At 60.0% G+C, this 57,671-nt stretch carries 42 protein-coding genes and 6 pseudogenes (2 of these 48 running past the window's edge); 18 read left to right on the top strand and 30 right to left on the bottom strand.

Translation table 11 applies throughout. From position 1 onward, the window contains the following. The 3 genes and pseudogenes from NLY44_RS29100 to NLY44_RS29090 form a co-directional block, all read left to right on the top strand. A protein-coding gene (locus NLY44_RS29100) for an avidin/streptavidin family protein (protein WP_023711810.1) crosses the window boundary here: on the top strand, positions 1-148 show its 3' end. It extends 248 nt beyond the left edge of the window; the window shows 148 of its 396 coding nt (coding positions 249-396); its start codon lies beyond the left edge, outside the window; the stop codon is at positions 146-148. Between the two features lie 915 nt (positions 149-1,063). Further along, positions 1,064-1,387 (top strand): hypothetical protein, encoded by a 324-nt coding sequence (locus NLY44_RS29095; RefSeq protein ID WP_155921672.1) that lies wholly within the window; start codon positions 1,064-1,066, stop codon positions 1,385-1,387. A gap of 73 nt (positions 1,388-1,460) precedes the next feature. Then, positions 1,461-1,532, top strand: a pseudogene (locus NLY44_RS29090) (MucR family transcriptional regulator); the annotation flags it as partial. A 173-nt stretch (positions 1,533-1,705) separates the two neighbouring features. On the opposite strand, the gene NLY44_RS29085 reads toward NLY44_RS29090, so the two are convergent. The 15 genes and pseudogenes from NLY44_RS29085 to NLY44_RS29015 form a co-directional block, all read right to left on the bottom strand. Beyond that, the gene (locus tag NLY44_RS29085) at positions 1,706-1,984 is read right to left on the bottom strand and encodes a DUF2274 domain-containing protein (RefSeq protein ID WP_023692449.1); all 279 of its coding nucleotides are present in this window, start codon (positions 1,982-1,984) and stop codon (positions 1,706-1,708) included. Between the two features lie 13 nt (positions 1,985-1,997). Further along, positions 1,998-3,215 carry a TraB/TrbI/VirB10 family type IV secretion system protein gene (locus NLY44_RS29080; RefSeq protein ID WP_023806697.1) on the bottom strand — a complete coding sequence of 406 codons (1,218 nt, stop codon included), beginning with the start codon at positions 3,213-3,215 and terminating at the stop codon, positions 1,998-2,000. Between the two features lie 10 nt (positions 3,216-3,225). Continuing rightward, a complete protein-coding gene (trbG, locus tag NLY44_RS29075; RefSeq protein WP_031356238.1) occupies positions 3,226-4,254 on the bottom strand; it encodes a P-type conjugative transfer protein TrbG in 1,029 nt (342 codons plus the stop codon). Continuing rightward, complete coding sequence (trbF, locus tag NLY44_RS29070; protein WP_023711815.1) at positions 4,244-4,975, bottom strand: conjugal transfer protein TrbF; 732 nt, start codon at positions 4,973-4,975, stop codon at positions 4,244-4,246. The genes trbG and trbF overlap by 11 nt, the downstream gene beginning before the upstream one ends. Further along, entirely contained in the window at positions 4,976-6,298 is a 1,323-nt protein-coding gene (gene trbL, locus NLY44_RS29065; RefSeq protein WP_023806695.1) for a P-type conjugative transfer protein TrbL, read from the bottom strand. Positions 6,299-6,334: 36 nt separating this feature from the next. Continuing rightward, positions 6,335-7,060: a P-type conjugative transfer protein TrbJ gene (trbJ, locus tag NLY44_RS29060; RefSeq protein WP_023806694.1), complete on the bottom strand. Its 726-nt coding sequence runs from the start codon at positions 7,058-7,060 to the stop codon at positions 6,335-6,337. Then, complete coding sequence (gene trbE / locus NLY44_RS29055) at positions 7,057-9,507, bottom strand: conjugal transfer protein TrbE (protein ID WP_023711817.1); 2,451 nt, start codon at positions 9,505-9,507, stop codon at positions 7,057-7,059. The genes trbJ and trbE overlap by 4 nt, the downstream gene beginning before the upstream one ends. Continuing rightward, on the bottom strand, positions 9,501-9,773 hold the full coding sequence (locus NLY44_RS29050) for a VirB3 family type IV secretion system protein (RefSeq protein ID WP_023689361.1): 273 nt from the start codon (positions 9,771-9,773) through the stop codon (positions 9,501-9,503). The genes trbE and NLY44_RS29050 overlap by 7 nt, the downstream gene beginning before the upstream one ends. Then, positions 9,773-10,081 (bottom strand): TrbC/VirB2 family type IV secretion system protein, encoded by a 309-nt coding sequence (locus NLY44_RS29045; protein ID WP_023711818.1) that lies wholly within the window; start codon positions 10,079-10,081, stop codon positions 9,773-9,775. The genes NLY44_RS29050 and NLY44_RS29045 overlap by 1 nt, the downstream gene beginning before the upstream one ends. 11 nt (positions 10,082-10,092) lie before the next feature. Next, positions 10,093-11,061 carry a P-type conjugative transfer ATPase TrbB gene (trbB, locus tag NLY44_RS29040; RefSeq protein WP_023711819.1) on the bottom strand — a complete coding sequence of 323 codons (969 nt, stop codon included), beginning with the start codon at positions 11,059-11,061 and terminating at the stop codon, positions 10,093-10,095. Beyond that, the gene (locus NLY44_RS29035) at positions 11,058-11,471 is read right to left on the bottom strand and encodes a hypothetical protein (protein ID WP_023711820.1); all 414 of its coding nucleotides are present in this window, start codon (positions 11,469-11,471) and stop codon (positions 11,058-11,060) included. Before NLY44_RS29035 ends, trbB begins: the two co-directional genes overlap by 4 nt. Positions 11,472-11,590: 119 nt before the next feature. Next, positions 11,591-13,621 (bottom strand): conjugal transfer protein TraG, encoded by a 2,031-nt coding sequence (locus tag NLY44_RS29030; RefSeq protein WP_023711821.1) that lies wholly within the window; start codon positions 13,619-13,621, stop codon positions 11,591-11,593. A gap of 438 nt (positions 13,622-14,059) precedes the next feature. Further along, positions 14,060-15,077, bottom strand: a pseudogene (locus tag NLY44_RS29025) (IS110 family RNA-guided transposase). 337 nt (positions 15,078-15,414) lie between these two features. After that, positions 15,415-16,416 (bottom strand): ParA family protein, encoded by a 1,002-nt coding sequence (locus NLY44_RS29020; protein ID WP_023806690.1) that lies wholly within the window; start codon positions 16,414-16,416, stop codon positions 15,415-15,417. 257 nt (positions 16,417-16,673) lie between these two features. Continuing rightward, positions 16,674-16,943, bottom strand: coding sequence for a site-specific integrase (locus NLY44_RS29015; RefSeq protein WP_023806689.1), 270 nt, complete (start codon positions 16,941-16,943; stop codon positions 16,674-16,676). A gap of 244 nt (positions 16,944-17,187) precedes the next feature. On the opposite strand from NLY44_RS29015, the gene NLY44_RS29010 reads away from it, so the two are divergent. The 3 genes from NLY44_RS29010 to NLY44_RS29000 are packed head-to-tail and all read left to right on the top strand — an operon-like array spanning position 17,188 to position 19,240. After that, the gene (locus NLY44_RS29010; RefSeq protein WP_023806688.1) at positions 17,188-17,709 is read left to right on the top strand and encodes a KwaA family protein; all 522 of its coding nucleotides are present in this window, start codon (positions 17,188-17,190) and stop codon (positions 17,707-17,709) included. Next, on the top strand, positions 17,710-18,579 hold the full coding sequence (locus NLY44_RS29005) for a hypothetical protein (protein WP_023711824.1): 870 nt from the start codon (positions 17,710-17,712) through the stop codon (positions 18,577-18,579). Positions 18,580-18,583: 4 nt separating this feature from the next. Next, entirely contained in the window at positions 18,584-19,240 is a 657-nt protein-coding gene (locus tag NLY44_RS29000) for a hypothetical protein (RefSeq protein ID WP_023806687.1), read from the top strand. A 103-nt stretch (positions 19,241-19,343) separates the two neighbouring features. Here NLY44_RS29000 and NLY44_RS28995 read toward each other — a convergent pair whose 3' ends face one another. From NLY44_RS28995 to NLY44_RS28985, 3 genes are all read right to left on the bottom strand, one after another. After that, positions 19,344-23,234: a hypothetical protein gene (locus NLY44_RS28995; RefSeq protein WP_286456165.1), complete on the bottom strand. Its 3,891-nt coding sequence runs from the start codon at positions 23,232-23,234 to the stop codon at positions 19,344-19,346. Next, positions 23,231-23,743, bottom strand: coding sequence for a hypothetical protein (locus tag NLY44_RS28990; protein WP_245260670.1), 513 nt, complete (start codon positions 23,741-23,743; stop codon positions 23,231-23,233). The genes NLY44_RS28995 and NLY44_RS28990 overlap by 4 nt, the downstream gene beginning before the upstream one ends. Positions 23,744-24,055: 312 nt before the next feature. Next, positions 24,056-24,538, bottom strand: a complete 483-nt coding sequence (locus NLY44_RS28985) for a hypothetical protein (protein ID WP_023711829.1) — start codon at positions 24,536-24,538, stop codon at positions 24,056-24,058. A 413-nt stretch (positions 24,539-24,951) separates the two neighbouring features. Here NLY44_RS28985 and NLY44_RS28980 point away from each other — a divergent pair, with 413 nt between their 5' ends. After that, positions 24,952-25,326, top strand: coding sequence for a hypothetical protein (locus tag NLY44_RS28980; protein ID WP_245263882.1), 375 nt, complete (start codon positions 24,952-24,954; stop codon positions 25,324-25,326). Positions 25,327-25,527: 201 nt separating this feature from the next. Here the strand turns inward: NLY44_RS28980 and NLY44_RS28975 are convergent, their stop codons facing one another. Both NLY44_RS28975 and NLY44_RS28970 read right to left on the bottom strand, forming a co-directional pair. After that, positions 25,528-26,943 carry a mannose-1-phosphate guanylyltransferase/mannose-6-phosphate isomerase gene (locus tag NLY44_RS28975; protein ID WP_023711831.1) on the bottom strand — a complete coding sequence of 472 codons (1,416 nt, stop codon included), beginning with the start codon at positions 26,941-26,943 and terminating at the stop codon, positions 25,528-25,530. Between the two features lie 240 nt (positions 26,944-27,183). Beyond that, a pseudogene (locus NLY44_RS28970) lies at positions 27,184-28,169 on the bottom strand (nodulation protein NodZ). A gap of 974 nt (positions 28,170-29,143) precedes the next feature. Between NLY44_RS28970 and gmd the strand changes: the two are divergent. The 3 genes and pseudogenes from gmd (at position 29,144) to NLY44_RS28955 (ending at position 32,931) form a co-directional block, all read left to right on the top strand. Continuing rightward, positions 29,144-30,214, top strand: a complete 1,071-nt coding sequence (gmd, locus tag NLY44_RS28965; RefSeq protein WP_023806684.1) for a GDP-mannose 4,6-dehydratase — start codon at positions 29,144-29,146, stop codon at positions 30,212-30,214. Beyond that, positions 30,214-31,157 (top strand): annotated as a pseudogene (fcl, locus tag NLY44_RS28960) (GDP-L-fucose synthase). Before gmd ends, fcl begins: the two are co-directional and overlap by 1 nt. A 352-nt stretch (positions 31,158-31,509) precedes the next feature. Continuing rightward, entirely contained in the window at positions 31,510-32,931 is a 1,422-nt protein-coding gene (locus tag NLY44_RS28955) for a phosphomannomutase (protein ID WP_023806683.1), read from the top strand. 168 nt (positions 32,932-33,099) lie between these two features. On the opposite strand, the gene NLY44_RS28950 is transcribed toward NLY44_RS28955, so the two are convergent. From NLY44_RS28950 to pdxR, 4 genes are all read right to left on the bottom strand, one after another. Continuing rightward, positions 33,100-35,496 carry a hypothetical protein gene (locus tag NLY44_RS28950; protein ID WP_023806682.1) on the bottom strand — a complete coding sequence of 799 codons (2,397 nt, stop codon included), beginning with the start codon at positions 35,494-35,496 and terminating at the stop codon, positions 33,100-33,102. Between the two features lie 51 nt (positions 35,497-35,547). After that, positions 35,548-36,498, bottom strand: a complete 951-nt coding sequence (locus NLY44_RS28945) for a PDR/VanB family oxidoreductase (RefSeq protein ID WP_023806681.1) — start codon at positions 36,496-36,498, stop codon at positions 35,548-35,550. A 6-nt stretch (positions 36,499-36,504) separates the two neighbouring features. Next, on the bottom strand, positions 36,505-36,996 hold the full coding sequence (locus NLY44_RS28940) for an MOSC domain-containing protein (protein WP_031198755.1): 492 nt from the start codon (positions 36,994-36,996) through the stop codon (positions 36,505-36,507). Positions 36,997-37,155: 159 nt separating this feature from the next. Beyond that, positions 37,156-38,661 carry a MocR-like pyridoxine biosynthesis transcription factor PdxR gene (pdxR, locus tag NLY44_RS28935; protein WP_031356237.1) on the bottom strand — a complete coding sequence of 502 codons (1,506 nt, stop codon included), beginning with the start codon at positions 38,659-38,661 and terminating at the stop codon, positions 37,156-37,158. A gap of 74 nt (positions 38,662-38,735) precedes the next feature. On the opposite strand from pdxR, the gene NLY44_RS28930 reads away from it, so the two are divergent. Together NLY44_RS28930 and NLY44_RS28925 are read left to right on the top strand one after the other, a co-directional pair. Next, positions 38,736-39,968: a trans-sulfuration enzyme family protein gene (locus NLY44_RS28930; protein WP_023806678.1), complete on the top strand. Its 1,233-nt coding sequence runs from the start codon at positions 38,736-38,738 to the stop codon at positions 39,966-39,968. A 52-nt stretch (positions 39,969-40,020) separates the two neighbouring features. Continuing rightward, positions 40,021-40,923 carry a dihydrodipicolinate synthase family protein gene (locus tag NLY44_RS28925; protein ID WP_023806677.1) on the top strand — a complete coding sequence of 301 codons (903 nt, stop codon included), beginning with the start codon at positions 40,021-40,023 and terminating at the stop codon, positions 40,921-40,923. 527 nt (positions 40,924-41,450) lie between these two features. Here the strand turns inward: NLY44_RS28925 and NLY44_RS33105 are convergent. Then, positions 41,451-41,693, bottom strand: coding sequence for an ATP-dependent DNA ligase (locus tag NLY44_RS33105; RefSeq protein WP_023806676.1), 243 nt, complete (start codon positions 41,691-41,693; stop codon positions 41,451-41,453). A gap of 392 nt (positions 41,694-42,085) precedes the next feature. Between NLY44_RS33105 and NLY44_RS28920 the strand changes: the two genes are divergently transcribed. The 4 genes and pseudogenes from NLY44_RS28920 (at position 42,086) to NLY44_RS28905 (ending at position 48,551) form a co-directional block, all read left to right on the top strand. Then, positions 42,086-42,544: a (2Fe-2S)-binding protein gene (locus NLY44_RS28920; RefSeq protein WP_023689394.1), complete on the top strand. Its 459-nt coding sequence runs from the start codon at positions 42,086-42,088 to the stop codon at positions 42,542-42,544. A gap of 3 nt (positions 42,545-42,547) precedes the next feature. Continuing rightward, positions 42,548-44,757: pseudogene (locus NLY44_RS28915) on the top strand (xanthine dehydrogenase family protein molybdopterin-binding subunit). 1,138 nt (positions 44,758-45,895) lie between these two features. Next, positions 45,896-47,959, top strand: a complete 2,064-nt coding sequence (locus NLY44_RS28910; protein ID WP_023708043.1) for a carbamoyltransferase family protein — start codon at positions 45,896-45,898, stop codon at positions 47,957-47,959. A gap of 238 nt (positions 47,960-48,197) precedes the next feature. Next, positions 48,198-48,551, top strand: coding sequence for a hypothetical protein (locus NLY44_RS28905; RefSeq protein WP_023806673.1), 354 nt, complete (start codon positions 48,198-48,200; stop codon positions 48,549-48,551). Between the two features lie 51 nt (positions 48,552-48,602). Here NLY44_RS28905 and NLY44_RS28900 read toward each other — a convergent pair whose 3' ends face one another. Together NLY44_RS28900 and NLY44_RS28895 are read right to left on the bottom strand one after the other, a co-directional pair. Further along, positions 48,603-49,241, bottom strand: coding sequence for an FMN-binding negative transcriptional regulator (locus tag NLY44_RS28900; RefSeq protein WP_023672382.1), 639 nt, complete (start codon positions 49,239-49,241; stop codon positions 48,603-48,605). 48 nt (positions 49,242-49,289) lie between these two features. Next, positions 49,290-49,934: a helix-turn-helix domain-containing protein gene (locus NLY44_RS28895; RefSeq protein ID WP_032902629.1), complete on the bottom strand. Its 645-nt coding sequence runs from the start codon at positions 49,932-49,934 to the stop codon at positions 49,290-49,292. 88 nt (positions 49,935-50,022) lie between these two features. Here NLY44_RS28895 and NLY44_RS28890 point away from each other — a divergent pair, with 88 nt between their 5' ends. After that, a complete protein-coding gene (locus NLY44_RS28890; protein WP_023806671.1) occupies positions 50,023-51,168 on the top strand; it encodes a trans-sulfuration enzyme family protein in 1,146 nt (381 codons plus the stop codon). 548 nt (positions 51,169-51,716) lie between these two features. After that, positions 51,717-53,363 carry an MFS transporter gene (locus NLY44_RS28885; protein ID WP_023704122.1) on the top strand — a complete coding sequence of 549 codons (1,647 nt, stop codon included), beginning with the start codon at positions 51,717-51,719 and terminating at the stop codon, positions 53,361-53,363. A 407-nt stretch (positions 53,364-53,770) separates the two neighbouring features. Here the strand turns inward: NLY44_RS28885 and NLY44_RS33100 are convergent. The 3 genes and pseudogenes from NLY44_RS33100 to NLY44_RS28870 all read right to left on the bottom strand — a co-directional run. Then, positions 53,771-54,163, bottom strand: a pseudogene (locus tag NLY44_RS33100) (nodulation factor fucose acetyltransferase NolL); the annotation flags it as partial. Positions 54,164-55,451: 1,288 nt separating this feature from the next. Then, complete coding sequence (gene rlxS, locus NLY44_RS28875) at positions 55,452-57,419, bottom strand: relaxase/mobilization nuclease RlxS (protein ID WP_023806670.1); 1,968 nt, start codon at positions 57,417-57,419, stop codon at positions 55,452-55,454. Positions 57,420-57,604: 185 nt separating this feature from the next. After that, positions 57,605-57,671 carry the end of a lytic transglycosylase domain-containing protein gene (locus NLY44_RS28870; protein ID WP_023806669.1) on the bottom strand. The gene runs 620 nt beyond the window's last position, so 67 of the gene's 687 nt are visible here — the last part of the coding sequence; its start codon lies off the right edge, out of view — the gene reads right to left on this strand; it ends in the stop codon at positions 57,605-57,607.

Here is a 57,671-nt window from a genome sequence, read left to right as displayed (position 1 = left end):
TTGGGTAGGGCAACTGACTACCGCTGCAGATGGTTCAGACGTTCTCGACACTCTTTGGCAGATGACGCAAAACGTTGCCGATGCCGAGGAACCCGACGATATGTGGGCTTCAGTCAACGCAGGTGCGGATCAATTCGTTCGGGAATAGCCGCTGGCAGATTCGGCTGTTGCTCTCGCTCGAAGGTTCGGCGATGGTGGACCTGTGATCTGACGAAGGCTAGAATAGCCGGTCTTACCTGTCCCGGATGTATAAGTTCGTCAGACCATTTGGCGCACCGATTTTGACCGCAGCTTGCCAATTGCGAGGATTTCCGCAACTTGGCAACAAGGATGGCGTCTGGCTGACCTTGTTCCTCGACCACCTGGCCCGATCCGGATCTAGCCGCCGACAGCGGTGCCCTGGGCGCGCCTGGGTATCAGGACGGTGATCTCAGCGGAGAATCGTATGACGAGGCTGCTGCATCAGACGACCGAGGGGCTGAGCGAAGTGGCCGTGCCTGACTTCACCTTGGCGCAAGTGCGTGAACATCTCCGCCGGTCCCGGCCGCGATCCTAAGTTCCTCCCTGACGACGTGCTGCTGTCGCTTACACGTCCCACATTGGCGGCGATCTATTGCCGAATTCCCGGAAGCGAGCGCTGGGCCGGCTGTCGGCGAATATGAGCTGGTCGATCGGTATTGGCGAAGGGCGACGATAGAGAAACGCACCCAGGCGTTCCATGCCAGCGACGGATATGCTTTGCTCCGTCTCGCTGGCACGCTACTTGATGGGAGTGCGATCTATCCGTGGACGGCCAGCGTTGCTGCCAGACTGGCCGTTGCAGACGCGACTCGCGATCGGCTCATCACCGCCGGCGTGCTGCGTCCCGCGCAGAGTCGGCCGCCTACCTGTTGTTGGAGCTCATGCCGAAAGGGCAGCGGACGTCCTGCTGGGCGACCACGCCGCAGCGCCGGTTCCCGTTCGCCATCAAATTAGGCGCTTGCTGTGCCGTGCCGCACCACGGCGACGCTTGGTCGAGACGATCACTCGCATGAGCGAGTGCACAGATAGTTCGGACCGTCTGATGGTCGCCGAACTTGCGGGATGGATGCCGATCGAGGAGTCTGTGGAGTTTCTCGAAGGCTTGGTCGACGGCGAGTCAGAAGCGGTTGAAAAGGCGGCTCTGGTCGCGTTGCGACAGCAACAGGCCGACGCCGAGACCGCAGAGCTCATCGCCGCTTTGCCGGACCAGCCGCAACCGCGGCAGTGGGCTTGGCTACATGCCCTAATTCGGCGTGGCGACCCCGCTCACCTCGCAGACCCCAAGGATCCGCGTTCGATCCATGCTTTGCTTGACCATCTTGGGCAATATTTCCGGGAGGAAGCGAATTCGCTGCTCAAGAAATGATCGAAGGAACTGGCGGACGCGGCCGAAAGGCTCGAGAAAAACTCCCCACCGGTAGATCGCACGCATGCACGGCCCCGATACATACCAGGCGAGGTGGGGACTGGCGAAGGACTATCCCGTGGTCGCCCTGAACTATTCGGCCGCCTGATAAGCGCTGGCAAAATCGTTAGGTTTGGGAAGGAAGGCTGCTCCGGCCAAGAAAACCTACCTCAACGCGTAAAGCGAAAGCCTGATCTCAATTTTGCGAAGCGCTCGCCGGGACCGGCCGCAACGCGGTCAGGATCAAGAACCTAGCGTGCGACCAAACGACACCAAGCGCTACCCGTTGTCCAGCGTGGAAGATGATTGCCTTCGTGGTTTCTCCGAGGCGCCAGCGCCCAGTAAACCTTCCTTTCTGGCCTTGGCAAATGCCCGGTCACCTTCCAGAAATCCGACCAGCATAAAGGGGATCAGTTCAGCCACGGTTTCGGACTCGCCATAGGTCTGACGGTAAAGTGCGGCATAGTCATTAAGTGCTTGGCTCAAGTCGGCGCCAACGGTGATGGTGATCTTCGAAGGTGTCCGGTCCGGAAGTTTTCCGAGTTTCAAATTAGCCATCAAGTCCTCCTGTTCACCCCGTATATGGCCGCAACACGAGGTCCTTGTGCACGACGACGCGCAACGGCCAACCAGGGCGGACGGTGATCGTGGGTTGGACGTTCAGGTTCTTTTCCGTGATCCGTTGGCCGGCTTGACTGACGTTCTGCTGGGCGGATTCACGAATTGCCTTGACCAAGTCGCTTTCATTTTCCCCAAAGCTCAACTCGGTACCAACCCCCAGCAATGTGGCCACCGCGACTCCCTTGATCAGCTGCCAAGTATGGAAATCCACCTTGTCCTCAAGCCCGGCATAGCCGGCCGCGTCGGTCACGGGCAGATTGTCGATTTCGGTAGAGGAGCCGTCCGGCATAACGATGCGTTGCCACACCAACAGAGCGCGCCTTTGCCCAAAGGCAACAACGCTATCGTAGGTGCCGATCAGCCGTGAGCCCTGCGGGATGAGCAGGATGCTGCCGGTGACGCTGTCGTGCACATTCTCGGTGATCTGGGCGACGACAAGGCCGGGCAGATCGGAATTGATGCCGGTGATCAGGCTTGCAGCGATCACGCTACCGGCCATGATCTGATAGGGCGAAGCCGGCGTCTGCAGTGCATGCGGGTTGTAGATCCCGCCGGTGTTCCGTTGGTCGATGAAATCGAGCTTGCGCTGTTGATTGTTCTGGTCGCCCTCGGCCGGCGCGACGGAAGCTCGCTGGCCTTCGGCATCTGGCTGCGGAGACGCCGTCTCGAAAGGCGAACGTCCGCCCTGCCCATTGCCAAAAGCTTCCGCCTGCTGGGGCCGGTTTTCGATGCGGAAGAGGACTTGCGACTCGCGCGCCTCAATCGCTTGTTGTGCAAGCCGCTGCGCCTCGGCGGAAACGTCTTGCCCAGGTGCGATGCCAAGCTGGCGCTGGTGCTCGAGAATAGGACGGCCGAGATCCCCGGGCAGCGGCGGTCCAAGCACCGGAGCCTTCGGCTTGCTCCCGGAATAGTCCTTGGGCAGCGATTCAAGTCCCTCGGCGGTCGGCTTGCGGTCCGTGCTGTAGAGCTCTTCGGCCTGCTGTTTCAGGCGCAATGCGGGTCCCCGCAGCGCCATCATCGTGACGCCAAAAACAGCGCCGGAACCAACAGCAGCGATCGCGACGATTATGCCGCGCCTGAACCGCACCGCTCGGCGGGGCGAGGCTCGCAGCTGCAGCTGTTCGGGATTGAGCTTCGGCGGAGCATTCGGATGGGAAGTATCGGTCATGAGCCTCCCCTCACCTGCCAAAACGCGAAAACAGCGAAACCCGCCGCGGCGGTTTCCGACCGTCGGTTCTCGTAATGCGCACCACCTGCTGCTGTTTGGTGCCCAGCCTTAGCTCGGCCGCAGCAAAGAGGCGATCGACGATGTAGTAGTTGCCGCGCATGCGATAGTTGACGAGCTGGTTGTCCCCGTCGGCTCCGACGATGAAGAGCGGCGGCGCCTCACCTTGGTCTATACGGCGCGGGAATTCGATATAGACCCTGCTGCCATCATCAAAGGCGCGCGTCGGTCTCCATGGTGGCGTGTCGCCGGCGATCGAATAGCGGAAGCGGATGTTTTCGAGTGCTACGTTCGAGGCCGCGGGCATTTCAGCCTCGGCCTGGGCGTTGCGCCGCCGAAGCGCCACGAGTTGGTCTTCGCTGTAAATCCAGGAGAGCGCCGCCATGGCAGTTTTCTCAGTGCTTTGAAGCTGCAGGTGATAGGATCGCCTGTCCGTCGTGATGACCAGATTGGTGGCAAGCCCGGGCGCGAATGGCTTCACCAGCACATGAGTGCGCTGGTCATCGCCTGAGCCACTAACGGTGTCGCCGATCACCCAACGGACCGTATCGCCGGCTGAGACCGAGGTCAGCTTCTCGCCCCGCTGCAATGAGATATCGGTGACGCGCTCCGGCGCGGCGTAGAGCTGGTAGAGCGCGCCGTCGGCAAAGGGGTAAACCTGCACCGCATTGACATAGCCAAACTTGGCGGGTTGTTGCGTCGCCGCCTTGTTGGCATCGGCGACCTGTTCTTCCGGCGAGCGCTTATCTGGGCCGGGCTTGCCGGGTGCGGGCATCAACTGACCAGGCAACGGTAACGGTTTCGGCACTTCCACGACCTTGATCGGCTTCTCCGGCGCCTTCTCGATCGCGGCTGGTTCGAAGTCCTCGTGGTCATAGGAAATCTGAGGCGGCGGCACTGGCTTCGAGGCACAGGCCGAAAGAACCGCAGCAGACGCCGACAGGATCAAGGCAGCACGAAGCAATGGGGCTCTATTTGTCATTGGCGGGCTCCTTAGGGGAAAAGGGGGTTGGCGCGGCGCTGTCGAGCTCGCGCGACCAGTCGATGGCGTTGATGAAGACGCCGAGAGGGTTCTTGCGCAGCTGGTCAGTGTTCGTCGGCGAGCGGATCACTATGGTGAGGATACCTGTCCAGCGCGTCGTGCTCGAAAGGCTACCACGCTCAAAAATCTGCTCGGTCCATTTGACCTGGAATGAACTGTCGGAAGCCCTGACGACGCTGGTCACCTGCACCGACACGCTGCGCGTGCCGATCTGACTGAACGGGTCGTTCGCCTTGGCATGCTCGTTGAGGAAAAGCGCCGCGCGGTCGGTGGCGAAATCATAGGCCGACAGCCAGTTCTGCCGCACCAGCACCGGATCGGTGGAGATGGAGCGGACATTCTGGATGAAGCGGCCGAGATGCCAGGCGATCTGGGCATCGTCAGGCTGGTAGTCCTGAATTGCCGGCGCGACGGCGCGCGCCTCACCAAAACGGTCGACCTCAACGACGTAAGGCACAAAGCGGCCCTGCGCCGACTGCCATAGAAGCCCGCCGGAAAGCCCCGCGGCCAAGGCCAGGCAGCCAAAGGCCATAAGGCGCCAGTTCCTCGCCTGCACGCGCGCTGTGCCGATGCGTTCGTCCCAGAGCTGACCGGCCTTTTGATAAGGTGTTTCAGGCTCGGACGTCTTTCCGTAACGCTGAACGGGTCGCTTGAAGAGCATCTAATCTTCCTTGTCGTTGAGAGAGGGGTTGGCGCCGCTTCCGCCCCGATCGCCATCGCGCACCACCTGCGTGGCAGCATGGCGATGGGCGCGCGCGGCCTGTTCGGAGCGCAGACGCCTTGCCCATGGAGGCGCCGGGGTTGGATCCGCAGCGGGCGAACTTCCGCTCATCGAGCTGAACGGCGTGCCACCGGTCGCTGTCCAGCCGGCATCGCGGCCGGCGTCGGCGCTGCGTCGGAAAGGCTCTGAAGCAGATCGCATTCCCTGCATCGCGGCGCCGCCAGCGGCACTCGCAACCCCCTGCAGCCCAGCAGCTACCCCGGACAGCCCGGACTCGGGCGATGTCGCGCGCCCCGTTTGCCAGGCGACGGTGGCAGCGGACCCCATGGCGGCGCCGGCACGGACTGCGGCGAGGCCGCCGCCTGTTGCCATGCGCGCGCCGGCAAACGCAGCGCCTCCGGCAACGAGCGTTGATCCAGCTGCGGCCGCCGTTGTTCCAAGTGCCGCGCCGGCGCCAAGCTGCGGCGCGCCGGAAACGAGACCCGAGGCAATCCCGGGGCCGAAAATGCCGAGCCCAAGCAGCGCCAGCGCACCCAGCACCTGAGACATGGCCGCCGCCAGGTCCGGCTCCTGGCCCTGCAGGGCGGAAGCGAACTCGCCAAAGAGCGTGGAGCCGATGCCGACGATGACGGCAAGCACCATCACCTTGATGCCCGACGAAATCACATTGCCGAGCACGCGCTCGGCCAGAAACGCCGAACGGTTCCAGAGCGCGAAGGGCACCAGGACGAAGCCGGCCAGCGTGGTGAGCTTGAACTCGAGGATGGTGATGAAGAGCTGGATGGAAAGAATGAAGAAGGCGATGAGGACCAGGAACCAGGCCAGAAGCAGCACGAAGATGGTGAGCGCGTTACCGAAGATCTCGGGGAAGCCTACTAGCTGGCTCGCTTGATTGAGGAGCGGCCAGGCGCCCTCGAAGCCGGCCGCGGCAATGCGGCCTGGCCGCAGGAGACTGTCGGCGGACAGGTTGCCGGCCGATGCGTTGATGCCGAGACCGGCAAAGGAGCGGTAAATTATGTCGGCGAGGTTCTTGAAATTGTTCAGGACGAAGGCGAAGGCGCCGACATAGAGCACTTTGCGAACAAGCCGGCCGAGAATGTTGGGCTCGCCGCCGAACGCCCAGACCAAGCCCGCGAGCGTGATGTCAATGCCGATCAGAATGGTGGTGAGAAAGGCGACGTCGCCCGAAAGCAGACCGAACCCACTGTCAATGTAGCGGGTAAAGGTCTCCATGAAGCGATCGATGACTCCGAGGTCGTTCATGTCGCCGCCTTCCTCGTTGTCTTGAAGAACTGCCGCTCAGTTGCCGGGATAAGCCGTGCCGGTGCCCAGGAAACGCTTCGTCGTCTCGCGAGCGGCTTCCTCAGACTGCGCCTTGCGCGCCGCATCCTCGGCCTCGGCCCGGAACTGGGTCGCAAGCAGCGTCTGGATCTGCATCTGCTGCTTGGTCGAAAGCGCGATCAGCTGATTGGTAGCCTGGCTTGCCTCGAGGGCACCTGCCGCGCCCTGACTGCGATTGACGAGATCGGTAAGCAGGTCGCCATCGGCCTGCACGTTCTCGACGATCTGCGACTGCGCGCTCATGGTCTGGCGGAACGCCTGCATGGCGCTCTGCCAGCGCTCGCGCGCGGCGCTCGCCACATCGCTGACCTTGATGGTGGCGTCGTAGCTTTCCGGATATTGCTGGCGCCACTGGTCCTGCAGCTTGCCGAGATCGAAGCTCAGGCCGCTCGCCTGGGTCATCAGACCGTCAATCCGTTGGAGCGAGCCGGTAAGCTGGCCCACGGAAGAGAAATCCAGGCGCTGAAGGTTGCGCGCCATGTTCTGCAGCATGGTCGCCTGGTTCTGAAGCGACTGGATTTGGTTGTTGATCTGCTCCAATGCGCGTGCTGCCGACAGCACATTCTGCGTATAGTTGGACGGGTCAAACACGATGAGCGCATAGGCCGGCTGGACGTAGTCAGCCATCGGTTTGGCAATCAGGGAAACGGTGACCAGGCTAGTAAAAAGGCGGCGTCCGATCATGACGATTGCTCCTTGTTAGGTTGAGGAAATTGCTGGAGAAGCTCGGCAGCCCAATCCAGGCCGCGCGCACTGAAGAAACGGGCGGCAAAGCTGCCCTGCCCTTCTTCGGAAAGAATATTGTCGATCAGGGTCTGCGCGGCCGGGTCGGAGGCGCCGCAAAGCGCAAGAGCGATCGGGCCTAGCCCGAGCTCGAAGAGGCGATTGCCGCGGCGCGACTGCAGATAGTAGTGGCGCTTCGGCGTGGCGCGGGCGACCAATTCGATCTGTCGCTCATTAAGACCGAAGCGCTCATAGGCTGCCCGTGCCTGCGGCTCCACCGCACGATCATTGGGGAGAAAAATGCGCTGCGGGCAGCTCTCGATGATTGCGGGTGCGATAGAAGAGCCGGCGATGTCGGCAAGCGACTGCGTCGCGAAGATGACGGAGACGTTTTTCTTACGCAGCACCTTAAGCCATTCGCGGATGCGGGCGGCAAAGAGCGGGTTGTCGAGATAGACCCAGGCCTCGTCGAGCATGAGCAGCGTCGGCCGCCCGTCAAACCGGTCCTCAAGACGATGGAACAGATAGGTGAGCACAGGCAGCACAGCGCCTTGGCTGTGCATCAGCTCCTGGGTTTCGAAACACTGCACATCCGAGATGGCCAGCCGGTCGTCATCGGCATCGAGCAGTCGGCCGAATGGTCCGTCGAGCGTGTAGGGCATCAATGCCGATTTGAGCGCATTGGACTGAAGCAGGACCGACAGGCCAGTCAGCGTGCGTTCCTGCGCCGGCGCGGTGGCGAGGCTGGTGAGCGCCGACCAGATTGCCTCCTTCACCTCCGGGGTGACGGTGACATTCTCGTGGGCAATGAGGCCGGCGATCCATTCGGCCGCCCAGCTCTGTGTGGCCGGGTCGTCGATGTGGCGCAGCGGCTGGAAAGCAAGCGCACCATTCGCACCCAACGCATGGTGGTCGCCGCCCATGGCAAGCGCGGCGGCGCGGGCCGAATTGCCTTTGTCGAAGACATAGATTTGCGCGCCAGCGTAGCGCCGGAACTGCAAAGCGATCAGGGCAAGCAGAACCGACTTGCCGGCACCGGTCGGCCCGACAATCAGCATGTGGCCGACATCGCCGATATGGGTCGAAAGCCGAAACGGCGTCGAGCCGCTGGTTTCGGCGAAAAGAAGCGGCGGAGCGTGATCGCCGGTGACCTCGGCAAGGTGCTCGTTCTCCGCTGGACCTGCCCACACGGACGACAGCGGCACGAGATGGGCAAGGTTAAGCGTGTGAACGAGCGGCTGGCGAACGTTGGCGTAGACATGACCCGGCAATGAACCAAGCCACGCTTCGACGGCATTGATGCTTTCGCGAATGGTGGTGAAGCCGAGCCCGTTGACGATCCGCTCGACGGCGCGAAGCTTTTCCGCGGCGGCTTTACGGTTCTGATCCCACACCGTCACCGTTGTGGTGAGATAGCCGAAGCCGACATGATCGCCGCCCAATGCCTGCAGTGCTGCATCGGCATCGAGCGCCTTGTTGTCGGCGTCGCTGTCGACGAGAGGCACCGGTTCGTTGGTCACCACCTCGCGCAGAATAGCCGCGATCGATTTGCGCTTGGCAAACCACTGCCGGCGGAGCCGAGTCAGCGTCTTCGTGGCTTCCGCCTTGTCGAGTGGAATGAAGCGCGTCACCCAGCGATAGGCGAAATCCTGGTTATTGAGCGCATCAAGGATTCCTGGCCGGGTGACGTTCGGAAAGCCGAGAACTGTGAGCGTGCGCAGATGCTGCTCGCCCAGCATCGGCTCTAGGCCGCCGGTCAGCGGCGCGTCAACCAGGACGCCGTCGAGATACATTGGCGTTTCCGGCACGGCGACCGGATGACGGCGTGTCGAGATCGTGCCGTGCAGGTAAGTCAGGGTCTCGGCATCGTCGAGCGCGCGCACCTCGGGCACGAAGCCCGAAAGAAGATCGAGAACGCGGTCAGTCTCGTCTCGGAACCGGGCAAGCTCCTGGCGCCAGTCTCTTTCCCCTCCCAAGTCATGCGAGTCGACGAGAGCACTTTCCGCGCGCGCTTGGCCATCGGGCCCGGGCATGAAGACCAAGGTCAGATGATAGATGCTCTCGAAATGCGCGACCTTGCCCTCGAAGGCCGCGCGCCGTTCCTCATCGATCAGCCATGAGGCAGCATCGGGAAGGGCCGAGCTCGCATAGCCCAGCGCTTCGATGCGCTCGGCCTCGAAGAATAATGCCCAGCCAGAGCCGAGCCTTCTCAGCGCATTGTTTGCCCGCGCGCATATGCCGATGAGTTCGGCCTCCGTCGCGCTTTCAAGGTCGGGGCCACGAAACCGCAATGTCCGTTGGAAGCTGCCATCCTTGTTGAGCACGATGCCGGGCGCGACGAGTGCTGCCCAGGGCAGATGGTCGGCAAGCCGGTCGGCTTTGCCGCGGTATTCGGAAAGCTTCAGCATGCAAGCCAGCCCTTTTGACGAAGATGACGGACAAGCACGCTGGCAAAATCCGGATCACGCCGTGCGGCAAAGACCGCGAGCGTGTGGCCGGCGATCCAGAGGATCAGACCGGCAATCCACTGCTGCAGGCCTAGGCCGATGGCGGCGGCCACCGTGCCATTGAGGATCGCCACCGCCCGCGGCGCGCCGCCGAGCAGGATCGGCTCGGTGAGCGCCCGATGGACCAGAACCTCGAAGCCTTCGATATGCTGCTCTCCGGTGCTCATCAGACGACTGCCCCGCCGCCAAAGGAGAAGAAGGAAAGAAAGAAGCTCGAGGCCGCGAAGGCGATCGACAGGCCGAAGACGATCTGGATCAGCCGGCGGAAACCGCCCGCCGTGTCGCCGAACGCAAGGGTAAGGCCAGTGGTTATGATGATGATCACGGCAACGATCTTGGCCACCGGCCCCTGCACCGATTCCAGGATCTGCTGAAGCGGCTGTTCCCACGGCATGCCGGAGCCGGCAGCGTGAGCCTGGGCCGTGAGAAGAAGCGCGACGGCGGCGGACGAAAGAAAGCAAATTTTCTTGCGCATGAGATGACCTTTCAAAGCTGCTGGAGTTGCGGAAGAGTGAGCTGGCCAACGGCGTAGTCGCCACTGCCGTCGAGACCCGTGACCTCGGCGATCGCGTCAACGCGGCGCGCGGGTCCTCTTCCGGCAATAAAGATGACCAAGTCGACGGCATCGGCGATCAGCCGGCGGGGAACGGTGACAACGGCTTCCTGAGCGAGCTGCTCAATACGATAGAGTGCGGAGCGTGCCGAATTGGCGTGAACGGTGGCAATGCCGCCGGGATGTCCGGTGTTCCATGCCTTCAGCAAATCGAGCGCTTCCGCGCCTCTGACTTCGCCGACGATGATGCGGTCGGGCCTCAGCCGTAAGGTCGAGCGTACGAGATCGGCGAGTGTGATGGAGCCCCGCCTCGTCCTCATGGCAACGCAGTCCTTGGCCGCGCATTGCAGCTCGCGGGTGTCCTCAATCAGGATCACCCGCTCATCGCATTCGGCGACTTCTGCCAGTAGAGCATTGGTAAGTGTCGTTTTGCCCGACGATGTGCCGCCGGCGACCAGGATGTTGCGCCGCTCGCGCACTGCCTTCCTCAGGGCATCAGCCTGCAGCGGGAGCATGACGCGATCGGCGACGTAGTTGGCCAGCGTGTAGAGTTTTGCCGCCGGTTTGCGGATGGCGAAGCATGGCGCCAGCACGACCGGCGGTAGCAGACCCTCGAAACGCTCGCCTGAGGGTAGTTCGGCACTGACGATTGGGTTGTCCGCATGCGCCTCGGCGCGCACGTGAGAGGCAACGAGGCGGACGATGCGTTCGGCCTCGGAAGGATGCATATGCACGCCGGTATCGACCCGGCCTTCTCCCAACCGGTCGAGCCGCAGCGCGCCGTCGGGGTTGACCATCACCTCGATGACGGTCGGATCGGCAAGGGCCTCGGTGATCGCGTGGCCCATGGCTGTGCGCAGCATGGCGCGGCGGCGGTGGTCGGCTGCGGGATGAGAGCTCATCCTTCGCCTCCATTGCCATTGCCGTTGCCAAGCGAGCGCTTCCCGGAGGCGATCTGGCGACCGACCTGCTCGACGAATTTGTCAAAGCGCTCTTGGGCAATCGCCTGTGTCGCCCGATCCGGGACCGGCGTGTGGGAATGAAGCGTAATCGAAAAGCGTATGAAGAGTGCGAGGCTCTCCAGGATCACCTCGACATCGGTTCGGATATGGTCGAGGTCGCGAGAAAGACGGTCGAGACGCCTGCCATAACGATTGTCGAGTTCGTTCTCGCCACGCCGCTCGATGAAGGCCTCGACTGCTTTCGCAACGATCGCCGATTTTGTGGTCGACGGGTTGCGGCTCAGCGTTTCCAGCTTCTCGCTTAACGCGGGTTCGAGCAGAAACTGGTGGCGAATGCGATGGGGCTTCATGGGGCTCGTTCCGACTGGCCGGCGCTGATGCGCCGGCGGCGGCAACGAACATCGCCGATATCTGAAAAATCGCTTATGGGCGTTATCTACGCTGAGATACGCCTGAGCTGCGAAAGCGCTTAGAAGCCGGGGATGATGTCCTTGTCGTCGCCCCTTCCCTCGTTGATACCGTAGGCGCTGGCTGCGGTGGAAACCCGGTCCATGACGCGCTTGTCTGCGAGTGCCTCGGCGTCATCGTCGGCCAGATTGAAGAGGTCGTCTTGATCAGGCTCCTGAGAGACGACGACGTGGTCTTCAGGCAGGCCGGGATGACGCTGCTGTTGCACGCCGCCGTCTTCTTCGATTGCCGCGCCGGCGTTTTCGTCATCTGCAGCGAGACGGCGGTCAACACTGCGGACTAGTCCGCTCCAATCGTCGGGGCGCGACGCAGGACAGTCCGCGTACAGACCGTCGCGCAACACCGGCGCCGGCAGCACCCGTTCGGTGAAATTCTGGTCCTCGTAGTAGCGGAGCTTGTTCGCACGGATCGGCGGCAATCCTGATATCAGCACCAGCTCGTCCGAAGGCGGCAATTGCATCACCTCGCCTGGTGTCAACAGCGGTCGCGCAGTTTCCTGGCGGCTCACCATGACGTGCGAAAGCCAGGGTGCCAGCCGATGGCCGGCATAGTTGCGCATGGATCTGAGTTCCGTCGCTGTACCGAGCGCGTCCGAGATGCGTTTGGCCGTGCGCTCGTCATTGGAAGAAAAGGCAATCCGCACATGGCAATTGTCGAGAATGGCGTTGTTCTCGCCATAGGCCTTGGAGATCTGGTTCAAGGATTGAGCGATCAGATAGGCGCGGATGCCGTAGCCTGCCATGAAGGCAAGCGCGGTCTCGAAGAAATCGAGGCGTCCGAGCGCCGGGAATTCGTCGAGCATCATGAGGAGTTGATGCCTGCGGCTCTTCTTCGGGTCACCCTCCAGGCGCTCAGTCAGCCTGCGGCCGATTTGATTGAGCACCAGTCTCACCAGCGGCTTGGTGCGCGAGATGTCCGACGGCGGCACGACCAGATAGAGCGACATCGGCCGCTCGGCATCCATCAGGTCCGCAATGCGCCAGTCGCAGGCCGATGTTGCCGCGGCCACGGTCGGATCACGATAGAGACCGAGAAACGACATGGCGGTCGAGAGAACGCCTGAGCGCTCGTTCTCTGATTTGTTAAGCACCTCGCGAGCCGCCGAGGCCACGACGGGATGGACCCGAGGTTTGTCCGCCGTGCCGAGGTGGTTGGTGGTCATCATCCGCAGCAGTGTCGTGGCAAACGAGCGTTGCGGATCCGACAGGAAAGTGGCGACGCGCGCGAGCGTCTTTTCTTCTTCGGCGTAGAGCACGTGCAAGATGGCCCCGACCAAGAGTGAATGACTAGTCTTCTCCCAATGATTCCGCCGCTCCAGCGCGCCTTCCGGATCGACGAGAATGTCGGCGATGTTCTGAACGTCGCGGACCTCATCTGAGCCCCTGCGCACTTCCAGCAGCGGGTTGTACCGCGCCGACCTTGGATCAGTCGGGTTGAACAAAAGGGAGTACGAGAACATCGACCGCCAGCCGGAGGTCAGCTGCCAGTTCTCGCCCTTGATGTCGTGAATGACGGCCGAGCCGGTCCAGGAAAGAAGAGTTGGAACGACCAATCCGACGCCCTTGCCCGAACGTGTCGGCGCAAAGGCCATGACGTGTTCCGGCCCGTCATGGCGCAGATAGTGATCCTTCAGCTTGCCAAGGAAAACACCGGCTGGTCGAAACAGCCCTGCCTTCTCGATCTCGCAAGACACGGCCCATCGCGACGAGCCATAAGTGGTGACTAGGCCGCGCTGCCGCGCACGCCAGAGGGAGCCAGCGATGGCGGCCGCGCAGCCCATGAAGCCTGTGGTGGCCGCAAGCATCCCGGCCGTGTCGAAGACCTCGGGCGCGTATGCGTCGAAATGGAACCACCACTCGAACAGTTGCCACGGCTTGTAGATCGGCCATCCGGCTGCGACAAACCATGGGGGTCCGAGTTGCGGCTGATAATCTAAAGTTTGGGCGCACCATTGAGTCGCTGTCCATACGCCGAGAATGACGATGGCGAACACAACGACTATCTGACCGACAAGGAGCTTCGTCGGTGTCATGGGCGCAGCCTCCGAGTTTTGTTAAACGGAAGCAGGATGGCGTGACGTTTCAGAATATTGAAGATACCCAATATACGCGCCCGTGCGATGCAGTGAACGTTGCAGGCTTAGAAGATTGGGGGCGCCAAGAAATGTCATCGCGAAGGCACGAGCGAATGACTTGTATGGGGCCGTGTAGGGACGGCTCTCCGTTGGCAAGGGATTCTTTGAGCGTTGCCGTTGCTGGTTGGTGCGGCCATGTATCCGACCTGTAGGTGCGGCCTATCATGTGCCGCTGGCCATAATGCCATTCGCGCGTCTCAGGTCCCGATCGTAAGCTCGCACTCAAGGTGCACGGCCCCAGTGGGTTTTCCTGATCCGGCGGTATCAACCGGCTTTGTGCATTAGCTCCTGTCCGCCCTTTCCAACCTCGTCAGCGATCGCTCGCCTTATCTTGTTCTATGCGATGACCGGCTCCCTGTAGCGCTCGCCGTTCGTCATCAGTGCCCAGACCATCCGGGCGGTCTTGTTGGCCAACGCAACCGCCGCAACCTTGGCTGTTCGCCGCGCCATCAACTGCACGAGCCATGGCCTCCTGGTACCGTTGCGCTCGGCATAGCGGATGACCGCCATCGCACCCACCACGAGCAACTGCCGCAAGTAGCGATTGCCGGCCTTGGAGATACTGCCGAGCCTCTCCTTCCCCCCGCTCGAGTGCTGCTTCGGCACGAGTCCGATCAATGCCGATAGACAGCGCCCCGACTTGAACGCATGCGCATCGGCGACCGTAGCCACGAATGCACTTGCCAGCAGCGGGCCGACGCCTGGGATTTCCATCAACCTGCGACCAAGCTCGGTCTCACGCGCATTCGCCCGAACCCTACGATCGTTTTCGAGGATCTGTTTCTTCACGACCCTGAGCTGCGCCTCAAGCGAGGCATAGCCGCGCGTCAGCTGGTATCCTGGTCTCGTTCTCGTCGTTGACGACCACGAGCAGTTGCTCAATCCCATTCCGCCCGATCGGCGCTACGATCCCGAACTCGGATAGGTGTGCCCGCAACGCGTTCGATATCTGCGTGCGCTGGCGGTTGAGCATCAACCGGACCCGGTGCAGCCATCATCACACTTTGCTGCTCGGGTGATTTCGCAGGCACGAAGCGCATGGTCGGCCGAGTGACCGCCTCGCAGATCGCCTCTGCATCTGGGGCATCATTCTTCTGCCGCTTCAGATAAGGCTTCACATATTGTGCCGGCAGTAACCTCACATCGTGACCACGTGCGATTAGCTCGCGAGCCCAATAATGCGACGAGCTGCAGGCTTCGATACCGACCAGGCAACGTGGCAGGCTCTCGAAGAATGCCATCACGCGCCCACGCGTCAGCTTCCTGCGAGCGACAACCTCACTCGCCGCATCCACCCGTGGATTTGAAACACTGACTTCGCAATATCCAGACCAATCGTCGTAACGTTGCCTATCATAGATCTCCTCCAGCTTCTGGCCCAACGATCATACCGCAGGGCGGGAGGAGAGCCGTCCACCGCATCATCTGCCGACTGTCCGGTTCTGGCCGAGAAACTCAGAAAGCCGCCGTTCGGCACCCGACCCCAAGTCAGCCCTTCGGTTTGATCATGTCGTCGCCCGAAACTTGCCGTTCGTTCGATTCCAATAGTGGACTGAGTTAGGAGCACTTCGAGACCGATCTCGGCCGAGAATCGTATCGGCTGTTGGGAGTATATTTCGACTCTTGCAGCGGCCCAAAGCAATACCCATCCCCCAATTCAATGCAGAAGTATGAGGTCAATCAAGCAATCTCTAAGGCCAAGCGGAAACTGAGTTGAGGGTGTCAACTATCTCTGCAAAATGATCGGCCGAATCCCTAGCCTTCGCAAGATGAGCACCGCGAACGCCATCGCTAGAATTACAGTAGAAGATCGGCTTCTTGGCGTCCATAGAATATGGAACAAGGCTGTGAAGATTTGGGATCAAACCCAGTTTATAATCATCATCGTGCCAAACCTGTACTTGATTCAGAGGAGTAAGCTTTTCGATAATGTTTGCGCGAATCGCAGGCTCGAGTTCGTTCCCGTAAATTTGCCAACCTTCCGTCATCCCAACAGCATTTGAACGTACGTTATGCTGTTGAACGACGTAGCCAAGGTAGCTCGGTCTCCCATTGGGGATAGAGAGAGTGGGGTCCTTCCATGCGGTATTAGTTTGATCCCACTCTTTCCGCCATCCGACCAGCTTGTTGCCGAGGTTTTCCGTTCCTTGAATGGAAAACAGGTCGGGAGCCAGAGGCGTGATGAAGTAATCCGCCGAGGCTAGAACAGCTCGGTTCAGCGCGCCCAGGTTGGGACCGAGATCCAACAGCACCAAGTCTGCGCGGACTTTCTCGCTAGCCCATTGAATGTAGCGATGGATTGCAGATTGAGCTCGCACCGCAGGCTCGTTGCCACCTCGTGCAGCACTCCAGGTGTCGCCCAATGTGTCTTCAAAATCGCTGAGTCGAAGATCCCCCGGCACGAGATACAGCTTGCCCTGAGCGTGTGGAACCGGACTAGGCTGTCTCTGGCGAATGTCGCCGATGCCTCGTGCGACACGCTCAATGGCTCGGTAGATACTGTTTCCCTCCGTGCCCCACGATTGTCGAATAGCAGTGTCGCTCAAGCAATATGCACTCAGGTTACATTGACTGTCGCAATCGACCATCAGGACGGTGAGCCCGCGCGCGGCGAGAAGATGCCCAACATGATACATGTAGGTCGTTTTTCCGACACCGCCTTTGTTATTGAAAATCGCAATGCTCTTGGTCATTTGAAATTCCTTTTGTTCGTGATGACCATAAGCGGCCCACGGTCGGTTCGCCACAGATATGAAATTAATCTTCCTCGAATTGCGGTACAAATGTGGAATGTCCTCAGGCCTCCGCATAAGAGCAGTCAAGGTCGTGCATTGGGAATGCCAGCAATTCGTTGAATTTTACGGTTCTCCTCGATGTGCTTAAACGGCTGAAACGTCGCATGCCCAGCTCAAGAGCTGTCCGTCCGCTTCCCACCCCACAATTGTCGAAGCTACCCGGTATTCCACGTGTCAGCGCGAGTCCCTATCTCCGGTCGGGCGACCACATCGCGAATCCTGATCTTGACCAGGTCACAACCGCGAAGCTTGCTGTCGATTGCTAGATCGAATAGCGCACGGTCCCGAACGCGTCTCTTGCGATCGAGGAAAAAGCGAATTGCCCAGATCTGCTTCTGGTTGAACGGACGCTTGGTGACGACCCTCTTTCCGGCATTCCAAGCTGCGCGCTCGCGACTGGCATCATCGAATTGAGAATGGCCCATGTGAGTTCTCCTCGGCCTTGATTGGCCGAGAGAGAACGTCGCACGACACTACCGCTCAGGGCCGTAAACCTGAATGGCAGCTTCGAGAGCAGATGCCGATAAAAGCTGCCATGGGACCTAAGATCGGAACAGGGCGGGCCCGATAGAGGGCCTTATCAGGACGAAGCGATCTCTTCGCCTAAAAACGCTGTGGACTTCTGTAGTCGTATCGCCGCCGAATGCTGCAACGTGATAGAAGAGCCAAATGTTCAATGTTTTTGCCAGACTAGTCTTCACAAGCACGGCCCTCGCCCCGGTCGGATTGACCTATGCTTGGGTTGCGTGGGTTGAATGTGCGCCCCAGACGGCAAAATTCATCCTGACAGGCTGCCTAATCCTTTGTGTCCTATGCGTCGGGATTCTCTGGACCGCTAAACGCTCACTGCCCGCGTCTAAATTCAAAGCAGCGTCAATCGAGGCTGCGGACCATGAGAACACCGCGTTTCTCCTCCTCTATGTAATGCCGCTATTCACGTCGCAATTCAACACACTAGATTGGAAATTCTGGGTGCCAACTGTCGCAATATTTGGCGTGATAACCGCCACTGGGTACAACTACCATTTCAACCCCTTGCTTGGCTTGCTTGGGTGGCACTTCTACAAAGTCCAATCTGCTGAAGGGGTGACTTTCGTGCTGATAACGAAGAAACATCTTCGCACTGCCGCCACGGAATTGCAGGTAGGCCAGCTCACAGAATACATTCTGCTCGATCTGGGGGGAAAATAAATGACTCAACTCTACGCCGTATGCCGTCCGGCCGAGATAGCCGAAGTCAGACACATTCAATTGGCCAATCCGCTGCAGGCCCAACTAAACGGGGTGTTCGAAAACCAAGAAGCTCAATTCATGGCCGGCATCGCCAACGAAATTGCATTCACGGGCGATTGGATTCCAGACAGCGAGGATGTGCTCTTCATCCAAAGCCTGCCAGAGGCACAAGCGCTGCTAGCTGCAGCGGACCAGAACGCGGTCGCACTTCCCGTACTCGATGTCGCCAATTTTCAAGATCAATCCGTCAAGGGCCTATTCGCCGTCCTCGGCAATGGCCCAAATCGGCGGCTCTTGATCCAGAACTTTGGCCCGCAACAGGTGCTATCTAATCGTTTCGCGTTTTTATATGAGGGCGATGTTTTTCGACGGCTCGTCGAACCGGCATTCTCACTGGATAATAAATTGGTAGCAACCGTCGACGCGATAGGACTGGTCCGGTTCAAGAGTTACTCCATGTTACGGCGCGTCCTCGATATGTCCCCTGTCTTCCGAGACGCAACCGATCCTGAGCTAGCTGCATTTTGCGGCCACGCTAGCCTCGCCATCGGGGATGCTGCGGCGTTCGTAGCCGGAGCTGATGAAGGTATCCGAAAGCACGTTCTTGCAATCACGAAGACCAACGTTCTTGGAAATCACCCGGTCGCAAATATTCAGGCGCAGGCAGTGGCTATAGGATTTCCAATCGCCGTAAATGCAGGCCGTATCGAGATACCAGCCGATCGAAAAGGCGCAAAGGCTCTATTCAGTTTCCTACTGAATAAGGTCTATCTCGGGCCTATCGACCAACAGCTCTTCATAACCAATTCAAACCGACCTCTGGCCTAGCCCAATGAGTTGGGAAACGAGGGCTGCGAATAACCTGCTCCCGCTCAGTTGGGACAAGGGCAGCCTTTCGCAAGCTCTTCGCGAGTGGCGCTACACTGGTGACTACCATGACCTCGAAGCGCCCTCCGCTAACTGTGAACTCTGTGATCATCCCGACATCCGCTACCAATTCGAAATCCGCAATTTGCATACGGCCGCAAGGCTGCTGATCGGATCTGAATGCATTCATCGCTTTGGTATAGCTGCGACCGACGAAGAAGGCCGCACCTTAGACACGCTCGCCACTCGTAAGAAGGTCGATCGAGATCGGCGACAACTTGTCGAGGACGCGCGCCGCAGGCGATTAGTAAGCGCGCTTGTGGCGCTGGCGAACGTTGAACCCAATTTCGATGTTCATTCCTTTATAGACTATTTGCAGACGCGGGGTGCATTCACCCCCAAACAACTGGCGACCGTTCTCTGGAGGTTAAGAAAGAAAGGCGTCGTGCACAGCCCTCAAGACTTCAAGCTCACGATCCGCCGAGGCCGGGAAAAAGCGCAACTTTTGTCCCTGAAGGACTGGGAAATGGCGCTCGTTAAGCCGTGCCTCACGACCGAACAGTCAGCCTACCTCGAGAAAGTTGCTCATCGAAGGAGTGGCCTCGACCATCTGCTTGACTAAGCCAAATTGCCGCTCCGGAAGCGTATAGATTCGATCTCGCAAACACCGATCTCTGAGTTGTGCGCCTTCACTGGTATCGGTATGCATCAAAGGAAAGCTAACATTACCGCAGTTCATGCGGCGTCTTGCGATTGGCTTGAATTCTGGCCACCACAATATGGTATTTTACCTTAGATCCATCCGGCACCTTTTGCTCCACACTGATCTGTTCGGAAATGTGCGGTTGATGGCCTTTCCGATCCGTGAGATCTAGCACCAGGAGGAAACCGAAACAGACACCGGTCGTCAGATAGCCCGTCGCCTGGCCGGCATACCGCTCCGCAAGTTCCGCATTGTTGAGCACGTTGTCGTCCCTCTTCACCTCCACGATCGACTTGACGCCACGATATTCGAGAGCGATGTCAGCGCGACCGCCACCGGAGTCACGGGCTTCGGCTCGGAACGACGGTGCGTCCGACATCGTGAGGAACTTCAGGAAATCTAGTTGAAGGTCGTGTTCGACCGGCAGATCGGCGCCGCGCCGAAACACGTACTCAGCAGACGGGTCGGTACTTCTGCCAACGTTGGCGCGAAAATCGAGAAAACGCACAATGAGCGTACACATGTGTTCCAGCAGCGCTCGGGGATGGTCGCGCTGGTAATCGGGATTGTCCGAGAGCTTCTCAATAACGGCGGCCCACAGCTCTGCCACTTGCCGATTGCGATCCATCCCCACGTCGAACTGCGCTGCGGTCATGGCGGCTGTAGCTGCGTCGAGGCCGGCTTTCTTGAGGACATCGACCAGCCAGCCTTCAGTCGATTCGTCAAAAGGGCTGCGATGGATAGCTCCGGCCAGTGAATGTTGCACCGTGTCGCGTAGTTGTCCGACATTCGGAGCTAGATCGCTATCAACGTTCTCGGCGAGCCATTGATTTAAGGTCTGCAGATAGTATCGCCGCTTCTGCAGCGATTGGACGAGTGCCTTTCGTCCGAGAATATCGGCGCCGTGGCCATCGGATCGAGAGAACACGCTCTCACTCGCAAAAAAGATCGATAGCAACTCGTCCTCGATCACAATGGCCGCTTGCAGCCAGGTGTCCTTTGTGAACGTGTGAGCAGCCATGGCTAACTTCGTGGCCATCGACAGCCAGTGAAAACGCTCGCGCGATGGCGCCCCGAGCCATGACTGGGCGGAGTGGCGATCGACGGCAAAGGCTGAGTACTCGATGGCTGCCCTACGAAGTTTAGGCAAATCCAACGCAAGATCGGAGTGCAGTCCTCTGTTCTGCACATCGATCAGAACAGACGTACAGATATCATACAGCGCAGCATCCGAACGTCCTTCGCTCGCCGCCAGGGAACGCCGAAACCAACCCTGCGCCGCCGTCAAGGCTGACATGAGCGCGTCCTGCGTTCTGGCCAGCAACCCGTCTTGCAAGCGATCAAGTCCGAGCTCAAGGGTAGCTTCGTCTGCTGCCTCGCCCACATGCGCCAGGTTGGAGAGAAGGTCTCGGAAGTCGTCATCGGGGTATCGACGCAGAATGGTGCCCGTGACCTTGGCGACGTGACGCAGATAGGCCCCGTCGTCGTCTGTCGTGACGTCCAGAAGATACGACTGCAGGCGCCTGACCAAACTGTGGTCGCCCTGCACTACGACAAGCGCGCCGCGCAACGCCTGCGATCGCATCCAGCTATGTTCAGACCGGGGCTCGAAACGGCGGCGGAAGATTTCCCACGCACTGCGCCCGAGAGCCTGCGGTATTGTGGGCAGTTCGTCGAGGCAGTCGACCATTTCCGCAACAGAGGTGGCGTCATCCTCTCGCTCGAGTATCCGCAGCAGCGCGCGCTGAACGGCGGCCGCGGTCACCCAGCGGGTCATCCAGCAGAACGCGTCTGCGCGCGCGGTTTCGGAAGACAGGGCCTCAATCGCGGCCAGCAATTCGTTCTCTTGAGCCGTTCCCGGGTCTAGGATGGGCGTGCCTTCCGTCGTCAGGAGCTCGAATCTGTCTTCCATCGCCGACCACTCAGAAGAGGTACTTATCCCCTTAGCGTGTAGCCGATGATCAATAGACACAACCGCCTCCACCGCGCTGCGAGCAATGGTGCCGAGAATGATCTGAACGCCTCCGATGTCCTTCGCAGCAGAGGCAACGCTGTCCAGCATCTGCTCGAAGTCCTCGTTCACGACCTCTTCCGACGCAGGCGAGTCGATAATCAGCAAGCCTGGATGCCGGCCATGCCCGCGACGCTTGGCCACCTCCACAGCCGCCAGCGAGGTCGCGATCTTAATGCGCAATTTCTCGCCCATCGTAAGGTTGCTGAAATAGATATCGGCGCCGCCTTGGTGGACCTTCAGCCTCCCACCGCCGTCGAGGTGCATGCTGGTGATGTGGGAAACACCGAACTTCTTCGTGAGGGACATCACCGAATCAGCGATCTCTGTCAGAACGTCCGACTGCATAGAGGTCATCAGCGTCTTACTGGCGTCAGTAGCGGCACGAAGGATCTTGAGTTCGCTCTGCGTCTCGGTGTCGTCGTTGGCAGGCGATTGCAGTGAGGCGACCAGTTCCCGAAGCTGCTCGGCCCGGGCCTCCAACTGCACAACGATGAGTTCGGGGTCGGTCGGCAACGTTGAGATGGCGTCCTGAAGGTTTCGCATCCTGTTCATTCCGGTGCGGAGGCGTTCGGTCGCCTCCCTTGCTGTCTTCTCGCTGGCTTTGAACTTGGCTTTGGCGATCTGGAGCGACGAAGCCAGTTCCTCAACCAGGATCTGCGCGTACTGGATGCGATCGCTATCCAGATCGTTTTCGTGGACCGGCAAGTCGTTCTTGCACAAGGCGCAGGTGTTGTGGTCTGCGTGCTGAACCGCAGGCGCGGCCTCCTCGAACGCTGCCTCGCAGGCAGGGCAGCAAGTCGGGTTGAGCTGACGGAACGAGTATCCTGCCGACCGCTCGTCCTCGAGCTGCTTGAGCCTTCGCCGCGCGTCGTCGTAGCTGACTGTGACGGCCGCGACGGTCGCCGTGTCCGTCTCTAAGGCTATTCGAGCGGTCTCGACCACCTTCCTATCGGTCACGGTCTCCTCATCGAGGCGCGCCAGTTCCAGCCTTTTTGCGCTGCGGTCATCGGTGCCACGAGCCTCCTTCGCTTTGGCGAGTTGGCCCTCAACCTCGATAAGCCTGCTATCGAGCACTACGCTCACGCCAGAATGGTTCGGCCTATCGGCCAGTGCCTGCTCGAGCTGCTTCTGCGCGGTTAACGCAGCACTATAGGTAGAGACCCACGGCAACCCTATGAACAGTTGGAGCAGGCGAAGCGGGAGCCCGTCTATGGGCAGATCGCCGAACAGTGCCTTCGGCTCAGTAGAACTCGACAGGAAGAACGTCGAAGCTATCAGAGGCCAGCCATGGGGATGACCGCCGGTATTCTTGTTGTGGGCATAAATCACCGGGAAATCTAGTTCTTCCATCATCAGGTGCTCGGTCTGAGACTTCAGCCCGTCTCCAGCGTCACCTTCATAGAGCGTGATCCACTGACCGTCGCTGACACTCCGGCTCAGCGTGGCCTTGCCCTCCGCCGCCTTCTCCTCGCCGGCAGGCTTGCGCAGCTCCATGCGATGCAGGACTTCATCGACACAATACCGGACTTCGATGGTTTCCAGCCACTTCCAAACGTGGGGCTTCACCCGACCGGGAAAGTCGCCGCGGATAGCTGCGTTGAGTAGGTGCAGGATGGATGACTTTCCTCGCAGATTGCGCTCGGACATCACGGCCCAGATGCCGATCCCTAGGTCTGACCAGGACAGATGAAACGGTCCGTCGCGCTCGGATTCGGCTCGAACACCCGTCAACTTGATGCCGTCGAAGCGAAGGCTCTTGGCGCGCGGCGGAGTAGTCTGCGCGCGAATGCCATACTTGAGCAACGCGCTTCGAACATCCGACTCCGGACTGGTGCTATCCTCGGCTATGGCTCTTATCCAGCCGTACTCGGTCGACTCGATGATCCGTTCCTTGCTCATGGTTCCAATCCGGCGAATTTGGTCAGACGCTGTTCGACCTGCTCTTGGATAGTCGGTATCACGTCGCCCTGGATGGTGCTTCCATATTGCGGGTGCTCATACTGCCATTCCTTTAGGGCGGAGCCGCTCTTGCCGCTGGCGACTCGCATTACCAACGCTAATCGGTCGCGATACCACGCCAACTCCGGGTAATCCTGAACGCACTTTTCCAGAAACGAGATCGCCTTTGGTAATATAAGGTACTCGTACCGACGAATTTTGCCGTCGTCACCGGCGAGTTGCATCGGTCTCGCTAAGCCGTAGTAGCTCAGCATTGCAAGGGCGTCCTCGACGTTCTGATAGGCGCCGTGCCGCCAGCGGACCATCCGCACCAGTCTGATGGAAGGCTCGTCGTTGATGAAGATGCGCTGAACTGCCTCTAGCAGTTCGGGTTCGCGGGTCTCCTCATAGAGATCCAGCAGGGCGTCACCCAAATAGTCAGGATAACGGACGAGGAAGTCCATTGCCATCAAGCGCTTCTCAGCTCGAAAAACGCTCACGACCTCCTCTGTAGGCCTGTCGACATCTTCACTTCCCGCAACCAAGATGAAAAGCAGCCTGAGCGCGTCGCGATGTCTATAGCTCGGCTCAAGCGATATTCGGAAAGGCGTCCCAGCTTCACCCTCTGGCCCCTTTCCTTCGACGTAAACATCCATATCAGAAGTGCCCCCAACGCAGGGACCACGATATCTCAAACGGTTTAATTCCGCTAATCTGGTCAGGCACTACTTCGGCGTATTCTGAAGTAGGTGAGGAAATGGTGGAAATAGCGACATCGGCTATCATGCCGGTTCGGCTACGGTTCTTTCAGACCTCTCGATTTGCGCTTCAATTTTCGCCCGGGTGGTTTTGGTGGCAAGGTACTCAACCAATTCTGCAGCGTGGTTTTCGCAGCCCTTTGCCTGCTTTCGAAGAAGCGAGACGTGGTCAGAAAGTTCTTCCGTTGTGCAGAGGCCTATTGGAACCAGAGACCGTTCGCCGTTCCGAAGCACAGGATACGATTTGACTAAGCGAGTATGGCCAGGAAGGACCATCTGAGGGGACGCAGGATCGTCGCTCATGCCCACGCGCTTCAACATACGTGTAACGACACCCACAAGTTCTTTCTTGGCAAATGCTCTGTAGAAGTCGGCATGCGGGCCTGTCAGAGGTTTACTTTTGAATATCTCCTCAACGATCTCGCTTGGCTGCGCGATCTGGCCAGCCTCCATCCGTTGCCCGATGAGTTTATGCAGCTCAGACAGAAGCGCAGAGTCTTTGGCCATGACTTCTATCCCATCAATTGTTGAATGGTGAAGCTGGTAAAGCCTAAACGGCCGTCAATCCGTTCGTAGGGCCACAGCATCCAAACTAGACGTGAATCACTGGTAAGTTGAGTGGGCATCATCCGCCGATTCTAAGATTTGTCAAAGTCGTTGTCCTGACTTTGTTCGAATTTGCAGGTGACACGACACAGGCGAACCTCAGGCGGCTGCCGGGACAATGCCGCAACTGATAGATCGCCGGCCACGAAGCTATCGAACTCTCAAACCTGCAGCGCTACGTGTTGGCAGGTCAGGCGGAGGTCGGCCTCTCTAAGGCGGCCCTTGCAACCAACGCCCTTCGGTCCACCGCCCTTGATGCTCCACCGCTTGTGCGGGCCCCCGTCAATTCCTTCGTAGCTCGGGTGGCTACGGCGATGGCTGTGCCGTTTGGGCCGCTCGCCGCGTTTGTTGGCCAGCCCCTCCGTTCCTTTTATCAGCAGGCTATCTGCGGCGGGTTCCAGCTTAGCGATGGAAGTCGTCTCGTTCGAACCGTGGTTCCGATGGCCTTTCAATCAGCGCTTGCCGGGATCATGCTTGCCGCAGACCTGGTCAAGCATAGTGCGGGTTTTCCGATGAGTCCGACGACCAGCACTCGCGTGAATCTACTGCGCCCCCTTGGTTCTTACCTCCATGATCCGAAAGCCAAAGATTCCAGCGGCCGCTGCATCTGCAGCGATGAGGATTTCGTTGCCGCCTACAGGCTGAAATACGGCTGTGCCGTTGAACAGCTGAGCAACGGGTCCGCCTAAAAAGATCTGAAGTCTTCGTTACCGCGGACGGCGCGCTGTCAAGCGCTCACCGATGTTTTCGACCAGGATCGAGTGCCTGATGAGAGTGCGGGGCGGATACTATGACACGCTCGGCCCGCTGCTTTGTCAATGTTAGGCCCAGAACCCACGACAGAGATCCTTGAGCGACGGCTCGCCGTTTAACGTTTTTTGTACTGTTATCTACGTTCGACCATATTCGTCGTCGAAGCGAACGATATCATCCTCGGCGAGATAATCGCCGCTCTGCACTTCAATGATAACCAGGTCAATTCTGCCTGGGTTCTCGAGCCGATGCTTATGGCCGCAGGGGATGTAAGTAGATTCGTTTGTCCCCAGGAACAACTCCTGCTCGCCATTGACGATTTTGGCGGAGCCGCTGACCACGACCCAGTGCTCCGAACGATGATAGTGCATCTGCAGGCTCAACTGGCGACCGGGCTTCACCTCGATGCGTTTGATCTTGAAGCGCTCGCCTTCCTCCAGAACCGTATAGGTACCCCAGGGCCGGTGTACCGTGCTATGGACCAGATGAGCTTCATGTCCCGAAGCCTTGAGGCCCTCGAAGAGCTTCTTAACGTCCTGAACGCGGTCGCGGGATGTGACAAGCAAAGCGTCCGGGGAATCCACGATCACCAGATCGCTTACGCCCACCGTGCCGATGACGCGCTTGTCGGAGCTCACATATGTGCCGGTCGTGTCGACCATGTGCACATCGCCGCGTATCCTGTTCCCGCTTTCGTCGGGGGCGATCAAATCGGCCATTGCGTTCCAAGATCCGATGTCGTTCCAATCCATGTCGCAGGGAATCACGGCAAGTCTGTTAGTCTTCTCCATGACAGCGTGGTCGAGCGAGATTCGCGGCGCGGAACCGAAATGCTCAGGCGCGAGTTCGATTTTGGCAAAGCCTTGGCATTGACTGGCGCGGCCGTTCTCATAGCTGTCGGCGACGGCCTGGAGCACCTCGGGACAATGCAAAACCATCTCGTCGAGCATGGTTTGCGCACTGAAGCAGAAGATGCCGGCGTTCCAGAAGAAGCGTTGAGACGCGACATAGGCTTTGGCTGTCTCCAGATTCGGTTTTTCAACGAAACGGACGACGTTCTCACCATCTGCTTCGATGTAGCCGAATGCGGTGTCCGGTCTGGTTGGGGTGACGCCCAATGTGGCGATCCGCCCGAGCTTCGCATGTTCCATGGCCAGGCCCATGACGTCTAGAAACGCAGGCAGGTTGCTAATCAGGTGATCGGCCGGGAAGACGCACAGGATCGCGTCAGGGCCTTGCGTTGCCCTCGCATGGATCGCGGCTGCAGCCACGGCGGCGGCCGTATCCCGAGCTTCGGGCTCGAGCAGAAAGGTGCGTGGCAGGACCACGGAATCCAGTTCGTCAAATTCGTCCTTGGTCAGGAAGAGGTGGTCCCCGGATGTCACAGCGACGAGTTCCACGACACCTTCTATCGAAGCGGCGCGCAGCACAGTCTGCTGAATGAGAGAATATCCATCCGCCACTTTGAGGAAAGGTTTGGGGTGCGATTGCCTTGAGGCGGGCCATAGCCGCGATCCGGCTCCGCCGCTGATGATCACGGGAATGACTTTCATAACCAACCTCAATTTCGTCTCTGGAGTGATCGCCCGCGTTCTTTCGAGCGTCAGCGTCACGATCGCCGTCGCTCTGGTTTGTCTGCGGCCCCCGCGTAACAGCGAAGTTCTGGCGCGTTGCAGGCGGCGTCAGATGACGACGGTATCGGTAATGTACGACGCCTCCACTGGCGTCGGTGAGAAATGCGCATTCAACTATGCCTGTTGGTTGCGTCTGCCGAATTGCGCAGGTGGCGGGTCTTAACTGAGATCAGAGACTTGGCTGCCTTCTATCAAAGTCAAACGACTTGGCTCTTTCAGATCGAATTCAATTACCCGTGGTGCGAAAAGGCGTGCATATCGTGTAAAGGCGCTCGTCGGGGGAAACCGAATTACGGTATCGCAGCGCCCGAGAAGATACATCTCAACGAGGGCGGAAATTCCGCCGTCAATCCCGAGTGCTGCAGTGTGTAAGGGGCCACCTTGATTGGATCCGAAGTGCTTCGGGACAGTGAGCAGATCGGGAAACCTGGCCGACAGAAGATCCAGTATCCGCGCGCTGTCCGTGCATAAGAACAGCCGCACAGGCCTGGGGTGCGGTAACGCCTTAGCCTTGTCAATTGCAGCGCACACTTGCCGAACGGCGAGCTCCGGATCGGCCCAGTAGGGCGCATGCTCCATGATGTCTTCACCGTTACCGTGCCGAACATGAATCCCGATGATGCTGTGCCCCTCAAAACATTCCTGATAAATGGCATCTATGCGGGCTTGAATTTCTGGCCGAGGCTGGACACTCTGGAACACCTGCCGCTCTGCATCCTCATCGCACCGCCACATCAGACAAGCGTCACACACTACTGTGTTCGCTTCGACATCGTGTTCGGCCTGAAAGAGCTCGCCCAACTCGTCGCGCTCTTGGAAAATCTGCTCATCTGGCCGGTAAAGGCACTCGATCGCCGGCCTGTTCCACCACTCCGGGAAGAATGGACCAGGGAAGGAAACGTCGTTGATCCGGTCGTCGGAAATAGCCGGCACGCCAGCGATGTCATTGATCGGCTGGAAGAACACCGGAAACGCATTTGTGAAGGGTTGGTCGAGGTAGCAGGCCCCCGCCAGTCGATGACTAGAGTTCGTCCCGACCGCTGCGCGTAGCGCCAAGCGGCCGCCAATGACCACAGACAATCACCGAACCCCGTACGCCTCCGAGAGACGACGAACCGGCGCTTTTCCAATCCACTAACATGCATTTTCGGAAATCTCGTTCAGAGAGGAGGTTGCATCCGGTTTGGAATCCTTAGTAGACACGTAGACCCGACGCCGGGCGCTTGGCAGAGGCCGGGCCATAGGGCAGAAGAGCTCACTCAGCACTGCCCACTAATCCCGTGACGCTCGCACGGCTTGAAGCCGATGCCCTCGCTTCCGGTTCAGCCTTCTCTACTGGGCCTCCGCGGCATGTGTAAAATCTATTGAGTGGATGCCGGCCATCCATGCGTTGGATGCCGTGATGAAGGGGCTCGGCTGACGCGGGCCCGGCCAATAGAGCCGAAACAGCCGGGGAACGCTGCGAGACTGCCTGCCGGAGCAAATCGTTCCGTCGACGCCACACGCCAAGGGTGCAAGGCTGCATACAGCAACCGTCCCGGGCGAGATGAGGTCGATAGCTCGACGCGCCTGGAACCAGCTGATCGACAGAATCTGCAGTCTGCTCCCAAAGTTCTGCACGACCTGTGCCGGATGCTGTGGTGAGGGCTCGCGGCCACGAACTTTGTCCTCGCCCCGAACGGAAGCTCGGGACCTACGACTCCGGGCCGGCGATGCGCCCCGGCTGCTCGGTCAGACCATCCATTCTGTGGATGCACTTTATCCAAACAATCGATTTCACTGATCCAAACAATTCCCATTAGAAGACGCTGAAGCAAGAAAGAAGGGCGTCCTCACTCGCTGATAGATGAGCAAATCAGCTGCAAGGTGCTTGGAGTACAGTCGCTCGCGGCGTGAGCTGAGCGGCACTCTGACCGCATGTACGAATCCCAGTTAGCGGCGCAACTCTATTTTGCTGTGACTCCAAGCAAGAGCAGGTGTGCTCGGCTGGCAGACTGTCAATGACGAGCTTCGCGCCGCATCTGTCGAAGTGCTCCATAGGGCACGGGGCGGGCCGCACATTGTGTCGGCGTGGCGAGCCGGAGCCGAAACCTTAAACTTTAGATAGAGCAGGAATAGAATGGGCGATAGCAGAAAAGTTGCTCTTATTACGGGCATAACTGGACAGGATGGTGCCTATCTTGCCCGTCTTCTTCTCAAAAAAGGCTACATCGTTCATGGGATTAAGCGACGTTCCTCTTCCTTCAACACGGGTCGTATCGAAGACCTCTACCAAGACCCGCACGAATCCGATCCGCGCCTGATCTTGCATTACGGTGACCTCACTGATTCGACTAACCTCATCCGCGTGGTTCAGGAATCTCAGCCAGACGAAATTTACAACTTGGCTGCTCAGAGCCATGTGCAGGTGTCGTTCGAAACACCTGAATACACAGCAAACGCGGACGGTATCGGTACATTGCGACTTCTTGAGGCGATTCGCCTCCTCGGTCTGACGGACAAGACCCGCTTCTATCAAGCCTCGACTTCGGAGCTATACGGCCTCGTGCAGTCCGTACCGCAGAACGAAACGACGCCCTTTTATCCGCGCAGCCCTTACGCCGCCGCCAAGCTCTACGCCTACTGGATGGTCGTCAATTATCGCGAGGGCTATGGTATGCACGCTTCCAACGGCATTCTTTTTAATCACGAAAGCCCCCTTCGTGGCGAAACTTTTGTGACGCGCAAGATCAGCCGCGCTGCCGCTGCTATCTACCTGGGCAAGCAGGACAAGCTTTATCTCGGCAATCTCGATGCTCAACGCGATTGGGGCCATGCGCGTGAGTACGTGCGAGGTATGTGGATGATGATACAGCAGGATCAACCGGATGATTACGTGCTGGCTACGGGCAAAACGACTCCTGTCCGCCAATTCGTCGAGTGGGCTTTCGAAGATATCGGCGTCGAGATCGAATGGTGTGGCAAGGGTGTCGGCGAAAAGGGCTATGATGTAGCGAGCGGCAGATGCCTAGTCCAAGTGGACCCACGCTACTTCCGCCCCACGGAAGTCGATCTTCTCCTGGGTGACGCTACCAAGGCGAAGGAGAAGCTCGGCTGGGTGCATGAGACATCCGTGCGCGAGCTTGCTGCGGAAATGGTGCGCGAAGACCTGAAGGTCATGCAGACATCTGTAGTCATGAAGGAAGCGTAATGTATGATCTTAACGGAAAAACCGTGTGGGTCGCTGGCCACAAAGGTATGGTGGGCAGCGCTGTTGTACGCCGACTCGCGTCTGAAGACTGCAAAGTTGTGGCCGCCCTCGGGGAGAGCTAGACCTCAAGCGACAGACCGAGGTTGAAAACTTCGTGGCAGTGATGAAACCGGACGCTATCATTATGGCGGCGGCAAAGGTAGGTGGTATTCTCGCGAACGCCACCTATCCGGTCGACTTTCTTTACGACAATCTGATGATCGAGGCCAATATCTTCGCGGCAGCCCACGAAAACAATGTCGACCGCGTCCTCTTCCTCGGCTCGTCTTGCATCTATCCGAAGATGGCACCACAGCCCATTCCTGAAAGCGCGCTTTTGACCGGGCCACTAGAGCGCACCAACGAATGCTACGCCGTCGCCAAGATCACCGGCATCAAAATGGCTCAAGCCTATCGCCAGCAATACGGCCGCGACTACATCTCCGCTATGCCGACGAATCTCTACGGGCCAGGCGACAATTATGACTTGCAGTCAAGCCACGTCATCCCAGCGCTGATCCGGAAAGCGCATGAAGCTAAGCTCATAAGTGATAAGCAAATCACCATCTGGGGCACGGGCACACCACGTCGGGAATTCATGCACGTCGACGACTGCGCCGACGCATTAGTCTTCCTTCTGAAGAACTACTCTGACCATGATCACGTCAATCTCGGCTGCGGACAGGACATCACGATCCTAGAGCTGACTAGAATGATCTGCCGTGTAGTCGGATTTACTGGGGAGATTGCGCATGATCACTCTAGACCTGACGGTACACCGCGAAAGCTGATGAGCGTCGACAAGCTGCGCACTTTGGGATGGGCAGCAAAGATCACTCTCATGGAAGGCATCGAGAGTGTCTATCATGCATTTCTAAACGGGAGCTACACCGAACGGCGGTAGATAAGAGGATTTGCTGCGTCTCAGGCCTGTACGCGCTTTCGGGACCCAGAGCTAATGTAGACTGAGACAATCACTCGATGGCGATAGCGCTCATGTGAGCCAGCCGCGAGGAGCCCCGCCGGACCCGGACCCCATCCGCTCCAACCTCGTCGCCGTGAAGGTCACGGTGCGCTGCCCACGCCGACGCCGACTGCGTCAATCCTCACAAGGGTAACCGTCGATAACCGAACGCGTCTACGGTAACCGAATGTACTTCTTGTTCTCGTCCGAGGGATCTGTCGATGGGCATTCCGGACGAGCCAAAGTTTGAGCATGTTACCTTCAAAACCCGGTTAGCAACGTCGGATTTGGTATGAAATTCGGAACAAGTGGATTACGGGGCCTGGCGACAGAATTGGCAGGAGCCGCCTCTGCCCTATATGCAACGGCATTCGCGACATTCCTGCTGGAATCCGGCCTGGCCAGAATTGGCGACGAGATACTCATAGGGCGCGACTTTCGCGCCTCGAGTCCGGCCATCGCCGCCGTCTGTGCGGCGGCACTGTCCGCGCTCGGCTTCATCGTAGTCGATTGCGGCGCAGTCCCCACCCCTGCCCTGGCACTGTATGCTCAGGCGCGTAAGAGTGGTTGTTTGATGATCACAGGCTCGCACATTCCGGCCGACCGTAATGGAATAAAATTCTATCGACCCGACGGTGAGATCGACAAGGGTGATGAGCGGGAGATAACGCGCATCGCCTTGCAGCTGGAGAAGCGCGGATACGTCCTTGAAGGTGCTGTTGCACGTCGGCAGCACCGGGAGGCCGAATGCAAGGCCTTTTTCACGGCGCGCAATCGAAAGCTTATGGAGATTAATGCTCTAAAGGGCTTAACGGTGGGCGTATATCAGCACAGCACAGTCGCGCGCGATCTCTTGGTTGACATTCTCTCATATCACTGTGCGACGGTCGTAACCCTGGGACGTTCGGAAGGTTTCATTCCTGTCGACACTGAAGCGGTCTCTGACGAGACTGCTCAACAGTTCAAGCTCTGGGCCAAAGAGCATCGGCTTGATGCGGTCGTCTCGGCAGATGGCGATGGTGACCGCCCACTGGTAGCTGACGACCACGGAGACCCCCTTCGCGGTGATTTGTTAGGCCTGATTACGGCGAACTTCCTGCAAGCGAAGGCAGTCGTCACGCCGGTCACATCAAACTCTGGTATCGAGACCGCAGGTTCTTTTAAAGTCGTGCGTACCAAGGTTGGATCGCCATTTGTTATTGCTGCCATGCTCGATTTGGTTGCGTCGGGTCACGAGCGCGTGGTTGGTTTCGAAGCAAACGGTGGTTTGTTGACCGGCACGGACTTTGACCCGAACGGAACTAAACTGCCAGCGCTACCTACACGCGACAGTTTTCTCCCCATCCTCGCGGCACTTTCCCTTGTTAATACAAGTGGGCAGCCACTGTCAGAGATTGGCAGTTCCTTTCAATTGCCGGCAGCGGCGGCGGATCGCTTGGAAAATTTTTCCGTCGAAAGCAGCACTCGCCTCATGACATACCTTCGTACAGCGGAAACTAACATTGCCGCCTTCGTCGGGTCGATTGGAGTGGTAAGCAAGGTTAGCGATGTTGACGGACTTCGTATCACTCTCGCGGATAAGCGTGTCTTGCATTTGCGTCCATCCGGAAATGCCCCGGAAATGCGGTGCTACGTCGAAGCCGAAAATCGGGAGGACGCGGAGCTTTTGCTCCGGACTGGATTGGATCGAGTTCGTAATTGGACGCAAGGCTAAATAAAAGCCGCCTCCCTGCGTATTCCAGGTGACCCTGGGGGTCGCACAAGCTACTCAAGCGCGATCAGAACGTCCACAGTGTCCCGGCCCTGTCCGCTTTGAAGCGAACCGGAACGCCCGTGGAAACAGCCGATCCGTACCAGCCACGGAGCATCCGTTAGCTCATGGTCAAGGCAGCGCCTTCCGGAAGCGAACAGCCGGTCCCGCACTGACCGCCTGCGCCGCATGTACGATGGCGTTGGTGTCCAGGCCGTGGTGACGGTATAGGTCCGCAATAGTCCCCGTCTGGCCGAACTGCTCGACCCCGAGCGCCTTCACGCGATGCCCGTTAGCCCCACCGAGCCACGCGAGCGTCGCCGGGTGGCCGTCGATCACGGTGACGATGCCGCAGTCACGCGATAGCGGCGCGAGCAGCCGCTCGATATGACTCAGGGCGCCAATCGCGCCACGCTGCCGGGCACGTTCCGCCGCCTGCCAGCCCGCATTAAGCCGGTCCGCGGAGGTGATCGCGAGCAGCCCGACATCGCGCCTGTCCTCCGCCAGAAGACCCGTCGCGGCAATCGCCTCCGGCGCGACGACGCCTTGATAAGCAATGACGACACTCGCGTTGGGCCCAGGCGGACGCAGCCAATAGGCGCCATTGACGATGTCCCGCGCGAGCGCCGGGTTCATGTCGCGCAGCGGCTGCTCGAGCGGCCGGGTTGACAGGCGAAGATAGACCGATCCTCCGGTCTGATCACGCAGCCACGTCGTCTCATCCGGATCCCCCTCGCCATTACGTTGCATGTAATCGAAGGCAAAGCGCATGATCACGGACAGTTCGTCGACGAAGGCCGGTTCGAAGGCGCAAAGCCCATCCTGCGCCATGCCGATCAATGGGGTGCCGATCGACTGGTGTGCCCCGCCCTCGGGCGCCAGCGTCACGCCCGAGGGCGTTGCGACCAGCATGAAGCGCGCATCCTGATAGCAGGCGTAGTTTAGCTGGTCGGCCGATCGGTAGATGAAGGGATCATAGACTGTCCCGATCGGCAGCAGGCGCACGCCATTGATCGAGTGCGAGAGACCGAGTGCCCCGAGCATGATCATCAGGTTCGACTCGGCGATCCCGAGCTCGAGGTGCTGCCCCTTCGGCCCAAATTCCCAGGTAAAGGTCGACGGAATGCGTTCGGCCTTGAAGGTGTCCGCCATGGTCTCCCGGGCGAAAAGGCCGCGCCGGTTGACCCAGCCACCGAGATTGGTCGAGACCGTCACATCGGGCGAGGTGGTGACAATGCGGTCGGCAAGCAGACTGCGCTCGCGTGCGATGTCGTTCAGGATCTGGCCGAAGCCCATCTGAGTCGAGAGCGGCTTGCCGGGCTGCCCCGGTGACGGAAGGGTTTCAGGCACCGGCACCGACGGCGCAGACAGCCTCCTACGCCCCTCACTGAAGAACGGCGCCTTTGCGAAGAAGGCGTCAAGTTCCGCTTCCGGCAAGGTGGCGGCCGCCCATTTGTCCCACTCCTCACCCCGCTTTACGCCCATTTGCAGGCGGTAGTCTTCCATCTGCGTGGGCGTCATCTGCCCCGCGTGGTTGTCCTTGTGTCCGGCAAGCGGCAGACCGTAGCCCTTGATGGTGTAACAGATGAAGCAGACGGGACGGTCATGCCTGGACGCCGCCTCGAAGGCTTCGAGGAGGCTCGGCATGTCATGCCCGCCAAGGTTCGTCATCAACGCCTGCAACTCGTCGTCGGAGCGGCGTTCGATCAGAGTGGTGACCGGCCCTTGGTCTCCGATCTCGTCGAGCAGCCGCTTGCGCCAGGCAGCACCCCCTTGGAAGGTCAGCGCCGAATAGAGCTGGTTCGGACAGCGCTCTATCCACTCGAGCAGCTTCTCGCCCCCCGGCTCGGCAAAGGCAGCCTCTTGCAGAGCGCCGTGGCGCAGGACCATCACGTCCCAGCCGAAGTTGCGAAAAATCTGCTCGAAACGCTGCCAGAGGCCCTCCCGGATCACGGCGTCGAGCGACTGGCGATTGTAGTCGACCACCCACCAGCAGTTCCTGAGCCCGTGCTTCCAGCCTTCGATCAGGGCCTCGTAGATGTTGCCCTCATCCATCTCGGCGTCGCCGATCAGGCTGACCATTCGGCCCTCGGCACGCTCCTTCATCCAGCCGTGACCCGAGACGTAGTCCTGCACCAGCGACGAGAACAGCGTCTGAGCAACGCCGAGACCCACCGACCCGGTCGAGAAGTCGACATCGTCGACATCCTTCGTCCGCGAAGGGTAGCTCTGCGCGCCCTTGTAGCCGCGGAAGTTCATGAGCTTTTCGTGGGTCTGGTTGCCCGCCAGATACTGAAGTGCATGGAAGATCGGCGCCGCATGGGGTTTGACCGCCACCCGATCCTGCGGGCGCAGGACCGAACAGTAGAGCGCGGTCATGATGGTACTCAGCGACGCGGACGAGGCCTGATGCCCCCCGACCTTGATCTCATCGCCCTCGCGGACGTGGTTGGCGTGGTGGATCGTCCAGGCTGCGAGCCAGGAGACGCAGCGCTCGATCTCGTTCAGATATTCCAGTTTCCTCGTCATTCAGTTTCCCGCAAATCAGCTGCCGGTCTCACAGGACCCCCGCCCAAATGGTCAAAGATCGAGTTTCAACACACCTGTCGCGCGCGACACACAGGGGATGAAGCGGTGGCCGCGTGCCTCCTTGGACAGGACGGCATCCCGATGGATCGGCTGTCCCCCCAGCATTGCGCATTCGCAGGTCCCGCACACCCCGTTCTCACACGAGGCCATCAACGGCACACCGGCCGCACGCAAGGCGGCCAGTGCCGTGGTCTCAGCCGAAACCTCAACCACCCTGCCCTCAGCCAGTTCTATGACGAACGGTTCCGGTGGCGCGCCATCAAACTCGGGAGGCTGGAAAGTTTCGAAATGAACAGTACCCTCGGGCCAGTGTTGAGCCGCGCGCCCCACAACCGCCATGAAGCCAGGCGGTCCGCAGTAGTATGTCTGCGCGTCGTCCGAACGGTTCGCCAGCAGCGCGGCGATGTTCTGCCGGGTCTGAGGCTCGTCGTCGAAATGGATCCGCACATTGCCGCCAGGAAGATCGCTCCCGATCGCCGCCAAGAGTGGCGTGAGCGCCCGGCTGCGGGTGAAATAGTGCAACTCGAAGGGCTTGGCCTGCCGGGTGAGCGCGCGCGCCATGGCCAGAATCGGGGTGATCCCGATTCCCCCTGCCAGCAGCAAATTCGGCCCCTCGCCTGGCTTGAGCGCAAAATGGTTGCGTGGCGCGGAGACAGGCAGTGTGGAGCCGACGGCAATGATTTCGTGGATCCACGCCGAGCCGCCACGGCCGTCATTCTCGCGCTTCACCGCGATGGTGTAGCGGCCAAGCTCGGTCGGGTCGCCGCAAAGTGAATACTGACGCACCTTCCCTTCAGGCAGATGGACGTCGACGTGAGAACCCGCTTCGAACGCCGGCAGCACAGGTTTGCGTGGGTGTTTCAGGTCGATGACCAGCACGTCGCCCGGCTCCTTGCGGGCGGCGGTCACGGTCAGCTTCATGATGATGCGCGGCGAGGCCATGGCGTTTCATTCGTCGATGGGCAAGATCAGATCACCGGGGCGGATCACGCCCCCGACCTCGATTGTGCAGTTCAGGCCGGAGCGGTTCAGAAGCCCCTCGTAGAGACCCGGAAGCCCGAGCAACTCCTCGATATACTTGCACGGCACATTCATCCGGGCGGCCCTGAGAATCGTTTCCCCGACCCGGAAGCGTTTGCCGACAAGATGGCTAAGCGGAACGCCTCGTGTCGTCAGATTGCGCCGGTGATCTTCGGGTGCGAGTTTGGCCTTGAAGCCCGGAATTCTGGGTTCGCCCTGCGCGATGGCGTCCAAGACTTCAGCTTCGATCAGCGTCACTTCGCGAACGTCAGGACGCGCGGAATAGGTCCCCGTCTCCAGGTAGTAGCGGTCTCCGACAACGCCTTGGCCGGCAATAAGCTGCGCCTGCGCCAGCTCCTCCATTTCATAGGAGGCGGCAGGCGCGATATGGACGTGAAGCAGCTTTCCTCGCCAGGTCATCATCGCTCTCGGAAATTCGTCTCGTGGAAACCTGCTGCAAAACTGGCCTGATCAACAGCGCCAGTTGCATGGCATTTTCCCGGTCCAGTTGGCTGTTTGGAAAGAAATACGGGGGGCCCTCGGACCGTTTTCAGCGCCAGCTTTCGGCGTCGCCCCGGCTCAGTTGTTCCGCGCCGGCATCGCGTCTTGCACCTGCTTGACAACCTCTCGCAGGACCTCAACGCCCTTCCCGATCTGCCGAATGCTCAAGGCGGCATAGCCCATGACAAGTCCGACGCGATCGGTGCGGCCTTCGTCCGATGGCCGTTCGTAGAGCAGCGAGATCAGGTGTAGCCCCAGGCCAGCGTCGCGGGCGGATTCGACCAAGGCCGTTTCCCGCGATCGTGGCAGGTCATTGAACCAAACGGCGACGTGCAGTCCCGCATCTGCTCCCTGGACAGTGATGCGATCCCCGAAGCTGTGCTGCAAGGCACCCAACAACGTTTCCCGACGCTCGCCGTTCAGCCTGCGCACACGGCGCACATGGCTTTCGTAGCCGCCGCTCTCGATCAACGATGCCAGCGCTTCCTGTTCAGCGACCGGCGAATGCCGGTCTGCGAATTGTTTGGCGGTTGCGAAGACCTCCTGCAATTCGGGCGGGACGACGAGGTAGCCGATGCGCAGCATCGGCGAGAGCGTTTTGGAGATCGTGCCGAGGTAGATGACAGCCCCGTGGTCCTCGAGACTGTGCAGCGGAGGGACCGGATTGATGTCGTAGCGATATTCGCTGTCGTAGTCGTCCTCGATCACATAGGCGTTGTTGTGCCGCGCCCATTTCAGAAGCTGATGGCGGCGCGCGATCGGCATGACGCCGCCCAGCGGAAACTGATGCGATGGCGTCACATAAGCCAGTCGTGCTCCGATCCCCGCCAGCAACTCGGTCCTCATCCCGTCTTCGTCGACGATGACCGGGATGGGTGAGGCACCCGTACTGGCAAAGACCTGACGCGCCATCCTGTAGCACGGATCCTCGATGACGAAACGGTCGGCGGGATCGAGAAGCAGGCGCGCGCACAGATCAAGGCCCTGCTGCGAACCGTTCACAACTATGATCTGGTCGAGGTCGCAGCTCAGGGTCCGGGCGCGCCAGAGATAGCCCTGAAGCGCCTGGCGAAGCCGGCGCGAGCCGCGAGGATCGTCATAGGCAAGACGCAGCGGGCGCTGCCCCATCGCCTCGTTCATCGCGCGTTTCCAGACCAATGAAGGGAAATCCGACGGCGCGAGGTCGCCATAGCGGAACTCGACCTTCAGCCCAGTCGGCAGATAATCTGGCCAGGGTGACGTCGCGCGCAGCCGCTCGCCATATGCGGACAGGTGGATTGGGCCGACCCGTTGCGCGTGAGTGCGCCCCGTCCCATGGCCCATCAACGAAGACGCAACGCGAGGTCGTGCGCCTTGACGGACTTCGATGAAACCCTCCGCAGCCAGTTGCTCATAGGCGACCGTCACCGTGGTTCGCGAAACGCCGAGGTCATTTGCCAGGGCCCGGGAGGATGGCAACTGACTGCCGGTTTCGTAGACGCCGCCGAGGATTTGCTCGCGAAGGGCTTCGTATATCTGGCGTGCACCCATCGCGTGCGAGCGCGCTGCAGACCCGGCACTTGAAGACTGGACCATCTCTTTCATCGCCAACTGGATATTTCACATTGGCCAGGTTGCCGTCAATCTTTCGGAACCCCAAGAGAGATCGCAGAGGCCGAATGACCAGCTCCCATCAATCCGAAACCGATGCTCCCACGGGGTCGCTCAACCGCACCAGCCCCGGATTTGCCACCCGGGCGATCCATCATGGCTACGATCCGGCCGGCTTTTCCAATGCCGTCCAGCCGCCAGTGTTCCTGACGTCAACCTATGGGTTCGAAAGCGTGGCAGCAAACGATGCCGCCGCCGCCCTTGGTGGAAGGCTCTATGCGCGCGAATACAATCCCACGACCGAGATCCTCGAGCAGCGGCTCGCGAATCTGGAAGGAGCCGAGGCGGGGCTGGTTGTTGCCTCGGGGATGGCGGCCTTCGGCACTCTGATCCTGTCGCTCCTGTCCCAGGGCGATGAACTCATCGTCCACAAGACGCTTTATGCGAACACGCTTGCCATGGTCGAACAGGCGGTCCCCCGCTTCGGCATCAAGGTCGTCGCGGTCGATCTGTCAAATCCCCACAATCTCGATGCTGCGATCACCGAGCGGACGCGGCTGGTTTTCTTCGAGACGCCGGTGAATCCGCTGAGCCGCATCCTCGACATAGCGGCAATTGCAGAGCGCGCTCACGCGCGCGGTGTAAGGGTTGCAGTCGACAGCACCTTCGCCTCGCCCGCGCTCCAGCGACCGCTTGAGCACGGGGCGGACATCGTGCTCCATTCGATGACCAAGTACATCAATGGTCATGGCGATGCCCTTGGCGGGGCGCTTCTCGGCGACGCCCAAACGCTCCGTACGCTGCATGAAACGGGCCTGCGCTACATCACCGGCGCAGCGCTCTCGCCCCTGTCAGCTTTCCTAATCCTGCGCGGTCTCAAGACGCTGACGCTGCGTATGGAACGGCACAGCGCCACAGCCCTTGCGGTGGCTCGGGCGCTGGAAGCGCACCCGGCGGTGGCATTTGTGAGTTATCCGTTCCTCGACTCGCACCCTGATCAGGTGACGGCGCGAAAACAGATGTCCAACGGATCGGGCATGTTGGCCTTTGGCCTCCACGCTGGATACGAAGGAGCGCGCCGGATGATGGACCGGCTCAACCTGATCATTCGCGCCGTCAGCCTCGGCGATGCCGACAGCCTCATCTATCATCCAGCAAGCCTCACCCGTGCTCGGCAGCCGATCCGCAAGGATGCCCATTTGGCCGATGGAGTCGGCGAGGATCTCATGCGTCTCTCGGTGGGGCTTGAAGACGCTGATGACCTGATCGCCGATCTGCGGCGGGCTTTGGACGTCTTGTAATGACCTGGCGTGCGGCCATCTCTGCGCTCACACATAGATCTGGAGCCTTGCCATGGCATTCCTGAGCGGTCTTTCCGCGTTCCCCATCACCCCGACCAATCGTGACGGCCGCGTCGATAGCGTTGCCTTGCGCAGGCTGATTGCTCGGCTTGGCATTGCTCAGGTCGATTCCATCGGTCTTCTCGGCAGCACCGGCACATACATCTATCTGTCGCGCGAGCAACGGCGGCGGGCGCTCTCCGAGACCTTGGACCAAACGGCGGGGCAAATGCCGGTCGTGGTGGGTGTGGGCGCGCTGCGCACCGATGAAGCCGTGGGGCTCGCGCAAGACGCCAAGGCCCTTGGAGCAGCTGCGGGTTTGCTTGCCGCCGCCTCCTACACCCCGCTTACTGATGACGAGGTGTTCGATCATTTCTCCACTGTGGCGCGCGAAAGTGGCCTGCCGATCGTCGTCTACGACAATCCAGGAACGACGCATTTCCATTTCAGTCCACCCCTTGTCAGCCGCCTGGCAAAGGTGGCTGGGATTGTCGCCATCAAGAATCCGACAGACAAAAGCGATGCGATCAAGAACCACCTGACCGCCCAGAGGCGCACACTGCCGGAAGGGTTCTCGATTGGCTACAGCGGCGACTGGAACGCCGCCGAGGCCATGATCGCCGGCGCCGACACATGGTACAGCGTCCTCGCGGGCATCCTGCCCGAGGTCTGCATGACGATCGTCACAGCGGCGCAACGGGGCGATGCGGCCGAAGCGCGACGGATCAATGCCGCGCTGGTCCCGATCTGGAGCGTCTTCAAGGAGTTCTCGAGCCTTCGCGTCGTCTATGCACTCGCTGAATTGCTCGACATTTGCAGTGCCGAACCCCCGCGTCCCATCCTGCCTCTGCCCCCAGCAGCGAAGCGCCAGATCGCCGCCGCGTTGAAAGGTTTGCCATCGGATGCCAGCCGGTGAACAGCAAACCCCGTTCGGCAAGTGAAAGGTATTTACCCGCTCATTTCGAGAACTGATCGAAAACAACGCACTCGGCGTGCTGATAGCCATGGCTGGAGCGGTCTCGACGCCAATCACACCCCCTTCGAACTCGACAATCGACTGCGGAGGTACAGACTGCGCAGGGCACTCCGCCCATGCCGCACCGTTCGCCTTCAAACTAGGAATCGGTGGTTTATCCATTGGAATGGCATCGAGCCGGCGCTTTACTTCCGGCCCGGTGCGCGCATTGAAGCCGGTGCCAATGCCGCCGGCGAACACCAGATTTCCGTCCTCGACATTCGCCAGAGCACGCTTCCCGACCGCCGTAACTGTTGCCGGGTTCGCAGCCGATGACGATGAACTCATCACTCAGCACGCATTTTGTCTCACCCATTCTTGGCGCCGGCCGGATCGATATGGACTGACACGCAGCTTGGAGACGATGCCCTCGAGGCCGAACTGGGAGACTTGCGCGAGAATGTCGCTGCCGCCGCTGATCTCGTCGCTCAGAACGATGCCGTTTCGCGGCGTCTCAGCAGGTTAACTAGCGCTTTGCGCCGATCGACGAGTGGCCGATCGCGAAGACCCTCGCCGTCGATCTTGAGCAGGTCGAAGCCGGCAAGCATGGTCCTGACGTCTCCCGCCGCGGCCAAGAGCCCTCTGAAGACTTGGAATGCGCGACAAGCCTTCTGGTCAACGACGAACGCCTCACCGTCTATTATCGCGTCCGAGGCGCCGAGCTCGGCCACCGCCCGGGACGATAGCCGGAAACCTGAGGGTCCAGTCGTGGAGGTTGCGGGTCGAGGTAGGCCCCCGTCGATAGTAGTCCCATTTCATTTCGTGTAGCCAATCAGGGCCCTGCCGGACGCGGCCGACCAGCGGTCGATGTTCGCGACGACCCGAATGTCCAGTCTCGTGTAACCCAGCCTAAAGCGGCCTGTCCGCCCAAAAAATGACATTCAGTTGCCTCCAGCCTTTCGACACGACCCACTTCACGATCTCGTAACTCGCCAACCTAGCGGCTTGTTGCTTGAGCTGCGCGTTCCTACGGTGTGGTCGCTAGGCCTCAGCAACAAGAGCTCGGTTGCCAGGCGGGCGGAGGCTCAACGAGATAGCCAGCTCAGGACAAGGAGAGCAAGCAATGGTCGCTTTTACCCTCAATGGCGAGGCGCGAACACTCGACGTCGATCCAGAGATGCCGCTGCTCTGGGCGGTCCGTGACGTCATCGGACTCACGGGAACGAAATTCGGTTGCGGGCTTGCCCAGTGCGGCGCTTGCACGGTTCACGTTAACGGCATGCCGACGCGCTCGTGCCAGACCGCAGTCGGCGACATCGAAGGAGCCTCGATCACCACCATTGAGGGTGTGTCGGGCAAGATAGGCGAAACGGTCCAGGCCGTGTGGGCCGAGTTCGACGTACCTCAATGCGGCTATTGCCAGTCTGGCCAGATCATGTCGGCCGTGGCCCTCCTTACAGAAACGCCTAAGCCGACGGACGATGATATTGATTCGGCGATGAGCGGCAACCTCTGCCGGTGCGCCACCTATCATCGCATCCGCGCGGCCATCCACGAGACCGCCAACCGGCTGGAGACTTGAGGCATGTCGCAGTTTCTCTCGAAGCATACTGCCGTGCGGCCCACGCGCCGCTGGTTCCTCGTCGGCGCGGGCGTTACCACCGGCGGCCTCGCAGTGGGCTACCGGCCAGTGCTGGCCGCGCCCGACATCGCACAAACGACCCCTGCAAAGGTTCCGGCGAACCCCTTCCAGACCTATGTCGAGATCACAAAGGAGAACCGAATCATCATCCACTCCTCGCAGTTCGAGATGGGACAAGGCTCCTATTTCGGCATCGCCACCCTGGTTATGGAAGAGCTCGACGGCGACTGGGCGCAGGTGGACGTGGTCGGCGGATATGGCAATACCGCGTTCTACGGCAATCTCGCCTGGGGCGGGGCCGCACAGGCAACTGGTGGCTCCACGTCGATGGGCTCGTCGTGGGAACGCTACCGCAAGGCGGGTGCTGCCGCACGGGCCTTGCTGGTGGCGGCCGCGGCGCAGCGGTGGGACGTGCCAGCCGGCGAGATCAAAGTCGCTTCCGGGGTCGTGTCGCACGCCTCAGGGATGCAGGCGCGCTACGGTGACCTGGCTGAAGCCGCAGCGGGAATGCCGGTTCCCGACGACGTGCCGCTAAAGCCGCGCGACAAGTGGGCCCAGATCGGATCGGACAGCCTCAAGCGCTACGATTCCGCCGGCAAGACCAACGGCGCGCAGACCTACACGATCGACCTCATGATGGAGGGACTCCAGACGGCCGTTATGATCCATCCGCCGAAGTTCGGCGCCGAGATCGAGAGCTTCGACGCAACCAAGGCCAAGGCACTCGACGGCATTGTCGATGTCGTCCAGACGCCGCGAGGCCTTGCCGTGGTTGGCAGGGACACCTGGACGGCGCTGAAGGGCCGCGACGTCGTGGAGGTGACCTGGAACGAGGAGAAGGCCGAAGAGCGCGGCACGGCCGAGATCATGGCCGAATACAACAAGGCAGCAGACGATCTGGGCGCGGCCACCGCGCGCGACGACGGTAACACTCCCGCAGCGTTCGCCAGTGCTGAGAAAATCATCGAGGGCACTACGAATTCCCCTATCTTGTCCATGCTTCGATCGAGCCACTCAACGCGGCCGCCCGAATCAACGAAGACGGCACCATCGATGTCTGGGGCGGACACCAGATGCCCGACCTTTATCAGGCGGCTGCCGCTCAGGTAGGCGGCACCACGCCGGACAAGGTGAGGCTGCACGTGATGAAGACCGGCGGCAGTTTCGGCCGCCGCGCGGTCTTGGATGCAGATGTCATTATCGAAGCTGTTTCCACAGCGCGTGCACTGGGACGCGGCAAGCCAGTGAAGGTGCAGTGGACCCGCGAGAATGACATGCGGGGTGGGCGGTACCGGCCGGCCTATGTGCACGCAGTCAAGGCGGGGCTCGACAAGAAAGGCAATGTCGTCGCTCTCCATGACCACATCGTGGGTCAATCGGTCTTGGGCGGTTCGACCTCTGCGGCGATGATCAAGAACGGCATCGATCCAACCTCCGTAGAGGGCGCCACCAACCTGCCCTATGCGATCCCGAACCTGAAGGTCGAGCTGACCACCACGGACGTGAACATCCCGGTGCTGTGGTGGCGTTCGGTAGGCTCCACCCACACCGCTTACGCGGTGGAAACCCTGATCGATGAGCTCGCCGCCGCTGCGAACCGTGATCCGGTCGACTTCCGCTTGTCAATGCTCGGTCACCATCCACGGCATGCCGCCGTGCTTAAAGTGGCTGCTGAGAAGGCAAGCTGGGACAAGCCTCTGCCGGAAGGCCGTTTCCGCGGCGTGGCCCTGCATGAAAGCCTCTCGACCTATGTCGCCGATGTGGTGGAGATCACCCTCAACGATGAAAATGGTTTCAAGGTCGACCGCGTCGTCTGCGCGGTAGATTGCGGCACCGCGATAAATCCTGACCAGATTCGCGCTCAGATGGAGGGCGGTATCGGATTCGGGCTAGGTGCGATCCTCCAGGAGGAGCTGACCCTGAAGGGCGGTGTCGTAGACCAAGAGAACTACGATACCTATACACCGCTCAGGATCGAGCAGATGCCGCGAGTCGAGGTGCACATTTTGCCGTCCGAGGAGCCGCCCACGGGAGTTGGTGAGCCAGGTGTGCCGCCGATCGGCCCGGCCGTCGCCAATGCGCTACGGGCGGCGACGGGCAAGACTATCCGCAAGCTGCCGATTATAAAGAACATGTCAGGAATGACACCATGAAACAGCCGCGATGAAGATCGCGCCGTTTTCGAACGCCTCCTGACAGGCGCTCATTTCCATGGGTCAAATTCCGGCGGCTGCCCGCTCCAATATCCGGTTTGGAGACGGCACCCCGTGTTCTGAACGACCACAGACGGGCCTTGGCGCCGGTTCCACTGAAAAACCGCTTTCGAGACGCAAATGCGTCCACTCCATGAAGAGCACAACCGTATAGCACCAGGAAGGCTAGCTACCTCCATCGCTTCGGAGACCCAGGAACCCCCAGAAAACCGAACCTCCAGAGCTCAGAGGCGCTCGTGATCACAATCGCGCTGGTGCGTGGATCATTGTTCAAGGGTTTGTCAATAGGCAGGCGAGATGGCCGATCGACATGATCTTCGCCCGATGCCCTACAAACACAATGCCAGCCGCTGTCACGGAGTCGCGAAGACGAAGGCAATGAGGGTCGACGCCGATACTCATCGTTTGGTTGACAGAGCGCTTGGAATGCCATGCGCTTCACATCGGAGTAGCCATCCGGGAAGCCTGAAGCGCTTTGAAAACGCATGTGCTGCGGCTGTTATTCATAGCGTGGATGACTTTGATCAAAACAATCGATTTCATCACTCTTCCGGAATCGTGCATGGACAAAAAAGAGCCTCACGCACCAATCACACGCTGCTCTAACGCGTGACGAAAGCTGCCTTAGGTATAATCCAAAGGAGAAAATCTTCGATGCGCCCTGACGTGCAGTGGAGGTCGTGCCGAGAAAGTGAGTTGCAACTGGCCGACAATGTCGGGCGGTGCGACCATGGTCGCTTCGGAGAATGAAATCGGGCCAGTTCACGGGGCGGTACTGTTATTCGTCGACGGCCGCCCTTCCCAAGAACAGGCGGCATCGCAAGTTGGTTCTGCCGATGAAAACGACATCGCCGGATACATGTCAGCAGCCGCTCAGGATTGGATGATCCAGCCAAGCTCTCGGCGTGATGGCACTGTAGGCGTCACAGTCGAAGCATCTCATTGATCGTTTATGAGGCTTTCTTCGATGCCGCTGATGCCTGACGGGCGGTCGCAGCTGCAGGCGACAACACGCCTATTTAATTGGAAACAGTCGAGGTAAGCCAATTTGGCTTCCCGTTACTATTTGGAGAAAGAAATGCTGTGCCTAGGAATCAGCGGCGGACTTGACCAAGTCCATGAAAACCGATTCGAGCGTCCGAACGCCTTTATGCACGATGGCGCCGCGGTGCTCGTCCGAGACGGAAAGGTGATAGCCGCCGTAGAAGAGGAACGCCTCAATCGAATCAAGCACTCGAACAAGCTGCCAAGTGGTTCGATTCAATACTGTCTCTCGACGGCCGGGGTTCAGCTCAGCGACATTGATCGTGTCGCGGTCTACGCCAGCGAGCCCTATGCCAACGCCATGCTTGAAGGTATGTCCGCTTCCCAACCGGACATTCTCTCCACTCCGTTGGATGCTAAAATGTTGGTGCAGAACCTGTTAGCGCGTGAGTTCGGCACTAAGTTGGACAGTTCGCGTATTTCATTCGTAGGTCATCATCAGGCGCACGCCGTGAGCGCCTTTGCAATGTCGGGCTTCGAACAAAGTCTCATTCTAGCGATTGATGGCTGTGGTGATTTCCTGTCGGGCCTTGTGGCGGTAGGGTCTGGCACAGAAATTACGCAAATCGAGGCTTTCCCGGAGGACAATTCTCTTGGGCTGTTTTATCTCGAGACGATCCGCTGTCTCGGCTACGGCATGTTCGACGAGTATAAGGTAATGGGACTCGCGCCCTATGGCGACCCCGCTCCCTATCGCGAGCTCTTCGAGCAGTTGTACGAGCTCTCCGCCAACGGTGGCTACCGTGTTCACCTCGACCGCATCGGTCCGGCGTTGCTCCGCAACATCGAGATCAGGCGAAAGGGAATGCCTTTCACCCAGCAGCATCGAGATGTGAGTGCGTCACTGCAGGAAGCGCTTGAGCGGATCGTGTTCCACATTCTCCGGCACCACCGTGAGGCCACCGGCATGAAGCGGTTGTGTCTGGCGGGAGGGGTAGCCCACAACTGCACGATGAACGGCAAGCTGCTGTATTCAGGGCTTTTCGAAGACATCTTCGTGCAACCCGCGTCTCACGACGCTGGCTGCGCATTGGGAGCTGCGCTGATAGTCTCTAACGAGATGGGCCGCCCCGCGCCGCGTGAGCGACTGCAGGAGGTCTATTGGGGTCCTGATCTCGGGAGCGACCGCGCCGTGGAACAGGAACTGAATGCATGGTCCGGACATCTCGAGGTTGAACGCTCTTATGACGTAGCGAGCAGTGCAGCCCACTGGATCACCAACGGCGCCGTGATCGGCTGGGTGCAGGGTCGTTCGGAGTTTGGGCCACGTGCGCTGGGCAACCGCAGCATTCTTGCCGACCCTCGGCCCGCTGCAAACAAGGACCGGATCAATGCCATGGTCAAGAAGCGCGAAGGCTATAGGCCTTTCGCACCATCTGTGCTGGAAGAGGATGCGAGCGAATTTTTCGACCTCCCGGACGGTAAGCACGAATTTCCATTCATGAATTTCGTCGTTCGCGTGCGTGACTCAAAGCGCGCCTTGTTGGGTGCCATTACGCACGTCGACGGTACGGCTCGGCTGCAAACAGTATCGCGCGATGCCAACCCAGCTTACTGGGAGGTCATCAATGCCTTCAAGAAGCGGACAGGCACTCCAATTCTGCTCAATACGTCCTTTAACAACAATGCTGAACCGATCGTGGATACGGTTGCAGACGCGATTGCCACATTTTTGACGACAGAGCTGGATGGACTTGTGGTCGGGCCCTTCCTGGTAAAAAAACGGGCTGCAACGCTGCAGGATTGGACTGCGCTTGCGATTTCATTGCCTCCCTCAGTCTCCCTCCATCAAACCCGTGCTTACACAGCGCGAGATCATCAGGAGACTGTCTGCGAGATTATTCCGAACCACTCCAGCATTGACAGTGTGCGAATTTCAAACGACTTGTTTAATCTACTGATGCGGATCGAGGGCGAAGCCGTGTTGCGAGATCACCTCAATATGATTGAGCCGGATCAGGCCAGGCATGCAGCTCTAATGGAGGGCCTGCGAAGACTGTGGGAGCAGCGCCTGGTTCGGTTGCATCCCTCACAAGCTGGTCGGATGGATCATGGGTCCGATCAAACGCTGGACCAGCCCAATAAGCAATCAGCCTGATAGAGATGCACCTCAAGCTCGGCCAATCAAGGGTGTTTGTCGACCCCGCCTGCGAGCTCCCGCTGTGATTACGGGGTCGTCGCCTACGCGGCGGCGCCCACCAACATCTCCATCAGTCGCTTCGGCGACAAAGCCAATCATCTCCCGTAAGAGCAAGTGCTTTCGGGCAAGGTCTGCAGGTTCAAGGAGTTCGTTGAAGGCGCCGCCAGCTGGAGCTGCGTCGAGCGCATCATCGCGCATGGTCGAGCTCGGCGCCCAAGGGAAATCGCCCAATTCGACACGCGTGCGTTTGCGCTCATTCAAAACCGCTGCGCGGGTGGTCGAGGTGAAATCGGAAGTCCGTCTGTGCCAGCCGACGACGTTCCCGCAGCGCATCCTGCACATCGCCCTCGATCGCATTCCTCAACTCGCGACATACGACGGGGCGCAGGCGCCGGAAACGAACCCGCCCACCGCAACCTGCAAACTCCCGCCTGTCCTCACGACGGAGCAATCCTGTCGCCTGACCAGGCGCGTGGAAAAGCATCACAAGGGTGACCACAGCGTCGCTTCAGGCCGTCAAACGCTATTGCCGTGCGTCAAGGCGGACTAGGTGACCCGTCGGGAAGCCGGCACCAGCGGCTTTGTCGGGACAAGACACATGCTATTGGGATTTGACCGCCGCAGCCGCGAGCATCGCTTCTCCCATCGCAATGGCCCCTTGGGCACGCAGCATTTCGCCAGGGTTCTGAATGTCGCGCAACTCTTTGTTCTGGCTGAGTTTTGATTTTCCAACCAGGCCGGTGATCTCGATCTCCAAGGCGACGATTGCCCTGACCATCGTGTCGATGAAGTCCTTCGGCGCGTCGCCCATCTTCCATGGGACCGGCTGCGAGGCTTCTTGCATGTGAGTGAGCTTCGCCACGTTGCGGCGCACATACCGCTCATCATCCCGGACAGTGATGCGTCCGTGGGCATGGACGACGAGATAGTTCCAGGTCGGCACCTGCTTGTGGAATTCATGCTTGCTCGGATACCAGTTCGGCGAGATGTAAGCGTCGGCCTCACGGAAGATTACGAGAACCTCATCGCCATTGGCGACTTCCTCCCAGACTGGGTTCTTGCGAGCGACATGGCAATTGAGAACGCCCTTGTCTCCCTTCGAGCGGTCAAGCTCGAAAGGGAGGTGGTTCGCGTCCAGCGTGCCTTTGCTTTGGGTGACGAGGATACCCAGCGGGTGTCTCTCGATAAGGTCAAACAGGGCGTTCTGATCAGGGACGGCAAAATGAGGCGGAACGTACAACGGTTTATCTCCTGTCGCGAATGTGCGGTTGTTAGTAATCGGCGGGCCTTACGGAACGTGCCCCTGAATCTTCGCTGCCGTCGACGAGTGCCCCGGATTTCGGTGTCCACCACGCTCAAGCACCGCCATCGTGAAGTGGGCGGGCACATCAGATGCCGCCGCATATGAGTGAGGTTGGTCAGTGACAAGCCGCGCACTCTCGCCTTCGCTTAAAATTTCCACGTGGGTACCTACCACAACGCTCAGGGCACCCTGACTGACCGAGATCAGCTCGCGCGTATCCGGACTATGAGCGTCCGCGGAAAACACATCGCCCGGCATCATGACCCAGCTCCACAGTTCGAACATCGTGCGTCCCGAGGTCGACGAATGCAGTTGCGCAGAGCTTCCCTTGGCGCTCGTCCAAAGCCTCCTGGTCTCTGTCCGCTCGATCGGAAGGCGCACCGTGGAAAGGTGCTCGTTCAACAAATCGGCCACCGAGAGCGAAAACGCCGCCGCCAGCCGACACAGTATGCCGATACTGGGGTTCGCCCTACCCTGCTCCAGCGCGACCACGGTTCCCTTCGATAGGCCACTTAGTTTAGCCAGGCGATCCAGGGTCAGGCTTTGGTCACGCCTCAAGTCTCGGATCCGGGCTGCTATCGCTTGCCCAAGCGCTTGCTCGGCATCAAACGCTTCCGTAACATTGGTCATTATATTGACTTGGGTCCTCGGCTCACGTATTGCGGTCAGTATAATGACCGGCACGAAATTGCAACTGCCCGTTAGGAAGGAATAACCGATGCGTTTTGAGACGAAGGCGATCCACTGCGGCCGAGGTGTCGACGCGTCCACGGGGGCCGTATCCATGCCGCTGCACACCAGCACGACGTTCGAACGAGGCGCCAACGGGTCATTTCCGTCCGGCTTCGAATACACAAGGGATGGAAATCCGACACGCAATGCGTTCGAGGCGGCCATGGCGACGCTTGAGGGAGGGGGAGACGGCATCGCCTTCGCTTCGGGCATGGCCGCAATCGCTGCAATTTTCGAGAGCCATCCGTCGGCGGGTCGGATCGTTCTGCCGGATGACATGTATTTCGGCATTCGTTCGCTGATCGAAGAGACCGACATTGGGTCTCGCTTCGACTTTGCCCCCGTCGACATGCGCGATTTGGACGCTTTGCGCGCCGCGGTGACATCGAAGCGGACTGGCCTCGTCTGGGTCGAGACGCCGTCAAACCCGATGATCCGCGTTGTCGACATTGCGGCCATCTGCGCAATCGCGCACGAGGCAGACGCCTTGGCGGTGGTGGACAATACGTGGGCCACCCCAGTGCTTCAACGGCCACTCGAAATCGGGGCAGACGCGGTGATGCACTCGGCGACAAAGTACATTGGCGGCCACTCGGATTTGATGGCCGGTGTCGTCATTGTCCCAAACGCGTCACCCCTCGGTCGCCCATTGCGGATGGTCCAGAAACACAAGGGCAGCGTCGCAGCGCCCTTCGACTGTTGGCTGGCGTTGCGGGGCCTGCAGACATTGCCGGTCCGCATGCGCGCCCATTGCGAAGGCGCCCAGAAAGTGGCCGAGGCCCTGGCGTCTCATCCGCGCGTCGAAAAAGTGCTCTTTCCTGGTTTGCAAACTGATCCGGGACACGATCTTGCTACGCGGCAAATGAGCCATTACGGAGCGATGCTATCCTTTATCGTCGAGGGCGGAGCCGATGCTGCAATGGCCGTGGCCGGCCGCCTGAAGATTGTTGTCCGGGCGACAAGCCTTGGCGGGACGCATTCTCTGATAGAGCATCGCGCATCCGTTGAAGGTGCGAAGTCCAAAGCGCCAGGCGGATTGCTGCGAATTTCTGTAGGGCTTGAACATCCTCAGGACATTATAGATGACCTGATGCAGGCCCTAGGCGAAACCTGCAAAGCGGGAGTCCAATGACGGGTGCAAGAACTCTGGCGCCGCTTTACGTGACGGCTGGCGCAGCCGACGATCGGCAGAACAATGTTCCTGCTGAGTAGAACGCACGTCCTCTGGTGAACCGCTACCGCCGTGTCGCATTGTCTCGGGCGTGGTGGTCGCCTGGGTGATGAACGTCTTCGGGTTTCCGGACGATGGCCACGCGCTCGACCGGATAGCGGAAATACCCAGATTTGCCGTTGACCTACTGCTGCTCGACCTCGTCGGAGATCGCGGTCAACAGATGGGATGGATGTGCTGGCACTACGGCAGTTTGACAAGCCGGCCATCGGGGCGCTAGCACCGTCCAAAGCCAAGAGTCGCAGGGCAGAACTGACCGCACCCAGCGGGCTGCGGGACCCATCAGCTAACGGCCAGGTTGGTACCTCAAGGCGCATCAGCACCATGGATGTCACATTGTCCTTGTTGCGAGCGCGATTTCGGAACTTCGTTGTGACGCAGTCTGTGCACAGAGCGCACCGCTGTAAGCAAATGAGCGGACGAACGACACCCAGTGGAGGAGAGAAGTGATGCGGCGTCAAGATCCTCCGCGCTTTGCGGCAAACACACTGATCCCTCTTCACAACCCGGTCTTTCGTTCTATCTGGACAGCCACGCAGATATCCAGCCTTGGCTGGCTGGTGCAGAGCGTGGCTATAAGCTGGCTCATGGCGACGATTTCAGCCTCCGATCTAATGGTTGCGCTCGTACAGGCTGCATCGACACTGCCCGCGTTCTTCTTGTCGATCCTTGCTGGAGCCATTGCAGACAGCTTCAGCCGCCGCGGCGTGATGCTTGCCGGACACTGCCTTATCGCACTGGCATCCACGGCGCTGGCACTCGCTGTGGGACTGGGCTTTGTTAGTCCATGGCTGATCCTGGGACTGAGTTTCTTGGCCGGATGCGGCTTTGCCTTGAACGATCCAGCATGGCACGCGTCGGTAGGCGATATCCTGGAAAAGCGCGACATACCCGCCGCAGTGACGCTGATGTCGGTGGGCTACAACGTGGTTCGGAGCATAGGACCGGCGCTGGGCGGTGTAATCTTAGCTTTGCTAGGCCCCCTTACGGCTTTCGCCCTCGCTGCGCTGAGTGACTTGGTCCCGTTGAGCGCTGTTCTGCGCTCAAAGTGGCAAGTTCGCTTTTCGCCTCTTCCGCGCGAGCGGATGACTACGGCCATTCATGATGGCATGCGATTCACGGCAATATCCTCAGAGATCAGAGTGGCGATTGTGCGTGCAACCCTATTCGGGCTGTCAAGCATCTCGATCCTTGCTCTGCTCCCCCTCCTGGTTCGCGACCAGCTGGCGGGAGGGCCAATTGTTTACGGGGTGCTATTGGCTGGCTTCGGCACAGGCGCCTTCATAGCCGGCATTGGCAGCAGCTACTTGAGACGCATTACGTCCCAGAACCGATTGATCACGCTCGCATCCGTTGCTTGCGCAACGTGTTGCCTTTTGATGGCCCTCACATCGTCGGTGGCTGTGGCGGCGATCGCGCTTGCAATCGGTGGCGCTGGCTGGGTTGTCACCTGGACCGGAACCGACGTGTGTGTGCAGTTGGCAAGCCCCAGGTGGGTCGTTGGTCGGACCCTGTCCATCTATTACGCCCTGACCTACGGCGGCATGGCAGCGGGCAGCTGGATCTGGGGTGCTGTCGCGCAGTACTATTCGCTGACGTGGGCTTTGGAAGGTGCTGCAGCGGCACTGTTGCTGGTCGCGGCTGTGGGAAAGCTATTGCCAGTGCGGCTATGGGAGGAATCGGATCAAGCGGCCGTCGACTTCAGGCCACCAGAACTGGCCCTCCCTTTGAAACCCAGGAGCGGTCCGATCGTGATCAAGGTGGAGTACTCGATACCCGAGGAGAGTATCGATGAATTTCTGAGCTGCATGCGCGAAAGGCGGCGCGTTCAGAGCCGCGCCGGTGCGCGGGACTGGACCCTCCAGCGCGACCTTCAGAAGTCGACGCTTTGGACCGAGACATTCCGCACGCCGACATGGACGGACTATCTTCGTCTAAACCATCGGCTGACGGTGAATGACAGGGAGGTAGGCGAGCGCCTTGCCGCTCTGCACATGGGTGATTCTCCGCCTCGCATCTCACTTTCAATCGAGCGGTCGACAAGCCCCGCCCCCGGCAGCCAAGTCCAGCCTGTGCCTTTTGTATCGCGCCCGTGAGATAACCAAGACTTGTCTGGGCTTGGACACGGAACGAGCTACTCCTTGATTTGTCGAGCCTGCCCGGATTGCAAATCGTTCCGGCCGGTTAGGCGAGCATGAGAATTCGCGCGGCAATTATGTCAATCACGGGTCCCATGTTCAGCCCGCCCCCCTCTGCCGCCAGATCGGCTTGAGCACGGATTCAGGTCGCCCGTCCTTTGCATAGCGGCGGGCAACGAATAGCAAGGGGGCGGAGGGTATCCCCGTCTGCGAAGCGGGCAGAGGAGGAATCCGCAAGGCGGGTTGCTGGGGAGAGGGGTCGCGCGCCTCTTTCCGCCTCACTTAGAAAACGTGCGGCCAAGCACGTTCATGTCGGCCGTGGGCGGCCGCAACAATTGCCTACAAGGCGCAAGCGTCGTCACATATTAAGCGTAGCCGCGCGACAACCATCCGTGGTCACGCGCAATCCTGCGAATTGTCAAGCGGAGACAACGATCGCGGCACCAAGCAAAGTGGCGAACCCGATTCTGCTCGGGAGATCCCAAAGCTCTCCGAACCCTATTAGATCCATGAAGCGAAACACGGCGCCCTGAAGCAGGTAAAGCAGCAGTGTGCTCTGACCAAGCTCCACCGCAACAAAGCGAGCTACGCGAGTTGAATGGCCAACTCTCCAGCATAGGAACATAAGCTGCATTGTGACTGCAGAAGTTGCTACGGAGCCAATGAACATCAGCAACACTTGTCTCGCCGACTCTCCATCGTAGATCGAAACGAGATTGTTGTAGACGTAAGTCCCTTCCCCAAACAAGAAAGCACACTCACGGCGTGCCGAGCAGCTTGGCCAAGGAGCCGCACTGGGGCCTCCGGAGTGAGTGTTATCGCTCAAGCAGCCACGTCGGCGCGGCCTAAAATCTTCGATGAGCGCGTCAGGAGAGCGTCGATCTCCACATTTCTTCCAGGAGATCGTCCCCACATCATCATGGCCACGGCTCTAACGGGCTGGTGCCCTCCCTTTCCCGTTTTTTGTCTCGATGCTCGGTTGCGCCGCCCGCCGGGGCAAGGCAAAAAAATCGTCGAGGCTGAGCCCCCACTGCGGCTTCGGCGAAATATTCATCCACGGGTTCGCATCACCGCGGGCAGCGGGCGAGTTCGTCGATAGGAGTGCGGATGGAAGTAGGCGATGCACATCGTCACCAGCGGCTCAGATTGTGTGAGGTCCACGGCTCGCTGGTTTCCGCCGACGACGGCGCGGACGGCATCGGTATGCGCAGAGCGGGTCCGTCGGCTTGGCGTCAGTTTCGGGGCAAGGGGCTATTGCTGGTCGCGCGGCGCTGAGTTGGGCGGAAGGATCGACGGCGCAACCCGGGGCTCCCGCGCGACGAGCAGGTTTTTTCCCGGTCTGACCTGGCCTCGACTCCAGATGTCGCGATGACCGACGTGGCCGGCGCGATTGAACGGGTCTCATGCCCAAAGCTGCCTCGGTGCCCAGTAGCGGCACCGCATGACCCACCCGGCGCTGCTCGAAGTAAACCGCGGCCAGCCAACATCCGAAGGTGCGCCAGACCCGATGTCGCGGCGGCCTGATGGCTCCGGCGCCGTGCCGCGGCAGAAAGCTGCCGATCTCGTCTGGCATGGTCGCTGACCGCATCGTCACCCGGGCCATCGCAGCGACTTTTCTCCGTTACAAAGTCCCCGCGGGACGGACTGCCAGTTCACGCCAGGGCCAACAGCACCCGCAGGGGCGGCCGCCGCGTCTGCCGGTCCTGCGAGTAGAATAAGATCGGGAAGTGCGGCTTCATCCTCGATGCCAGAGCTCGCTTCGCCGTACCGCGGCCGCCATAGCCCCTTGCGCTATCACGAGTCAGCCCACCTTTCTAGCTGGCAGCCATCGGGAGCCGATCCGCAACCACAGGGCGGCACCTGTCGGCCCGGCTTCCGTGTCAACGCAGAACATGATGCATATTCCCAGCGCTTTTTGACAGAGCGAACTACAAAATGCAGAACACTGACTCTCCGCCAAATGAATGCTGCGAGCAAGCAGCAGGCGGAGGAACTCCGTCTGGGCTGAGTACCTGTTTCAACGTGAACAAATAAATTGTAGCCAGTTCACGAAACGCCAGGCCCGCTCCTCTGCCGTCCGATCGTCCAGGAAATCCCCTCGGCGCGCACCACGCCAGACACCTCCTTGCCGATATGATGCTCAAGCACCGGCCGCCAGGGCACCAGCGTGAACTCGCGCGATTTCTCGATGACAGCGTATTTTCCGCCGGCGAGCTCGACGCAGCGGCGCAGCGTACCGTCTATTCGATTGCCATGCTGCGCTTCAGAATACGAGAGCCCGAGTTCGTCCGAGAGCTGACTGGCAACACGGTTCAGCTCTCGTTGGCGCAGCATTGAAAGCATGTTGGCGCGATAGATGACCCGATCCTGCGCATCTTGGGCAAGACCTTGCGCGATCAGCCACTGCTGTCGGCGGGCCTGGACCTGACGTACTTCTCGACCGAAGCCAGAGTCGCGCAAGGACTCATGGTGGGCTGATACCAGCTCCTGGTCGGTCCAGGTGGCGCCGTCAAAGCCTACTTGGCTCTCCAGCGGCATTGATGAGAGCTTGTCGACGACAACAGGCTGGGCCCTCGCTCGTTGACGCTCGTAATCCGCGACGCGGTTGAGATGGTCGGGCGCGACTGTCCATGTGCCGTCCGGCTCGCGCTCGACGCCACCGGTCGCACGGCGGATCGCCTCCAGTCGCCGCACGTGCGTTTCGGCAAAGCGTTCGGTGGCCGAGGGGTCATGCTTGAGATGGATATCGATGCTGTAGCGCCCGTCGTTGACCGTGGCGATGCCGGCAATTGTGCGGTCGACTTTTCTTGGCCCGGTGTCCCTCGGCCTGATCCGCACTATGCAGCCTTCTGGTGTCGGTTGGGTGGCCCCGCCTTTGCCGATATCAAAATAGTGGCTTTTGCCGTCCACGCCGTCGACGACGAGGTAATGGCGGTCAGTGATTTCGTCGGCCAGCCCGCGCCCGACGACACGTCCGACCACGGTTTGGGCCGACCCGTCGGATCGATCGTGGATAAGATAGTCGGCGGCACTGCGGACGAGCCCCTTGCCGGTCAGCTCGCGATGGATGGTCTTGACAATGTCGCCGCGCTCGCCGATGCGGCGTAGCGTGGCTTCGAGATCATCCTCCAGGCGCCAGCGACCCGAAGGCATCTCCTCGGCGAGGCCCATCCGCTCGAGCTTGCGCAGGCGGCCCTGGTGCAGCGTCTGGCGAAAGGTGTCTCGGCTGGCTGGTGAGACATGCCCCTCGTCGCGCATGCGCATCAGCTGCCGGTCGATGCTGGTGAAGCGTTCCTGCTCCATCTCCTGGCGCAAGCGCTGCTCGATCTCGCGGTCGGTGCGCGGGCCAAGGTCGAGGCTAACCAGTTCGGCTGCGCGCTCGCGCAGGCCAGAGGAGATGTAGTCCCGCGCGATGACGAGGTTTTCGCCGTGATCGTCCCTGCCGCGCACGATGATGTGGGTGTGAGGATGGCCGGTGTTGAAATGGTCGACGGCCACCCAGTCTAGCCTGGTGCCGAGGTCTTCTTCCATTTGCGCCATGAGGCGCCGGGTGAGCAGCTTCAGGTCATCATACTCGATACCGTCTTCAGGGGCGACGATGAAGCGGAACTGATGACGGTCACCGTTCGCGCGATCGAGAAAGGCCCTGCCGTCCGCGTGGTCTTTGTCGGCAGCGTAGAGCTCGCCACGCTCGCCTTCCCGGGTGACGCCGTCGCGCTGGAGGTAGCGGAGGTGCGCACGAGCTCCGTCGACTCCCTTGCCGGCCAGCTTGACGATGCGTGCCTTGACGACTGCGCGCCGCTGCCGAAACGCCGCGTGGCGGTCGCGTGCTCTAAGAACGGCGGCAGCAGCCCCGCCGCGCCCCACCCGGCTTCCGATGAAGCGGCTGCCGCGTCCGCTCCTGCCGCCTGCTCGGTTGACCGCGGCCTGGACCTGGCCAGCGTAGCGTTTGCCCGCCTTCGAGCCGCGCGAGCCAATTTTGCCGAGCCTCGGCGTGAATTCGTCATCCTGCATGCGGCCTCCGATGAACCAGCAGCAAAATCAGAGGCTTGCGCGCCAGACCCTCCTGGACCCGCAGGCAACCTCCCGGGAAAACGATGTGCAGACAAACACTTCGCCGCCTCAGGAGGCGATGCCTTTATCTTGCCTTCCGCGGACCTGCCTCCCTGCCCCCGCCCGAACCACGGTAGCCGCTGCCCTCACCTGCGATCCGGCCGGCCTGACCTTGCTCGCTCCGATCCGAGCGGCACCAGGATTTGGCCATTC

Source organism: Mesorhizobium sp. C089B (assembly GCF_030323125.1).
Taxonomy (GTDB): domain Bacteria; phylum Pseudomonadota; class Alphaproteobacteria; order Rhizobiales; family Rhizobiaceae; genus Mesorhizobium.
The sequence above is the reverse complement of the archived record's forward strand: the minus strand, read 5'-3'. Positions and strand labels throughout refer to the sequence as shown.

Excerpts from the sequence above, each read along its gene's own strand:
- NLY44_RS28910 (WP_023708043.1), top strand. The coding sequence starts at position 45,896 with ATGCTGTGCCTAGGAATCAGCGGCGGACTTGACCAAGTCCATGAAAAC.
- NLY44_RS29010 (WP_023806688.1), top strand. The coding sequence starts at position 17,188 with ATGTTCAATGTTTTTGCCAGACTAGTCTTCACAAGCACGGCCCTCGCC.
- NLY44_RS28890 (WP_023806671.1), top strand. The coding sequence starts at position 50,023 with ATGCGTTTTGAGACGAAGGCGATCCACTGCGGCCGAGGTGTCGACGCG.
- NLY44_RS28980 (WP_245263882.1), top strand. The coding sequence starts at position 24,952 with ATGGCTGTGCCGTTTGGGCCGCTCGCCGCGTTTGTTGGCCAGCCCCTC.
- NLY44_RS28975 (WP_023711831.1), bottom strand. The coding sequence starts at position 26,943 with ATGAAAGTCATTCCCGTGATCATCAGCGGCGGAGCCGGATCGCGGCTA.
- trbB (WP_023711819.1), bottom strand. The coding sequence starts at position 11,061 with ATGAGCTCTCATCCCGCAGCCGACCACCGCCGCCGCGCCATGCTGCGC.
- NLY44_RS29085 (WP_023692449.1), bottom strand. The coding sequence starts at position 1,984 with ATGGCTAATTTGAAACTCGGAAAACTTCCGGACCGGACACCTTCGAAG.
- NLY44_RS28995 (WP_286456165.1), bottom strand. The coding sequence starts at position 23,234 with ATGAGCAAGGAACGGATCATCGAGTCGACCGAGTACGGCTGGATAAGA.
- trbL (WP_023806695.1), bottom strand. The coding sequence starts at position 6,298 with ATGAACGACCTCGGAGTCATCGATCGCTTCATGGAGACCTTTACCCGC.
- NLY44_RS29020 (WP_023806690.1), bottom strand. The coding sequence starts at position 16,416 with ATGACCAAGAGCATTGCGATTTTCAATAACAAAGGCGGTGTCGGAAAA.
- NLY44_RS28885 (WP_023704122.1), top strand. The coding sequence starts at position 51,717 with ATGCGGCGTCAAGATCCTCCGCGCTTTGCGGCAAACACACTGATCCCT.
- NLY44_RS29005 (WP_023711824.1), top strand. The coding sequence starts at position 17,710 with ATGACTCAACTCTACGCCGTATGCCGTCCGGCCGAGATAGCCGAAGTC.
- NLY44_RS28895 (WP_032902629.1), bottom strand. The coding sequence starts at position 49,934 with ATGACCAATGTTACGGAAGCGTTTGATGCCGAGCAAGCGCTTGGGCAA.
- NLY44_RS28905 (WP_023806673.1), top strand. The coding sequence starts at position 48,198 with ATGGTCGAGCTCGGCGCCCAAGGGAAATCGCCCAATTCGACACGCGTG.
- trbF (WP_023711815.1), bottom strand. The coding sequence starts at position 4,975 with ATGCTCTTCAAGCGACCCGTTCAGCGTTACGGAAAGACGTCCGAGCCT.
- NLY44_RS28940 (WP_031198755.1), bottom strand. The coding sequence starts at position 36,996 with ATGACCTGGCGAGGAAAGCTGCTTCACGTCCATATCGCGCCTGCCGCC.
- NLY44_RS29050 (WP_023689361.1), bottom strand. The coding sequence starts at position 9,773 with ATGAGCACCGGAGAGCAGCATATCGAAGGCTTCGAGGTTCTGGTCCAT.
- rlxS (WP_023806670.1), bottom strand. The coding sequence starts at position 57,419 with ATGCAGGATGACGAATTCACGCCGAGGCTCGGCAAAATTGGCTCGCGC.
- NLY44_RS28990 (WP_245260670.1), bottom strand. The coding sequence starts at position 23,743 with ATGGCAATGGACTTCCTCGTCCGTTATCCTGACTATTTGGGTGACGCC.
- NLY44_RS28945 (WP_023806681.1), bottom strand. The coding sequence starts at position 36,498 with ATGGCCTCGCCGCGCATCATCATGAAGCTGACCGTGACCGCCGCCCGC.
- trbJ (WP_023806694.1), bottom strand. The coding sequence starts at position 7,060 with ATGATCGGACGCCGCCTTTTTACTAGCCTGGTCACCGTTTCCCTGATT.
- trbG (WP_031356238.1), bottom strand. The coding sequence starts at position 4,254 with ATGACAAATAGAGCCCCATTGCTTCGTGCTGCCTTGATCCTGTCGGCG.
- NLY44_RS29045 (WP_023711818.1), bottom strand. The coding sequence starts at position 10,081 with ATGCGCAAGAAAATTTGCTTTCTTTCGTCCGCCGCCGTCGCGCTTCTT.
- NLY44_RS28920 (WP_023689394.1), top strand. The coding sequence starts at position 42,086 with ATGGTCGCTTTTACCCTCAATGGCGAGGCGCGAACACTCGACGTCGAT.
- NLY44_RS29015 (WP_023806689.1), bottom strand. The coding sequence starts at position 16,943 with ATGGGCCATTCTCAATTCGATGATGCCAGTCGCGAGCGCGCAGCTTGG.
- NLY44_RS28955 (WP_023806683.1), top strand. The coding sequence starts at position 31,510 with ATGAAATTCGGAACAAGTGGATTACGGGGCCTGGCGACAGAATTGGCA.
- NLY44_RS29035 (WP_023711820.1), bottom strand. The coding sequence starts at position 11,471 with ATGAAGCCCCATCGCATTCGCCACCAGTTTCTGCTCGAACCCGCGTTA.
- NLY44_RS28930 (WP_023806678.1), top strand. The coding sequence starts at position 38,736 with ATGACCAGCTCCCATCAATCCGAAACCGATGCTCCCACGGGGTCGCTC.
- NLY44_RS29030 (WP_023711821.1), bottom strand. The coding sequence starts at position 13,621 with ATGACACCGACGAAGCTCCTTGTCGGTCAGATAGTCGTTGTGTTCGCC.
- NLY44_RS28950 (WP_023806682.1), bottom strand. The coding sequence starts at position 35,496 with ATGACGAGGAAACTGGAATATCTGAACGAGATCGAGCGCTGCGTCTCC.
- trbE (WP_023711817.1), bottom strand. The coding sequence starts at position 9,507 with ATGCTGAAGCTTTCCGAATACCGCGGCAAAGCCGACCGGCTTGCCGAC.
- NLY44_RS29095 (WP_155921672.1), top strand. The coding sequence starts at position 1,064 with ATGGTCGCCGAACTTGCGGGATGGATGCCGATCGAGGAGTCTGTGGAG.
- gmd (WP_023806684.1), top strand. The coding sequence starts at position 29,144 with ATGGGCGATAGCAGAAAAGTTGCTCTTATTACGGGCATAACTGGACAG.
- pdxR (WP_031356237.1), bottom strand. The coding sequence starts at position 38,661 with ATGAAAGAGATGGTCCAGTCTTCAAGTGCCGGGTCTGCAGCGCGCTCG.
- NLY44_RS29080 (WP_023806697.1), bottom strand. The coding sequence starts at position 3,215 with ATGACCGATACTTCCCATCCGAATGCTCCGCCGAAGCTCAATCCCGAA.
- NLY44_RS28925 (WP_023806677.1), top strand. The coding sequence starts at position 40,021 with ATGGCATTCCTGAGCGGTCTTTCCGCGTTCCCCATCACCCCGACCAAT.
- NLY44_RS28985 (WP_023711829.1), bottom strand. The coding sequence starts at position 24,538 with ATGGCCAAAGACTCTGCGCTTCTGTCTGAGCTGCATAAACTCATCGGG.
- NLY44_RS29000 (WP_023806687.1), top strand. The coding sequence starts at position 18,584 with ATGAGTTGGGAAACGAGGGCTGCGAATAACCTGCTCCCGCTCAGTTGG.